The 54721-nt window shown below is 68.1% G+C and carries 64 protein-coding genes and 1 pseudogene (1 of these 65 cut by a window edge); 13 read left to right on the top strand and 52 right to left on the bottom strand.

Annotation, left to right across the window (positions count from 1 at the left end):
* A protein-coding gene (gene pepN, locus FK530_RS19355; protein ID WP_146488616.1) for an aminopeptidase N crosses the window boundary here: on the bottom strand, nt 1-436 show its start. Its footprint begins 2132 nt before the window's first position; the window shows 436 of its 2568 coding nt (coding positions 1-436); the start codon lies at nt 434-436; its stop codon lies beyond the left edge, outside the window.
* Between the two features lie 175 nt (nt 437-611).
* On the opposite strand from pepN, the gene FK530_RS19350 reads away from it, so the two are divergent.
* Nucleotides 612-1241, top strand: a complete 630-nt coding sequence (locus FK530_RS19350) for a mycothiol-dependent nitroreductase Rv2466c family protein (protein ID WP_231706711.1) — start codon at nt 612-614, stop codon at nt 1239-1241.
* Between the two features lie 271 nt (nt 1242-1512).
* On the opposite strand, the pseudogene FK530_RS26740 reads toward FK530_RS19350, so the two are convergent.
* Nucleotides 1513-2469: pseudogene (locus tag FK530_RS26740) on the bottom strand (M48 family metallopeptidase); the annotation flags it as partial.
* Between the two features lie 470 nt (nt 2470-2939).
* Here FK530_RS26740 and FK530_RS19340 point away from each other — a divergent pair.
* The 6 genes from FK530_RS19340 (at nt 2940) to FK530_RS19315 (ending at nt 6817) form a co-directional block, all read left to right on the top strand.
* Nucleotides 2940-3422, top strand: coding sequence for a ribose-5-phosphate isomerase (locus FK530_RS19340; protein ID WP_146488614.1), 483 nt, complete (start codon nt 2940-2942; stop codon nt 3420-3422).
* 22 nt (nt 3423-3444) lie between these two features.
* Nucleotides 3445-4248 carry an Fpg/Nei family DNA glycosylase gene (locus tag FK530_RS19335; protein ID WP_146488613.1) on the top strand — a complete coding sequence of 268 codons (804 nt, stop codon included), beginning with the start codon at nt 3445-3447 and terminating at the stop codon, nt 4246-4248.
* 80 nt (nt 4249-4328) lie between these two features.
* Nucleotides 4329-5330 (top strand): PE-PPE domain-containing protein, encoded by a 1002-nt coding sequence (locus FK530_RS19330; RefSeq protein ID WP_146488612.1) that lies wholly within the window; start codon nt 4329-4331, stop codon nt 5328-5330.
* Nucleotides 5331-5347: 17 nt separating this feature from the next.
* Nucleotides 5348-5623, top strand: coding sequence for a DUF3618 domain-containing protein (locus tag FK530_RS19325; protein ID WP_146488611.1), 276 nt, complete (start codon nt 5348-5350; stop codon nt 5621-5623).
* A gap of 5 nt (nt 5624-5628) precedes the next feature.
* A complete protein-coding gene (locus FK530_RS19320) occupies nt 5629-6015 on the top strand; it encodes a hypothetical protein (protein ID WP_146488610.1) in 387 nt (128 codons plus the stop codon).
* Between the two features lie 52 nt (nt 6016-6067).
* Nucleotides 6068-6817, top strand: coding sequence for a hypothetical protein (locus FK530_RS19315; protein ID WP_146488609.1), 750 nt, complete (start codon nt 6068-6070; stop codon nt 6815-6817).
* 4 nt (nt 6818-6821) lie between these two features.
* On the opposite strand, the gene metA is transcribed toward FK530_RS19315, so the two are convergent.
* The 3 genes from metA to FK530_RS19300 all read right to left on the bottom strand — a co-directional run bounded on the left by metA (nt 6822) and on the right by FK530_RS19300 (nt 9041).
* Nucleotides 6822-7736, bottom strand: coding sequence for a homoserine O-acetyltransferase MetA (metA, locus tag FK530_RS19310; protein ID WP_146488608.1), 915 nt, complete (start codon nt 7734-7736; stop codon nt 6822-6824).
* 64 nt (nt 7737-7800) lie between these two features.
* Nucleotides 7801-8469 (bottom strand): hypothetical protein, encoded by a 669-nt coding sequence (locus FK530_RS19305; RefSeq protein ID WP_146488607.1) that lies wholly within the window; start codon nt 8467-8469, stop codon nt 7801-7803.
* The gene (locus FK530_RS19300) at nt 8466-9041 is read right to left on the bottom strand and encodes an HhH-GPD-type base excision DNA repair protein (RefSeq protein WP_146488606.1); all 576 of its coding nucleotides are present in this window, start codon (nt 9039-9041) and stop codon (nt 8466-8468) included. Before FK530_RS19300 ends, FK530_RS19305 begins: the two co-directional genes overlap by 4 nt.
* A gap of 100 nt (nt 9042-9141) precedes the next feature.
* Here FK530_RS19300 and FK530_RS19295 point away from each other — a divergent pair, with 100 nt between their 5' ends.
* On the top strand, nt 9142-9933 hold the full coding sequence (locus tag FK530_RS19295; protein ID WP_146488605.1) for a crotonase/enoyl-CoA hydratase family protein: 792 nt from the start codon (nt 9142-9144) through the stop codon (nt 9931-9933).
* Nucleotides 9934-10143: 210 nt separating this feature from the next.
* On the opposite strand, the gene FK530_RS19290 is transcribed toward FK530_RS19295, so the two are convergent.
* Together FK530_RS19290 and FK530_RS19285 are read right to left on the bottom strand one after the other, a co-directional pair.
* Nucleotides 10144-10812 carry a response regulator gene (locus FK530_RS19290; RefSeq protein ID WP_231706710.1) on the bottom strand — a complete coding sequence of 223 codons (669 nt, stop codon included), beginning with the start codon at nt 10810-10812 and terminating at the stop codon, nt 10144-10146.
* Nucleotides 10809-12002, bottom strand: coding sequence for a sensor histidine kinase (locus FK530_RS19285; RefSeq protein ID WP_146488603.1), 1194 nt, complete (start codon nt 12000-12002; stop codon nt 10809-10811). Before FK530_RS19285 ends, FK530_RS19290 begins: the two co-directional genes overlap by 4 nt.
* 174 nt (nt 12003-12176) lie before the next feature.
* On the opposite strand from FK530_RS19285, the gene FK530_RS25935 reads away from it, so the two are divergent.
* A complete protein-coding gene (locus FK530_RS25935; RefSeq protein ID WP_158645147.1) occupies nt 12177-12329 on the top strand; it encodes a hypothetical protein in 153 nt (50 codons plus the stop codon).
* A gap of 287 nt (nt 12330-12616) precedes the next feature.
* On the opposite strand, the gene FK530_RS26735 is transcribed toward FK530_RS25935, so the two are convergent.
* Both FK530_RS26735 and FK530_RS26730 read right to left on the bottom strand, forming a co-directional pair.
* Entirely contained in the window at nt 12617-12826 is a 210-nt protein-coding gene (locus tag FK530_RS26735) for a hypothetical protein (RefSeq protein WP_231706709.1), read from the bottom strand.
* 34 nt (nt 12827-12860) lie between these two features.
* On the bottom strand, nt 12861-13079 hold the full coding sequence (locus FK530_RS26730) for a hypothetical protein (protein WP_231706715.1): 219 nt from the start codon (nt 13077-13079) through the stop codon (nt 12861-12863).
* On the opposite strand from FK530_RS26730, the gene FK530_RS26725 reads away from it, so the two are divergent.
* On the top strand, nt 13009-13887 hold the full coding sequence (locus FK530_RS26725) for a cytochrome P450 (RefSeq protein ID WP_231706713.1): 879 nt from the start codon (nt 13009-13011) through the stop codon (nt 13885-13887). The two genes, FK530_RS26730 and FK530_RS26725, sit on opposite strands and share 71 nt — an antisense overlap.
* Nucleotides 13888-13903: 16 nt before the next feature.
* On the opposite strand, the gene FK530_RS19275 is transcribed toward FK530_RS26725, so the two are convergent.
* From FK530_RS19275 to speB, 4 genes are read right to left on the bottom strand one after another with little or no spacing between them, the layout of a single operon-like run.
* Nucleotides 13904-15604 (bottom strand): flavin monoamine oxidase family protein, encoded by a 1701-nt coding sequence (locus FK530_RS19275; protein WP_146488602.1) that lies wholly within the window; start codon nt 15602-15604, stop codon nt 13904-13906.
* A 23-nt stretch (nt 15605-15627) separates the two neighbouring features.
* The gene (locus FK530_RS19270; protein WP_146488601.1) at nt 15628-16419 is read right to left on the bottom strand and encodes a carbon-nitrogen hydrolase family protein; all 792 of its coding nucleotides are present in this window, start codon (nt 16417-16419) and stop codon (nt 15628-15630) included.
* Nucleotides 16416-17852, bottom strand: a complete 1437-nt coding sequence (locus FK530_RS19265) for an amino acid permease (RefSeq protein WP_146488600.1) — start codon at nt 17850-17852, stop codon at nt 16416-16418. Before FK530_RS19265 ends, FK530_RS19270 begins: the two co-directional genes overlap by 4 nt.
* Nucleotides 17849-18829, bottom strand: coding sequence for an agmatinase (gene speB, locus FK530_RS19260; protein WP_146488599.1), 981 nt, complete (start codon nt 18827-18829; stop codon nt 17849-17851). The genes FK530_RS19265 and speB overlap by 4 nt, the downstream gene beginning before the upstream one ends.
* Nucleotides 18830-18967: 138 nt before the next feature.
* Between speB and FK530_RS19255 the strand changes: the two genes are divergently transcribed.
* Nucleotides 18968-19528 (top strand): helix-turn-helix domain-containing protein, encoded by a 561-nt coding sequence (locus FK530_RS19255; protein ID WP_231706708.1) that lies wholly within the window; start codon nt 18968-18970, stop codon nt 19526-19528.
* Here the strand turns inward: FK530_RS19255 and FK530_RS19250 are convergent.
* The gene (locus FK530_RS19250; RefSeq protein WP_146488597.1) at nt 19525-20325 is read right to left on the bottom strand and encodes a crotonase/enoyl-CoA hydratase family protein; all 801 of its coding nucleotides are present in this window, start codon (nt 20323-20325) and stop codon (nt 19525-19527) included. The two genes, FK530_RS19255 and FK530_RS19250, sit on opposite strands and share 4 nt — an antisense overlap.
* A gap of 10 nt (nt 20326-20335) precedes the next feature.
* Nucleotides 20336-21097 (bottom strand): helix-turn-helix domain-containing protein, encoded by a 762-nt coding sequence (locus tag FK530_RS19245; RefSeq protein ID WP_146488596.1) that lies wholly within the window; start codon nt 21095-21097, stop codon nt 20336-20338.
* An 80-nt stretch (nt 21098-21177) separates the two neighbouring features.
* Between FK530_RS19245 and FK530_RS19240 the strand changes: the two genes are divergently transcribed.
* Nucleotides 21178-21966 carry a sulfite exporter TauE/SafE family protein gene (locus tag FK530_RS19240; protein ID WP_191834093.1) on the top strand — a complete coding sequence of 263 codons (789 nt, stop codon included), beginning with the start codon at nt 21178-21180 and terminating at the stop codon, nt 21964-21966.
* Nucleotides 21967-21969: 3 nt separating this feature from the next.
* On the opposite strand, the gene FK530_RS19235 is transcribed toward FK530_RS19240, so the two are convergent.
* From FK530_RS19235 to FK530_RS19130, 23 genes are all read right to left on the bottom strand, one after another.
* Nucleotides 21970-22707 carry an ArsR/SmtB family transcription factor gene (locus FK530_RS19235; RefSeq protein WP_146488595.1) on the bottom strand — a complete coding sequence of 246 codons (738 nt, stop codon included), beginning with the start codon at nt 22705-22707 and terminating at the stop codon, nt 21970-21972.
* Entirely contained in the window at nt 22697-24055 is a 1359-nt protein-coding gene (locus FK530_RS19230; RefSeq protein WP_146488594.1) for an MFS transporter, read from the bottom strand. Before FK530_RS19230 ends, FK530_RS19235 begins: the two co-directional genes overlap by 11 nt.
* Before the next feature lie 221 nt (nt 24056-24276).
* Nucleotides 24277-24438, bottom strand: coding sequence for a hypothetical protein (locus FK530_RS25930; RefSeq protein WP_158645146.1), 162 nt, complete (start codon nt 24436-24438; stop codon nt 24277-24279).
* Between the two features lie 790 nt (nt 24439-25228).
* On the bottom strand, nt 25229-25972 hold the full coding sequence (locus FK530_RS19225) for a ribonuclease H-like domain-containing protein (RefSeq protein ID WP_146488593.1): 744 nt from the start codon (nt 25970-25972) through the stop codon (nt 25229-25231).
* 93 nt (nt 25973-26065) lie between these two features.
* Nucleotides 26066-26950 carry a cutinase family protein gene (locus tag FK530_RS19220; protein ID WP_146488592.1) on the bottom strand — a complete coding sequence of 295 codons (885 nt, stop codon included), beginning with the start codon at nt 26948-26950 and terminating at the stop codon, nt 26066-26068.
* 130 nt (nt 26951-27080) lie between these two features.
* Complete coding sequence (locus FK530_RS19215) at nt 27081-27419, bottom strand: hypothetical protein (protein ID WP_146488591.1); 339 nt, start codon at nt 27417-27419, stop codon at nt 27081-27083.
* Nucleotides 27406-27855 (bottom strand): hypothetical protein, encoded by a 450-nt coding sequence (locus FK530_RS19210; protein ID WP_146488590.1) that lies wholly within the window; start codon nt 27853-27855, stop codon nt 27406-27408. Before FK530_RS19210 ends, FK530_RS19215 begins: the two co-directional genes overlap by 14 nt.
* Entirely contained in the window at nt 27852-28073 is a 222-nt protein-coding gene (locus tag FK530_RS19205) for a phage holin (RefSeq protein WP_146488589.1), read from the bottom strand. Before FK530_RS19205 ends, FK530_RS19210 begins: the two co-directional genes overlap by 4 nt.
* Nucleotides 28074-28075: 2 nt before the next feature.
* Nucleotides 28076-29404: an N-acetylmuramoyl-L-alanine amidase gene (locus FK530_RS25925; protein WP_158645145.1), complete on the bottom strand. Its 1329-nt coding sequence runs from the start codon at nt 29402-29404 to the stop codon at nt 28076-28078.
* Nucleotides 29405-29412: 8 nt separating this feature from the next.
* Nucleotides 29413-29790: a phage tail fiber protein gene (locus FK530_RS19195; protein WP_146488588.1), complete on the bottom strand. Its 378-nt coding sequence runs from the start codon at nt 29788-29790 to the stop codon at nt 29413-29415.
* A gap of 9 nt (nt 29791-29799) precedes the next feature.
* On the bottom strand, nt 29800-30705 hold the full coding sequence (locus FK530_RS19190) for a glycine-rich domain-containing protein (RefSeq protein WP_146488587.1): 906 nt from the start codon (nt 30703-30705) through the stop codon (nt 29800-29802).
* The gene (locus tag FK530_RS19185) at nt 30705-30902 is read right to left on the bottom strand and encodes a hypothetical protein (protein WP_146488586.1); all 198 of its coding nucleotides are present in this window, start codon (nt 30900-30902) and stop codon (nt 30705-30707) included. The genes FK530_RS19190 and FK530_RS19185 overlap by 1 nt, the downstream gene beginning before the upstream one ends.
* On the bottom strand, nt 30899-31156 hold the full coding sequence (locus FK530_RS19180) for a DUF7572 family protein (protein ID WP_146488585.1): 258 nt from the start codon (nt 31154-31156) through the stop codon (nt 30899-30901). Before FK530_RS19180 ends, FK530_RS19185 begins: the two co-directional genes overlap by 4 nt.
* Before the next feature lie 2 nt (nt 31157-31158).
* The gene (locus FK530_RS19175; protein ID WP_146488584.1) at nt 31159-33399 is read right to left on the bottom strand and encodes a hypothetical protein; all 2241 of its coding nucleotides are present in this window, start codon (nt 33397-33399) and stop codon (nt 31159-31161) included.
* A complete protein-coding gene (locus FK530_RS19170) occupies nt 33399-33740 on the bottom strand; it encodes a hypothetical protein (RefSeq protein ID WP_146488583.1) in 342 nt (113 codons plus the stop codon). The genes FK530_RS19175 and FK530_RS19170 overlap by 1 nt, the downstream gene beginning before the upstream one ends.
* Nucleotides 33741-33742: 2 nt before the next feature.
* A complete protein-coding gene (locus FK530_RS19165) occupies nt 33743-34822 on the bottom strand; it encodes a phage tail protein (RefSeq protein ID WP_146488582.1) in 1080 nt (359 codons plus the stop codon).
* Nucleotides 34819-35313 carry a phage gene 29 protein family protein gene (locus FK530_RS19160; protein ID WP_231706707.1) on the bottom strand — a complete coding sequence of 165 codons (495 nt, stop codon included), beginning with the start codon at nt 35311-35313 and terminating at the stop codon, nt 34819-34821. The genes FK530_RS19165 and FK530_RS19160 overlap by 4 nt, the downstream gene beginning before the upstream one ends.
* Entirely contained in the window at nt 35310-35570 is a 261-nt protein-coding gene (locus tag FK530_RS19155; RefSeq protein ID WP_146488581.1) for a hypothetical protein, read from the bottom strand. The genes FK530_RS19160 and FK530_RS19155 overlap by 4 nt, the downstream gene beginning before the upstream one ends.
* Nucleotides 35571-35764: 194 nt before the next feature.
* Nucleotides 35765-37504, bottom strand: coding sequence for a Gp37-like protein (locus FK530_RS19150; protein WP_146488580.1), 1740 nt, complete (start codon nt 37502-37504; stop codon nt 35765-35767).
* Nucleotides 37504-38589, bottom strand: coding sequence for a hypothetical protein (locus tag FK530_RS19145; RefSeq protein ID WP_146488579.1), 1086 nt, complete (start codon nt 38587-38589; stop codon nt 37504-37506). Before FK530_RS19145 ends, FK530_RS19150 begins: the two co-directional genes overlap by 1 nt.
* Complete coding sequence (locus FK530_RS19140; protein ID WP_146488578.1) at nt 38586-43598, bottom strand: VldE C-terminal domain-containing protein; 5013 nt, start codon at nt 43596-43598, stop codon at nt 38586-38588. The genes FK530_RS19145 and FK530_RS19140 overlap by 4 nt, the downstream gene beginning before the upstream one ends.
* A gap of 24 nt (nt 43599-43622) precedes the next feature.
* Nucleotides 43623-43925 (bottom strand): hypothetical protein, encoded by a 303-nt coding sequence (locus FK530_RS19135; protein WP_146488577.1) that lies wholly within the window; start codon nt 43923-43925, stop codon nt 43623-43625.
* 77 nt (nt 43926-44002) lie between these two features.
* Entirely contained in the window at nt 44003-44434 is a 432-nt protein-coding gene (locus FK530_RS19130; protein ID WP_146488576.1) for a hypothetical protein, read from the bottom strand.
* Nucleotides 44435-44561: 127 nt separating this feature from the next.
* Between FK530_RS19130 and FK530_RS19125 the strand changes: the two genes are divergently transcribed.
* A complete protein-coding gene (locus FK530_RS19125; protein ID WP_146488575.1) occupies nt 44562-44978 on the top strand; it encodes a hypothetical protein in 417 nt (138 codons plus the stop codon).
* Nucleotides 44979-45019: 41 nt separating this feature from the next.
* Here FK530_RS19125 and FK530_RS19120 read toward each other — a convergent pair whose 3' ends face one another.
* The 14 genes from FK530_RS19120 to FK530_RS19060 all read right to left on the bottom strand — a co-directional run bounded on the left by FK530_RS19120 (nt 45020) and on the right by FK530_RS19060 (nt 53849).
* Nucleotides 45020-45889: a phage tail tube protein gene (locus tag FK530_RS19120; protein ID WP_146488574.1), complete on the bottom strand. Its 870-nt coding sequence runs from the start codon at nt 45887-45889 to the stop codon at nt 45020-45022.
* Between the two features lie 103 nt (nt 45890-45992).
* On the bottom strand, nt 45993-46394 hold the full coding sequence (locus FK530_RS19115; RefSeq protein ID WP_146437844.1) for a hypothetical protein: 402 nt from the start codon (nt 46392-46394) through the stop codon (nt 45993-45995).
* Nucleotides 46391-46657, bottom strand: a complete 267-nt coding sequence (locus tag FK530_RS19110) for a hypothetical protein (protein ID WP_146488573.1) — start codon at nt 46655-46657, stop codon at nt 46391-46393. Before FK530_RS19110 ends, FK530_RS19115 begins: the two co-directional genes overlap by 4 nt.
* Nucleotides 46657-46974 carry a hypothetical protein gene (locus FK530_RS19105; RefSeq protein WP_146488572.1) on the bottom strand — a complete coding sequence of 106 codons (318 nt, stop codon included), beginning with the start codon at nt 46972-46974 and terminating at the stop codon, nt 46657-46659. The genes FK530_RS19110 and FK530_RS19105 overlap by 1 nt, the downstream gene beginning before the upstream one ends.
* 47 nt (nt 46975-47021) lie before the next feature.
* Entirely contained in the window at nt 47022-47489 is a 468-nt protein-coding gene (locus tag FK530_RS19100; RefSeq protein ID WP_146488571.1) for a hypothetical protein, read from the bottom strand.
* A gap of 17 nt (nt 47490-47506) precedes the next feature.
* Nucleotides 47507-47665, bottom strand: a complete 159-nt coding sequence (locus FK530_RS26290; protein WP_166443316.1) for a hypothetical protein — start codon at nt 47663-47665, stop codon at nt 47507-47509.
* A 20-nt stretch (nt 47666-47685) separates the two neighbouring features.
* Nucleotides 47686-48627 carry a phage major capsid family protein gene (locus FK530_RS19095; protein ID WP_146488570.1) on the bottom strand — a complete coding sequence of 314 codons (942 nt, stop codon included), beginning with the start codon at nt 48625-48627 and terminating at the stop codon, nt 47686-47688.
* Nucleotides 48628-48645: 18 nt separating this feature from the next.
* Nucleotides 48646-49194 carry a hypothetical protein gene (locus tag FK530_RS19090; protein WP_146488569.1) on the bottom strand — a complete coding sequence of 183 codons (549 nt, stop codon included), beginning with the start codon at nt 49192-49194 and terminating at the stop codon, nt 48646-48648.
* A 50-nt stretch (nt 49195-49244) separates the two neighbouring features.
* Nucleotides 49245-49913, bottom strand: coding sequence for a VG15 protein (locus FK530_RS19085; RefSeq protein WP_146488568.1), 669 nt, complete (start codon nt 49911-49913; stop codon nt 49245-49247).
* Nucleotides 49888-51321 carry a phage portal protein gene (locus FK530_RS19080; RefSeq protein WP_146488567.1) on the bottom strand — a complete coding sequence of 478 codons (1434 nt, stop codon included), beginning with the start codon at nt 51319-51321 and terminating at the stop codon, nt 49888-49890. Before FK530_RS19080 ends, FK530_RS19085 begins: the two co-directional genes overlap by 26 nt.
* Nucleotides 51322-52848: a terminase large subunit domain-containing protein gene (locus tag FK530_RS19075; protein WP_146488566.1), complete on the bottom strand. Its 1527-nt coding sequence runs from the start codon at nt 52846-52848 to the stop codon at nt 51322-51324.
* A complete protein-coding gene (locus tag FK530_RS19070) occupies nt 52820-53074 on the bottom strand; it encodes a hypothetical protein (RefSeq protein WP_146488565.1) in 255 nt (84 codons plus the stop codon). The genes FK530_RS19075 and FK530_RS19070 overlap by 29 nt, the downstream gene beginning before the upstream one ends.
* A 68-nt stretch (nt 53075-53142) precedes the next feature.
* Entirely contained in the window at nt 53143-53475 is a 333-nt protein-coding gene (locus FK530_RS19065) for an HNH endonuclease signature motif containing protein (protein ID WP_146488564.1), read from the bottom strand.
* Nucleotides 53476-53564: 89 nt separating this feature from the next.
* A complete protein-coding gene (locus tag FK530_RS19060; protein WP_146488563.1) occupies nt 53565-53849 on the bottom strand; it encodes a hypothetical protein in 285 nt (94 codons plus the stop codon).
* Nucleotides 53850-54721: the final 872 nt, after the last annotated feature.

Here is a 54721-nt window from a genome sequence, read left to right as displayed (position 1 = left end):
GATCGGGCTGGTCGAAGCACGCGAACATGCGCTTGGCGTCGGCCGTCTCGAACTGGGAGTACAGGTACACCGCGGCGTCGGTCGGATCGACGAACCGGTGCAGTCCCTCGCCGGTGTTGGAGTAGAAGAACCGGCCGGAGACCACGAGCTCGTTCTCGGCGGCGAGGCCGTGCAGAGCGAGTCCGCCCTCCTCGGTGTAGCCGGAGGTGTCCACCGGACGGCCGTTGAGCGTGGCGGTGATGCCGCTGGCGATGAGGTCGATGAAGGTCTCCGCGCCCGGCGTCGCCGTGAAGGTGATCGTCGTGGTCGACCCGAAGGTCTTCTCGCCGGGGGCGTCCGCCCCGTCGGTGAGGTCGAGGTCGATGGCGTAGCGCGAGACGGCGACGATCGCGGCGCGCTCGGCGGCCTGGACCCGGGTGAGATTGGGCGCGGACAAAGGTGAGGCTCCTTCTTGGCTCGACGGACAGGGTGCCGGGCGGACCGGCTCGACCCGTCCCACAATGCCACCCGGCGGCGCGCCGTGCCCGCGCGGGAAGCAGATCGCCGTGCGCGGCGTTGCATCGAGGAGCAGGATCTACTTCGAACGCCCCGTCCCACGAGCAGGAGCCGCAGTGACCGATACCGCCCCGTCCACCGCCAAGGATCGCGTCGAATTCTGGTTCGACCCGCTGTGCCCGTGGTGTTGGATCACCTCGCGCTGGATCCTCGAGGTCGAGCAGGTGCGCGACATCGACGTGCAGTTCCACGTGATGAGCCTCGCCGTCCTCAACGAGGGCCGCGAGGACCTGCCCGAGATCTACCAGGAGCTGATGAAGACGGCGTGGGGGCCGGTGCGCGTGCTCATCGCCGCCGCGCAGCGCCACGGCGAGGAGGTACTGCCGAAGCTGTACACGGCCATGGGCACCCGGATCCACAACCAGCAGAACAAGGATCTCGCCGTGGTGATCGCCGAATCCCTCGCCGAGACCGGCCTGGAGTCGGACCTCGCCGCGGCGGCCAACAGCACCGACTTCGACGCTGCGCTGCGGGAGAGCCACCACGCCGGTATGGACAAGGTCGGTGATGACGTCGGCACCCCGACCATCCACGTCAACGGCACCGCGTTCTTCGGCCCCGTCCTCTCCCGCATCCCGCGCGGCGACGACGCCGGCCGGGTCTGGGACGGAGCGGTCCTGCTCGCGAGCTACCCGCACTTCTTCGAGCTCAAGCGCTCCCGCCACGAGGAGCCCACGTTCGACTGAGCCCCGAACAGCGAAGAACCCCGCCGATCGATCGGCGGGGTTCTTCGCTGCTCGGGGCTCAGGAGCCGGCGGGGCCGTTCGGCGGCGGCGTGCCCGGGTTGCCGGGACGGTCGTCGGCGCCCGGTTCCGTCTGCGACCCGGAGTCGTCCTGCGACTGCTGATGGCGTTGCGCGAAGTAACCGCCCTCCGGGTACGGCTGGGACTGGCCGCCCTGCGGGTGCTGCTGGCCCGGATAGGCCTGCTGAGTGGGCTGACCGGGCTGTGCAGGCGGGTACGCGGGCGAGGGGCCGTGGTGCACGAACCCGTGGGCGGCGGGAACCTGCGGTGCCGCGCCCGGCGCGGGGGCGAGCACCTCCTGCTGGGTGTACGTCGGGACCGGGCCGGCGGGCACGACCGCGCCGCCGCCGGTGCCGCGCAGAGGGCCGCTGGGCGCGAACCAGAGCGAGCCGGCCTTGGTGCGGTTGCGCAGCGCGGCCGCGCGCCAGGTGAGCACGGGGTGCGAGGCGGTGAGGTTCACCAGCCAGGTGAAGAAGCCCTTGTCGGTCGACGCGCGGTCGGCGAGCTGGTCGAAGTCGACCTCCTTGCCGAGGTACTTACCGGCGCCGAGGACGCCCATGCCTCCGGGGGTGCCCGCCGGCTGGTTGAAGTAGCCGTAGTTGTCCGCGGTGTACTCCTGCGAGCGGGACAGCGCCGCGCCGATCACCGGCAGATATCCCATCGCGAAGGAGCCGACCTGCCGCCAGTAGGAGACGTGGCCGGCGGCGATGTGCCCGACCTCGTGGCCGATGATGTACGCCAGCGCGTCGGGGTCGCGCGCCTCGCCGCCGATCTCGAACAGGTCGCTGTAGACCACCACGAAGCGGCGGAAGCCGTGACCGGAGGCGAAGGCGTTGATCTGCCCGTTGCCGATCACGACGAAGGCGTCGGGGACCTCGCGCATGCCGTACCGGGCGGCCGCCTCGCGCACCATGCGGTACCCCTCGGGGAACTGCGTCGGCGTCATCTGCACGCCCTGGACGCGGGGCGACGCCCAGGTCAGGCCTCGACCGAGCCAGAGGAGGATCGGCACCACCAGCGCCAGCAGCAGGTACTCGTTGACGACACCGAAGGCGGCCAGCAGGAGTGCGCCGCCGTAGATCAGGACGGTCACCAGGATGACGATCACGAGCAGCGGGATCTCCCAGGGATGACGCCGCGGCGCGCCCGCGTAGAGCGGGGGCTGCGCCACGGGTGGGACCGGGCCGCCCGGCCCGCCGGGGAACTGCCCACGGGGGAGGTGGGCGCCGTGGAAGTGGCCCGCGCCGACGTGCGGTCCGTCCGACGGCGCGCCCGGTACGCCCAGGCCCGCGGTGACCGACGGGTCGTGTGCGCCCAGCTCGGGCAGTGCGTGGTGCCCGCCCGAATGGTGTCGTTCGGTCGGGAAGTCCGCCGCGGGGATGGCTGAGGTCGCCGCGTCGGACGGCGCCGGAGACGCGGTCGCGGCCGGCTCCGGGCGCTGCACGACGGGGAAGAAGCCGGTGCTCGGCATCGACGTCTCGTCGGGTTCGGTGCTGAAGGCCCCGCTGCGGGCGGACGCAGAGGGGGAGGAGTCGCCCTGCGGCTCCCGGCCCGGTGTCTGCTCGGTGCTGTCATCCATGCCATCGAATGTAGGCTGTGCCGCCTTCGGATGCTCGCGCGACGCGTGTCAGACTTGTGTCCATGCGCGTTTACCTCGGCGGCGACCACGCCGGATTCGAACTGAAGTCCCAGATCATCGAGCACCTGACGGCGGGCGGCCACGAGGTCGTCGACTGCGGCGCCCACACCTACGACGCCCTCGACGACTACCCCGCGTTCTGCATCGACGCCGCCAAGCGGGTCGTCGCCGACCCGGGCAGCCTCGGCATCGTGCTCGGCGGCAGCGGCAACGGCGAGCAGATCGCGGCGAACAAGGTGCCCGGCGCCCGCTGCGCCCTCGCCTGGAGCGTCGAGACCGCACAGCTCGCGCGCCAGCACAACAACGCGCAGCTCATCGGCATCGGCGGCCGCATGCACAGCAAGGACGAGGCACTCGCGATCGTCGACGCCTTCCTGTCGACCCCGTGGTCGGACGAGGAGCGGCACCAGCGCCGCATCGACATCCTCGCGGAGTACGAGCGCACGGGCGTCGCACCCGCCGTCCCGGGCGCGCCCGAGGCCTGACCGGCCGGGCCACCCGCCGACGATGCCCGAGGGGCACACACTCCACCGGCTCGCCCTCGCCCACGACGCACTGTTCGCGGGCGAGGGCGTCCGCGTCTCCAGCCCGCAGGGACGGTTCGCGCCGGAGGCGAAGCGACTCGACGGGCGCGTCTTCGAGCGCGCCGATTCCTGGGGCAAGCACCTGTGGCACCGCTACTCCGGGGGCGCGATCGTCCACGTCCACCTCGGCCTGTACGGCGCCTTCACCGACTTCGACCTGCCCGACGGTGCGCCGCCCGCTCCGGTGGGGCAGGTCCGCATGCGGATCGTCGGGCCCCGTGGGGGCACCGACCTGCGCGGCCCCACCGCGTGCGAGCTCGTCACCGAGGAGCAGGTCGACGGGGTGCTCGCCCGCCTGGGGCCCGACCCGCTGCGGCCGGACTCCGATCCGGAGGACGCGCGACGGCGCATCGAGCGCTCCCGCCGACCGATCGGCGCGCTGCTCATGGACCAGAAGGTCATGGCGGGCGTCGGCAACGTCTACCGGGCCGAGGTGCTCTTCCGCGCCGGGATCGACCCGCACCGCGAGGGTCGCGAGATCTCCCGCGCCGAGTTCGACGAGATCTGGGCGGACCTGGTCGCGCTCATGCCGATCGGCGTCGCGCGAGGGCGCATGCACGTCGTGCGCCCCGAACACGACCACGGCGCACCGTCGTACGCCGAGGATCGGCCCCGGACCTACGTCTACCGGCGCACGGGTGATCCGTGCCGCGTATGCGGCACGCCGGTGCGGACCGAGGTGATGGAGGCGCGGAACCTGTACTGGTGTCCCACTTGTCAGAGCTGAGCCCTGTTAGCTCGGACACATCACCGGTTTCTTAACATGGATTTCAGCTGCCTCTCATCCGGGGACGCAAGGGTTGTTCCATGAACACGCTGACCGTCCACAGCAGGGCGGCCCGGCGACCGGCGGACGCCGGCCGGGCCCGGATCACCGTGCTCGCGGTCGGGGGCACGGGCGAATCCTGGATCGACGATCCCCGCACCGAGGTGACCGGCATGCTCAGTCATGTCGTGGCCGAACTCGACGACCGCTTCGCCGGGCGCTGGGTCGGCTATCCCGCGTCGTACGGCCCGGTTCCGGCCCGCGACGGCATCTCCTTCGCGGAATCCGTCTCCATCGGTGTCGAGCGACTGCTCACCGCGATGACGGAGGCCGACGGGCCGGTCGTCCTCATCGGCTACTCACAGGGGTGCACGGTCGTGCGCCGGGTGCTCGGCGCGATGGACTCTGTCGTCGGAGGGCCCGTGCTGGCGCATGTGCTCGCCGTCGGATTGATCTCGGATCCCGAGCGTCCGCACGGCACCGACCCGGCCCTGTGCGGCTCCGGCGTCGCCGGGGACGGCCCGTCGGTGCCCGCCGGGCTGCCGCTGCAGTGGATCTCGCACCCGCAGGACGTGATCTGCAACGCCAGCGTCGACTCCTTCGTCCGCGACATCGCCGACGCCACCGCCTACCTGGCGCTGCGCGACCTGGCGACCTGGGCGCCCCGCGCCGCCGGGGAGTACCTCGGGCACCGCTTCCAGAACGCCACCCGTACCGCCTTCGGAACCCGGCAGTGGCGGCGCGACGTCGACCGGCTCCGCACGGCCGGCCGGGAGATCCTCGGCTACCTGCCGCGCGTGCGCTACCGCGGCCGCGACTACAACCTGCGCGGTGACCGCCACACCGCCTACGCGACCGAGCCGCTCGCCCGGCTGCGACACGAGGACTACGAACTCACCGGCTGCCAGGTGCTGGCGCAATGGCTGCAGGTCCAGGCCACCTTCGCCCTGCCCGCGGAGCCGGATCGCGCCGCCCGGGCCCCGCAGAGCACTGCCGTCGCGGCCGCTGGTCTAGAGTCGGAGAAGTATTTGCAGGCCGGCTGACCCGGAGGTAGAGCGAAGTGGCACGTGACACCGAGAGCATCGAGCGCGACATCGAGCGCGCCCGGGAGCAGCTGGCGGCGACGCTGGACCAGCTGGGGGAGCGCGCGGATCCGCGCAAGCTCGCCGAGCAGGCGCAGCAGTCGGTGGTCGCCACCGTGACCAAGCCGCCGGTGCTGGCCGCAGCGGCGGGCATCGCGGTACTGGCGGCGCTCGTGGTGGGCGCGCGCTTCAAGCGGGCCCGCCGCGAGAAGCAGCTCATCCGCGCGATCGCCGAGGGCAAGATCTCGCTCTGACCCGCATGCATCGCACGAAGCAGGGCGGCGCCGGCATCGGCGCCGCCCTCGTCGTCTCCGCGGTCCTCTCCGCCGGCTGCGGGGGCCCCGCGCCGAGGCCGGTCGTGCTGCCCGCGACCTTCCCCGCGCAGCAGGTCCCGATCGTCGGCGAAGTCCGCAAGGCGGAGACCATCGAGGTCGGCCACACGATGTGGCGGGTCACCGTCGAGGGGCGCGACACGGTCGCGGCCGCCCGTGCACTGATCGCGGCCGGTCTGGTCCCCGTCGCGCCGGGCGTGCCGCTCGACGCCGGACGCGTCGGTGCCGTGTACCGCGGCAACGGCTTCACCGTCGGTATCTCGTCCGACGACGGCGACGTGACCTACGTCGTCACCCCGGCGTCCGGTGGTTGACGTCAGGGATTCTCCTGATTCCGGTATCGCGGATCGGCGCTACGCTGGATCCATGGAGTTTCCGAAAGCACTGCTCGCCCCCGCCCGTCTCGGGCTGGCTGCGGCGGGCCTGGGTCTCGCCGCCGCCGAGGCCTCCTTGGGCGTCGCGCGGGACGCCGTCGCGATGGCCGCGGACACGATCGATCCCGGCTCCGCCGGCGGCACCCGCCACGAGAACCTGATCACCGCCGCGCAGCGCGTCCCCCACATAGTGCACCGCGTCTCCGACCTGCTCAGTGACGACGGCGCCATCCACCGCGTCGTGGGGCCCGGCGGCGCGGCCGATCGGGTGGCGGACCTGTTCGACGAGGGCGGCCCCGTCGACCGGGTGATCCGGCCCGACGGTCCGCTCGACCGTGCCACCCGCGAGGGTGGCATCGTCGACGCCTTCACCGCGGAGGACGGTGTGGTGCAGAAGCTCGCCGAGGTGACCGAGGCGATGAACAAGCTCACGCCGACGATCGCCGCCATGGGTCAGCGCCTGGGCGACATCGAGAACGTGGTCGGCGCGGCGAATACCGTCGCCGAGCCGGTGACCGATCTGCTGTCCAGCCTGCCGAAGTTCGCCCTGCGCACCGCGAGCGAGGTCGCGAAGGCGGCGCAGCCCCGCCAGCCGCGCCCGGCGCGCGTCGTCGCAGCTCCGACGGTCGCGGTGCCGCCCGCGGTCGTCGCGCCCGCGGTGGTCGTCGCTCCGGTCGTCGAGGTCGAGGCCTCCGAGCCGTCCCGAGCGCCGGCGGCGGACGACGAGGACGCGCGGTACTGACCGGCTACGCGCCGCTCGGGTCGAACGGCGTCTCCTGGTACACGCAGTAGTTCAGCCAGTTGCTGTACAGCAGGTTGCCGTGGCCGCGCCACCGGTTGGCCGGAGGCGCGGTGGGATCGTCGCCGGGGAAGTAGTGCGCCGGCGGCGCGACGGGGAGTCCCTGCTCGCTGTCCCGCGCGTACTCGCGGGCCAGCGTGTCCGCGTCGTACTCCGGGTGGCCCGTCACGTAGACCTGGCGGCCGTCCCGGCTGGCGGCCAGGTAGACGCCGGCCTCCTCGCTGACGGCCAGCACGTCGACCCGGCCGGTCGATTCGATGTCCGCCGCGGCGACGTCGGTGTGCCGCGAATGCGGAGCGAGGAACTCGTCGTCGAAACCAGTGACGACCGGCGACCGCGCATCGGTGAGCCGGTGCGGGAAGACGCCGGAGAGTTTCTGCGGCAGTTCGTGTTTGCCGACGCCGTAGTGATGGTAGAGCGCGGCCTGCGCGCCCCAGCACACGTGCAGGGTCGATTGCACGTTGGACCGGGTCCAGTCCAGGATCCGGGTCATCTCGGGCCAGTAGTCGACGTCCTCGAAGTCGAGACGCTCGATCGGCGCACCGGTGATGATGAGGCCGTCGAAGTGCTGGTCGGCCACCTCGTCGAAGGTGGAGTAGAACGAGTCGAGATGCTCCGACGCGGTGGTCCGCGAGACGTGGCTCGCGACCCGCAGCAGGGTCGCCTCGATCTGCAGCGGGCTGTTGCTGAGCAGGCGCAGCAGCTGGGTCTCGGTGGTGACCTTCATCGGCATCAGGTTGAGGATGGCGATCCGCATGGGGCGGATGTCCTGATGTCCCGCTCGGTCGTCGGACATGACGAAGACCTGCTCCGCGGCCAGGACGGCCCTGGCGGGGAGGTCGTGGGGCATGGTGACGGGCACGCGACCAGCCTAGTTCAACGACGATCCGGGCTCGTCCGCCCGGCGGCGTCCTCGGGGCGGGCGGCTACGTGTAGGACTTCGCGCAGATCGTGTAGACGGGGTCGTCGAAGAAGTAGCTGCGGTCCCACTCGCCGGAGCACCGGCCGGAGTCCTTGAGTCCGCCGACCACGGAGACCACGGTGATCGTTCCCGGCGCGCCGCACTGTGCGGCCGCCTTGATCCAGGTCCCGGGCACGGGAGCGGTGTAGCAGTAGTTCACGTTGAGGTTCGGCGTGAGGCAGTACCAGCGTCCCCGCGCGATCGAGGTCTGCTCCGCGCGGCACTTCTCGCCGGCGGGCATCACCTGCGTCACCTTGTACGGCGATCCACCGTCGTCGCAGTTGCCCACCTTGGGCGCCTCGGGCACGTCGTAGAGGCAGTCGTTGATGCGGAAGACGGCGCCGGCCCCCGTTGTGGCCGAGGCGGTGTCCTTTCCCGGATCGGCGCCGTTCGAGTCGCTCAGGAGCGCGGCGACCACGATCGCGGCGATGAGGGCGACCACCGACGCGACGGCGACGAGAGCCACGATCACGTTGCGGCCCTTGTTCGGCTTCTGCGGAGGGGGCGGGGCCGCTCCGGGCACCGGGCCCGGCGCGGCGGGCCCCCGGGGCGGGGTGGGCAGCGGGATCGCCTGGGAATAGGCCTGACCCGGCTGATTCGGATTCTGACCGCCGTACGGACCCGGTCCGGTCATGCGCCCGCCTTCTTCCCGGCCGCCTTCATCTCCTTCTTGTAGGCGCGCACCTTCTGCAGGGACTCGCCGTCGACGACGTCCGCGACCGAGCGGAACCCGGCCTTGCCGTAGTCGCCGACCGCCGTCGCCCAGCCGCGCGGCTTCACACCGAGCTGCTTGCCGACGAGTGCGGCGAAGATCTTGGCCTTCTGCGCGCCGAATCCGGGCAGCGCCTCGATCCGCTTGACGAGATCGGCGCCGGACGACGCCTCGGTCCAGATCCGCTCGGCGTGCCCGTCGTACTCGTCGACGACGATCTGGGCGAGGGTCTGCAGGCGCGCCGCCATGGCACGGCCGTACCGGTGGATCGCGGGGGGAGTGGTGCAGAGTTCCTCGAACCGCACCGGATCCGCGACCGCGATGTCGCGCGGGTCGATACTGCCGAACCTGTCGAGGACCTTCCACGGACCCGCGAACGCACGTTCCATGGGGAACTGCTGATCGAGAAGCATGCCCGCGAGCAGCGCGAACGGATGCTCCGAGAGCACCGCGTCCGACTCGGGTTCCCCCGTGATGTGCAACGTGACCGCCATGAGCGTCACTTTACTTCAGCCGTGCCTTCCCATACGGGGACCGACGCGGCCGCTAGGGTTGCACGTGACGGCCAAGGCGAGGCGAAACGAGGAGAAGCGGATGTCGAACATCGACTACGAGGTGCGCGACGAGGTCGCCCACGTGCGGATCAATCGTCCTGAGAAGCACAACGGGCTCACCCTGGACATGATCGACGACCTCGCGAAAGCCGCCGACCGTGCGAAGAACGACCGCTCGCTCCGCGCGGTGATCCTGTCCGGCGAGGGCAGCTCGTTCAGCTCGGGTCTCGACTTCGCCTCGGCCGGCAAGGAGCAGCGCCGCCTGCTCATGAACTTCGTGCCCAAGCGCATCTCGGCGGCCAACAACTTCCAGGCCGCCGGTTGGGCGTGGCGCAGCGTGCCCGCGCCGGTGATCGCCGTGGTGCACGGCCACTGCTACGGCGGCGGCCTGCAGATCGCTCTGGGTGCCGATTTCCGCTACGCCTCGACTGAGGCGGATTTCTCCGTCCTCGAGGCCAAGTGGGGCCTCATCCCCGACATGTCGATCTCGGCGTCCATCGCCCAGCTCACCACCATCGACGTGGCCAAGCGCCTCACCATGACCGGGGAGATGTTCACCTCGAAGCAGGCCCTGGACTGGGGGCTGGTCACGGGGGTCTCCGCCGATCCGATGAAGGACGCGCTGGAACTGGTCGAGAAGCTCAAGGAGCGCTCGCCCGACGCGGTGGCCGCGTCGAAGGCGTTGTTCGAGAACACCTGGTACAGCGGCTCGCGCCTGTCCTTCCCGGTCGAGCAGGCCCTGCAGCTGGGGCTCATCCGCGGCAAGAACCACGTGATCGCCCGCACCGCGGCGGCGAACAAGGAGAAGCCGGTCTTCATCGAGCGCCAGTAACGCCCCTCCCGATCGAACACCGTTTCCGTCCAGTGCGACCTGCGGTTCCGCCGCACTGAACGGTGTCCACTTGCGCAGGGGGGCAGCCGCCCGGGCGGACGCAGCCGTGATCGAACGCGAAGACCTGGCCCCGCCCCTGCGGGCCGTCAGCCGCCCGGGCGGACGATGCCGTGATCGGGGGCGAAAACCTGGCCCCGCCCCTGCGGGCCGTCAGCCGCCCGGGCGGACGATGCCGTGATCGAACGCGAAGACTATCGCCTCCGCGCGGTTGCGCACGCCGAGCTTGGTGAAGATTGAGCCGATGTGGCTCTTCACGGTGACGATCGAGATCACGAGCTCGGCCGCGATGTCGTCGTTCGACAACCCGCGCCCCACGAGCGCGAGCACGTCCACCTCCCGGGAGGTCAGCCGCGCCTGTTCGCCCGACGCTGCCGCGACCGCCGGTACGGCGGTCCGGTAGGTCTCGAGTACGCGGCCGGTGACGGCGGGGTCGAGGACCGCTTCCCCGGCCGCGACGAGGCGCACGGCGCGGATGAGCTCCTCCGCGGGTGAGTCCTTGAGGACGAAGCCGGACGCTCCCGCTCGGAGAGCCTCGGACAGCAGGTCGTCGTCGCGGAACGTGGTGAGCACGAGCACCGGCGGGGCGTCGGCGGTTGCGGTGAGTCGCCGCGTGGCCTCCATCCCGCTGACCCGCTTCATCCGCAGGTCCATCAGCACGACGTCGGGGGCGGTCTCCGCGACGGCGGTGGGTACCTCGTCGCCGTCGGCGCACTCGCCGACCACCTCGAATCCGTCGCGGAGGCGCAGGATCCGGCGCAGCCCCAGGCGCACCAGGTCCTGATCGTCGACGAGCAGCAGGCGGATCGGTCGATCGGTCACGGGCGGTCTCCTCGGATCGAATCGGCCGGACGGGATCCGGTCCCGGCGGGAAGCGTCGCTGCGACGAGCCATGTCCCGTCGACCGGTCCGGCCGCGAGGGTGCCGCCCGCGCTCTCCACACGGGCCCGCATGCCCTCCAGGCCGGAACCGCCGGGGGCGCGCCGCGCGCCGTCGGGCACAGGGCACGCGACCCGGACGCCGAGCCGTCCGTCCGGGTCGGGGCCGACGCGGACGGACACGTGCGCACCCGGCGCGTGTTTGACGGCGTTGGCGAGGGCCTCCTGCACGACCCGGAACGCGGCGAGGCCGGCACCCGCGGTGAGCCCGCTCGACGGTGACCGGTGCTCCAACCCGACCGCGAGCCCGGCGCGCTCGAACGAGGCGACCAGCTCGGGGATGTCGTCGAGGCCGGGCTGCGCCGCGTCGGCGCTGTCGGACCGGAGCAGCTCGATGGTGGTGCGGATGTCCTTCATCGCGACTCGGCCCTGGGTCTCGGCGTCGCGCAGAGCGTCCACGGCCTCGTCCCGGTCGTCGCCGGATTCGAGTGCCCGACGGGCCGCCGTGACGTTGAGCAGCACGACGGCGAGGGAATGTGCGACCACGTCGTGCACGTCGCCGGCGATGGCCGCCCGATCGAGCGCCGATCGCGTGGCCTGGGCTCGACGTTCGGCGCGCAGGAGGAGGAGCTGGTTCTGCATCAACTGACCGACGGCCGCACCGAAGGCGACGGTGAGGGCGATCATCCAGGCCTGGTGGATGGCGCCGAGCGCCCCGGCCGTCACGACCACGGCCTCGTACGCCAGGAGGTGCACGGCTGTCACCCGGATCGGTGTCACGGCCGCGACCTGGGTGATGGCGACCACCAGGATCAGGGGGACCACATCGAGGGTCGTGGGTACCGACCAGAAGAGGGCGGCCGAGACGAGGGTGGCGACGGAGTGCGCGGTGAGGGAGAGGTGGTCGGTGCGCACGAGCGTGGCGACCGAGTGGGTCAGCGAGAGCACGGCCGCCACGGCCAGGAACACCCATTGGAGGCCCTCCGGCCTCGCCAGGACGCGCGGCAGGATCGCCTCGACCACGAGCGCGAGCATCGCCGCCTCGGTGATCATCATGTAGTACGGCGGGTATTCGTAACCGATCGCGGCGAAGGCGCGCGCGTACCGCGCCTCCAACCACCGCAGCCAGCGCATGAGCCCGATCGTAGTCCCGCCGGGATGTGGGGTCCTCCACCCGTGGGCGGAGGCCGGTGCCCGCCCCCGGGCGAACCCGAATCCCGTCCTGGGCACGCTGACCTGCGCGGTCTGTCTTCGTAGCGTCGACAGTGACTCGGAACACACACCGGGCGTCGGGAGAAGGAGAAGGCCATGATCACCGTTCTCGTCATCGCAGCGTTCGTCGTCGGCATCGTGTGGCTCACGCACGACAGCGACGGCCTCGACTTCGCCGCGCGCGACATCCACCGCGCGATGGCCGAGCGCGACCACCGGACCGGGCCGCTCGGCACCGTCGTTCCCTGACGATCCGCTGCACCGCCCGCACGTCGTGCCCGACGTGCACAATCGACGTAGGAGGACGATATGACCACGATCACACGCACCGTCCGATCCGGCATCGGCAGTGGGCTCGGCGGCACCGTCGCGCGCACCCTCTCGATCCCGGAACCCGCTTGGCACCTCCGCGATCCCGCCCGCGAAGGCATCAGCGGCGGGACCTCCGACCAAGCGGGCCCGGTCGACGAGGCGGGCGCGGCCGACCTGTGCTCCGCGCCCGCGCTCCCGATGGGGCCGCTGCGTGCGTCACTGAGTTACACGCTGCGCGAGGGCGACGTGATCTTCCGCGCGGTGGACCGGTACGGCGACGTCTTCCGATCCGAGTTCGCGGGCGGCCCGGGGCGGATCGTCATGGTGTCCAATCCCGCGCACATCGCCTCGCTGATGTCACGGCCCGACGGTGCGCCGTCGGCGACCCGGTTCTCGCCGCTGCGTCCCATCGTGGGGCCGGACTCGGTGCTCACGGCGGTCGGCCCGCGGCACAAGCAGCAGCGGGGCCTACTGCTGCCGCAGTTCCACGGGCGCGCGGTGATCGAGTATCACCAGCGCATCGACGCGGCCACCGCGCGCCGGATCGACGAGTGGACGCCGGGGGGAGCCGGTGGCGCTGGCCGACATCGGGCAGCAGATCACGCTCGACGTGATCATGTCGGCGGTCTTCGGCATCGACGACGAATCCGGCGCGACTCGGGCCGAAAGCGCGGTGCGGTCGTCCATGATCCGACTGCTGCACCTGTCGACGCACCCGCTCGCGACCGTGGTGCAACTGGTGAACGCGCGCAGCCGAGAGCCGCGCGGAGTCCTGAAGATGGTGCTCCGCCCCCTGGACGCGGCGATCTACGCCGTGATCGCCGAGCGGCGTCGCGAGGGCGCCGACGGTCCGGACGGCGGGGGCCGCTCCGACATCCTGACGGTGCTCATGGCGGCGCGCGGGGACGACGGTGCGCCCCTGGGCGACAGCGAGATCCGGGACGAGCTGCTCACCCTCGTGCTCGCGGGGCACGAGACGACGTCGAACTCGGTGGCCTGGACCTTCGAGCGTCTCACCCGGAACCCCGAGGTGTACCGCCGCGCGGTCCTCGCCGCGCGCGAGGACGACGAGGCCTATCTCGAGGCGCTGATCAACGAGTCGATGCGCAGTCGCCCGGTGGTGCCCGTGGTCGCGCGGGAGCTGCTGTCGGACTGGCAGTTCGGGCCCTACATCGTCGATCGCGGCGTGATCGCGCTGATCTCGATCCTGCTGCTGCACCACCGGGAGGAGCTGTACCCGCGGCCGTACGCCTTCGATCCCGAGCGGTTCCTCGGCGTCAAGCCCTCGCCGCAGAAGCTGATGCCCTTCGGCGGTGGCAACCGCCGCTGCCTCGGCGCCGGGCTGGCGATGGCGGAGCTGCGGGTGGTGGTCACCCAGATCCTCAAGCGCGTGGACCTCGCGATGACCGACGCGCCCGCGGAACAGCCGAAGCACCGCAACGTCACCATGATCCCGGGGGCCGGCGGCCTGGTGACCGCACTCGCCCGCGATTGAGCGTGGCGGGCGAGGGCTAGGCCCGCGTTCCCCGCTCGTCGCCGAGCCGGATCGGGGCGATGTCGGCGAAGACGTCGCCCGGTCCGGGATTGGTCGACGGCGCGCTCCCGCCCAGGTGGTGCACAACGCCCCAGACCGCGTTCAGCGCGGTCTGCAGGGCGCCCTCGGCCCACCCGGCGGTCCACGAGATGTCGTCGCCGGCGAGGAAGAAGCCGCGGTGTCGCGGATCGAGCTTCTCCTGCATGAAGTGGGTGTAGAGCCGCTCCTGGTACCGGTAGTGCCCCGGCAGGTTCGCCTTGAAGGCGCCCATGAAGTACCGCTCCGTCTCCCACGAGACCGTCTTCGGGGTGGCGATGATGTGGCTGCGGATGTCCACGCCCGGGTAGATCTCGCCGAGCGACTTGAGCATCAGGTCCAGCCGCGCGTTCACGTCCAGCGGCAGCACCTTCAGCGAGTCGTCGGACCAGGTGTACGACAAGCAGATCACGCCGGGACGATCCGGCCCGTGGTCGAGCAGATAGGTGCCGCGGCTCATCCGGTCGGTGAGCGTCATCGACATCGTGTCGCGGCCCGTCGCCGGATCGACGTCGCGCCAGAACGGGCGGTCGACGAGGGCGAAGACTTTCGAGCTGCCCATGTAGTGGGTGCGCTCCACCGCGGTCCAGTGATCGATGGGGAGCAGGTCGTCGTCGCAGTCGATGGTGTTGAGCAGCATCCACGCCTGGCCCGTGAAGATCGCGGCCGGGTAGGTGCGGGTCTCGCCACCCGCGTCGACGAGGGTGTAGCGCGGCGCGCCACCGGGCCCGGCCGTTCGGCGGATCTCCGTCACGGCGGGCCGGTGTGCGCCGCCGTTGAGGTCCCGCACGGACCGCGCTCCGTCGAACGTGTCCTCCCAGAGGTGCTTCGGCAGCCGGTCGGCGCCGCCGACGATGGCGCGGTGGTGGTCGTCGGCGGCGGTGCAGGTGACGCGGAGGATTTCCAGCATCGAGTTGGGGTAGTCGGTGTCCCAGCCGCCGGTGCCGAATCCGACCTGTCCGAACAGTTCCCGGTGCCGGAACGAACGGAAGTGCTTCGACGCGGTGAGGAAGCCGTAGAAGGTCTGGTCGTCGAGTTCCTCGACCAACCGCGACCACACGGCCCGGATGCGGCCGGCATCGCGGGCGCGGATCGCGTCCTGGAGCTCGGCGGCGTCGGCGTAGTCGGCGAGCGTGGCGTCCCAGGCGCGGGCGACCTCGGCGAACTCCGGCGGCAGGTCGGCGGCGGTGCGTGCGTAGTGGCTGCGGCCCTTGAGGTCGATGACGGTGCTGGGCGTGGCCTCCGCCAGCGGGTTCGGGAAGTCCTCCGTCCGCAGCCCGGCGAGGTCCAGGTAGTGCTGCAGGGTCGTCGACGAGGGCGGGAAGCGCATGGCGCCCATCTCCGCCACGAGGTCGTCGTCGTAGCCCTCGAAGCGCTCGCTGCGCATCCGCCCGCCGATCCGGTCTGCCTCGTACACCACGGGTTTCAGGCCGATCCGGGCCAGCTCGTAGGCGGCGGTGAGGCCGGCGAGGCCCGCGCCGATCACCGCGACCTCGGTGCCGCGCACGGCCTCGGGGACGGTGCCGAGCCCGTCGGGGTGGGTGACCCAGTCGTCGTAGGCGAACGGGAAGTCCGGGCCGAACATGGTCAGCGGCGCGTCCGATCCGGACGGGCCGTGGGCGGGCATGGCGGGTTGGGTCATGCGGGCTCCTCGGGTGGCGGTGCTCAGTACAGGTCGCTGCGCCGGTCGCGCAGGTAGGTGTTCGCGATGCGGGCCTCGCGCAGGGCCTCGACATCGGCGGAGAAGATCAGGAGTTCCTCGCCGCGGCCCGCGCGGGTCACGACGTCGCCGTCGGGCCCCGCCGCGGTGCTCAGGCCGCAGTACTCGAGCGAGGTCTCGCGTCCGCAGTGGTTGGTGTAGGCGATGTACAGCTGGCTCTCGAAGGCGCGCACCGGCACGACCTGTTCGGCGATCCGGCCGAAGGGCTCCATCAGGCCGGTCGGGATCAGCAGCAGGTCGGCGCCGGCGTCCGCGTGGGCCCGCACGGCCTCGGGGAACTCGACGTCGTAGCAGATGAGCAGCCCACAACGCAGATCGCCGAGGTCGAACTGCACGGGCAGCTCGGCGCCGGGGGCGAAGACGGCGCGGTCGAGATCCCCGAACAGGTGGGACTTGCGATAGTGCGCGAGCTCGGCCCCGTCGGGCCCGATCACGGTGGCGGCGTTGAACACCAGGTCCCCGTCGCGTTCGGGGTACCCGGCGACGACCGTGATGCCGTGGCGGCGCGCGATGGCGGCGATCGCGTCGTGGTACTCGCCGCCGCGCGGGCGGGCGAGTTCCCTCGCGGCCGCGCCGATGTCGTAGCCGGTGACCGACAGCTCGGGCGTGATGAGTATCTGCGCGCCGGCGGCCGCCGCGCGGGCGGCCGCGCCGTCGATCGCCGCCAGGTTCCGCGCGACGTCCGGCTCGGGCCCGAGTCCCTCCGGGCCCTGGTACATCCCGACGGTGATCGTCATCGCGCGGCCTTCATGAGGTCCGTCTCACCGCGGAGCCGCGAGTTCCGGTAGCCGTACGCGAAGTACACGGCGAGGCCGACGAGGGTCCACAGCCCGAAGGCGATCCATGTGGGCGCCTTCATCTGGAACATCAGGACGACGCAGAACACGACCCCGAGGACGGGGACGAGCGGGAACAGCGGCGTCTTGAACGTGCGGGGCAGTTCGGGGCGGCTGTAGCGGAGCACGATCACGCCGATGTTGACCAGCGCGAACGCGAACAGGGAGCCGATCGAGGTGGCGTTCGCCAGCTCGCCGAGCGGGACGAGGCCCGCGAGCAGCGCGACCAGGGTGCCGACGATGAGGATGTTGCGGACGGGCACGAAGGTGCGCGGGTTGACCTTGGCGAAGACCGGCGGCACGAGACCGTCGCTGCCCATCGTGTAGAGGATGCGGGTCTGGCCGTACATCACGGCGAGCACGACGCTGGCGATGGCGATCACCGCACCGATCGACAGGATCACCGACGGCCAGGTGCTCTGTGTGACGTCGGTCAGGATCTTCGCGAGCGAGGCCTCGGTGCCGCCGAACTCCTGCCAGGGCATCGCGCCGACCGCGGCGAGCGCGACGAGACAGTAGAGCACGGTGATGATGCCGAGCGAGAGGATGATCGCGCGCGGGAGATCGCGAGTGGGATTCTTCGCCTCGTTGCCCGCCGTGGAGGCGGCGTCGAAGCCGATGTAGGAGAAGAAGACCATCGCGGCCGCAGCGGTGACCCCGCCGACGCCGAAGGGCATGAAGGGCTCGAGGTTGCCCGCGTCGAACGCGGTGAACGCGATGGCGCAGAAGAAGACCAGCACGCAGACCTTGAGGATCACCATCGCGGTGTTGAGCCGCGCGCTCTCCGTGGCACCGCCCACCAGCACCAGGCAGGCGAGCGCGACGATCACCATCGCGGGGATGTTGACGACGCCGCCGTCGCCGGGCGGGGCGGCGAGCGCCGTGGGCAGCTCGACGTCGAACAGGGTGCGCAGGAGCTCGTTGATGTACTGGCCCCATCCGACGGCGACGGCGGCGACGGAGACCCCGTACTCGAGCAGCAGACACCACCCGCAGACCCACGCGAAGAGCTCACCGATCGTCGCGTAGGCGTAGGAGTAGGAGCTGCCCGAGACGGGGATGGTGCCCGCCATCTCCGCGTACGAGAGAGCGGAGAACAGTGCGGTCACCGCCGCGAGGATGAACGCGACGATCACCGCGGGTCCGGCGTCCGGCGTCGCCTCGCCGAGGATGACGAAGATGCCGGTGCCGAGCGAGGCGCCGATCGACAGCGCCGTCAGGTGGCCGAGACCCATCGACCGCTTCAGCTGGGGGCCTTCGTGTTCCGCGGCGCTGTCGCGCAGGATGCGGTCGACCGGCTTGCGGGCGAGGAGCCCCGCCGTGAACGGGCTCACCGGGCGTTCACCGCGAGCACGGAGAGCAGCTCGTAGGCCACGTGCGCGGCCGCGATGCCGGTGAGTTCGGCGTGGTCGTAGGGCGGCGCGACCTCCACCACGTCGGCGCCCACCACGTCGGTGCCCACCAGTGCGCGGATCGTGTTCAGGAGCTCACGGCTCGTCATGCCGCCGGCCTCGGGCGTACCGGTGCCGGGGGCGTGCGCGGGATCCAGGACGTCGATGTCGACGGAGACGTAGACGGGGCCGCCGGCACCGTCGGGCCCGGCGAGGCGTCGGCGCATGCGCTCGATCACGCTGTCGAGTCCGTCGTTCTCGTAGTCGTCGGACCGGATCACCTGGAAGCCGAGGACGCCGTCGGCGGTGAGGTCCTGCTCGCCGTAGAGCGGGCCGCGGATGCCGATGTGCATGGAGCGTTCCAAGTCGATCAGGCCCTCTTCGCTGGCCCGACGGAACGGGGTGCCGTGCGCGTACGGCGCGCCGAAGTAGGTGTCCCAGGTGTCGAGGTGGGCGTCGAAGTGCAGGACGGCGACCGGCCCGCGATCAGCGGCCACGGCGCGCAGGATCGGCAGTGCGAGAGTGTGATCGCCGCCGAGGGTGAGCACCTTCGAGCCGGCGCCGCGCAGGCGTCCGATCTCGGTCTCGACGGTGCCGAGCGCCTCGACGATGTCGAAGGGGTTCACCGCGAGGTCGCCCGCGTCGGCGACCTGGTGCACGGCGAACGGGGAGACGTCGAGCGCGGGGTTGTAGGGCCGCAGCAGCTTCGACGAGGCCCGGATGTGCCCGGGGCCGAACCGTGCGCCGGGGCGGTAGCTCACGCCGGAGTCGAAGGGGATGCCGAGCACCGCGACGGCGGCGGAATCGACCTCGTCGAGGCGGGGCAGGCGGGCGAAGGTGGTGGGGCCGCAGTAGCGCGGGACGAGGCTCGCATCGACCGGGCCCCGCGGTCCGGGCTGGGGCTGATTGTCGTTAGGCACGGATGGATCCTCTCGCAGGGGCTGCTTTTGTGGGCCGGATCACATAGTGTGGGACATCGACCGACTTGTCAACTCGAGTTTCCTGAAAGGAAACAATTGTTGGATGTGATTGCTCCGGGTGTGGATGCCGTTCTCCCCGTGCCGGATCAGGTGGGCGCGGCGCTCAAGGCCGCCCGTCGCTCCCGACGCCTCACGCTCGCGGACGTCGCGGAGCTCGTGGGCGTCACCAAGGGCTACCTGTCGAAGGTGGAGCGCGGGCTCGCGGCACCGTCGATGGCAGTCCTCGTCCGGACGTGCGAGGTGCTCGACGTCCCCGTCGGCTCGCTGTTCGACGGTGGCGCGGCCGGTTCGGTCGTGCGGGCCGACGCCTACCCGCCCGTGCGGTTCGGCGGCGACGGTCTGGCGGAGTTCCTGCTCACGCCGTCGGGGGAGCAGCGCGTCCAGGTGCTGCTCAGCGAGATCGAGCCGGGAGGCGGCAGTGGCGACGAGGCCTACGCGCTGCCCGCCGAGGTCTCGTTCGTCCTCGTGCAGCGCGGCGTGCTGCGCCTGGCCTTCCCGCCGGAACCGGGAGTCGAGCTGGCCGTCGGGGACGCGATGACCTTCGACCCCGGCCGGCCGCACACCTTCGCCGCCGGCGCCGACGGGGCCCGCGTGCTGTGGGTGATGGCGCCGGCGCTGCCCGCCAGACGTCAGACCTAGGAGCCGGTGAACCGGGGTGCGCGTTTATCGAGCATCGCGGCGACCGCTTCGTGGTGGTCGGCCGTGGAGTGGGCGATCGTCTGCATCGCCGCGGAGAGCTCGAGCAGCGCGTCCAGGCTCTGGTGCTGCCCCTCGCGCAGCAGACGCGTGGTCATGCGCAGCGCCTGCGGCGGGTTGGCTGCGACGCGGTCCGCGAGGGTGCGGGCGGCGGCGAGCAACTCGTCGGGTTCGACGACGCTGGAGACCATGCCCCAGTCGAGCGCGGTCTGCGCATCCACCGCATCGCCGGTGAAGGCCATCTCCGTGGCCCGCGCCATCCCGACGATGCGCGGGAGCAGCCACGCGCCGCCGTCGCCCGGGATGAGTCCCACCTTGACGAAGCTCTCCGCGAAGACGGCCTTCGTGGACGCCACCCGCAGGTCGCACATCATCGCCAGGTCGCAGCCCGCGCCGATCGCGGGGCCGTTCACCGCGGCCACCGTCGGGACCTCGCAGTGGTACAGCGCGCGCGGGATGCGCTGGATCCCGTGCCGGTAGCCCTGGCGCTGCTGCGCCGCGGTGCCGCCGAACATGCCCTCCTTGTCGCGCATGTGCTTGACGTTGCCGCCGGAGCTGAACGCCGAACCGGCTCCGGTCAGGATCGCCACGCGCACCTCGTCGTCGCAGTTCACGTCGTCGACGGCGCGCTCGATCGCCGCGATCATCGCCTCGTCCGAGACGGGATTGCGGGCCGCGGGATCGTTCAGCGTCCAGGTGACGACGGGGCCGTCGCGCTCGATCAGGAGTGGTTCGGTCATGGGGGAGACCCTATGCCTTCGGGATCCGCGACGGGGGCGTGCCGAACTCGGCCGTGAACGCGGCGGTGAAGGCCGCGGGCGTCGAGTAGCCGAGGCGGCTCGCGGTCTCCGTCACGGTCGCGGTGCGGAGCAGGGGCAGGGCCGCGAGGAGCCGCGCGCGGCGTCGCCACATGGCGGGGCTGGAGCCCGTCCCGGCGCGGAAACGGGCGGTGAAGGCCCGTTCGCTGCGGCCGCACCGGGCCGCCCATGCGGCGTTGTCCACGGCGACGTCCGGTGCGGCGAGGTACGCACGACAGAGCTCGCGCAGCTCCGGATCGGCCGGAAGCGGAACGTGCAGGGGGAGCGGTGTCAGCGCCGTGATCTCGTGCAGGAGCAGCGTGGTGATCGCGGCGTCGCGACCGCTCTCGTCGCGGTCGGCCTCGATGTCGACGGCCGCGAGGAGGAGTTCGCGGAGCAACGGCGTCACCTCGACGACGGTGCACCGGGCGGGCCACCAGGGCACCGCGGCCGGCTCGAGGTAGAGGCTGCGCGTGCTGACGCCGCAGTAGCGGACGCCGTGCGGCACCCCGGGCGGGATCAGGACGGCGCGATCGGTCGGCACTGTCCACGCGCCGTCCGCGGTGTCGACCTCCATTACGCCCGTCGCGGCGTAGAGGAACTGCGCGCGGCGGTGGGTGTGCCGCTCCTGGCGATGCCCGTCCGGGTAGTCGGTGCCGATCGCGAGGACGTCGCGGGGGAGGGTGTCGAGATCGTCGATGGGAACGTTCCGCATGACCCCAGTCTGCCGTGTTTCGAAAGTTGTCCACCGACCATCGATTGCCGGGGGAAGTGCGGTCGGGTGGACTCGGAGGAGTGAGTGCACTGATCCTGGTTCTGGTCGGCGTCGCGTCGGGGATGACGACGGCGTTGTTCGGCTTCGGCGGCGGCTTCGTCGCGGTCCCTGTCCTCGTGTGGGCGGACGCGGCGCTCGGTGAGGACGCGGCGCGCGTCGCCGTGGCCACGTCCTCGGTTCTCATGGTGATCGCCGCGGCGGTGGCCACGGTGTCCACTCCGCCCGCCGTGCTCGCCCCGTTACGGGGGAGTGCGCGCCTGCTCGGCCTGCTGGCGTTCGGCGGCGCGCTCGGAGCCCTGGCGGCGCGGCACGTGCCGGGTGACGTCATCGCGGCGGGCTTCGTCGCGTACCTGCTGCTGACGATCGCCTCGGTCACCGTTCGGCCCGGCTTCCTGGAGCCCGCCGTCGACGGGGCGCGGCCCGTTCCCACGGTGGCGGGACTTCCGATCGGGGCGGTCGCGTCGTTCCTCGGCGTGGGCGGCAGCGTGGTGACGGTGCCGATGATGCGGCGCAACGGCCACCGCATGGCGGTGGCGACGGCACTGGCGAACCCGTTGACCCTCGCCGTGGCGTTGCCCGCCACGACGGTCTTCCTGCTCCTGTCCGGCGGACGGCCCGTCGGCGCGGGGCCGGGATTCGTGGGCGCCGTGGACGTGCGCGCCGCACTCGCCCTACTGGTGGGCTCCCTGCCCGTGATCGTGGTGCTGCGCCGCCGCGGCCCGCGCCTGTCCGATCGCGCGCACGCGCGCTGGTACGTCGGGCTGCTGGTAGTGGTCACCGTCGCGATGGCGGCGACGCTGCTCCGCTAGTGGCTAGGCCGGCCAGTCGATCGCGAAGCGGCGCGCCAGCACCCGTTCGCCCGCCGGGGTCACCCGGACGGCGCGGTAGGTGGGGAGGCGCTCCGCCCAGCCGGCGGCGAAGAACCGATCGCACAGCGCCCGTCCGGCACCGCCCGCGAGGTGGTGGCGGGTCTCCGTCCAATCGATGCAGTACCGGACGAGGGGGCGGCCGGCACCGTCGGGCAGCGCGACCCCGAGGTCGGTGAGGAATGCGCGCCCGTCGTCGGTGAGGCGGTAGTCCACTTCCTGTCCCGCGGACGCGGGACGGTCGGCACCGTCGTCGTGGAAGAGGCCGTCGCCGCCCGTGATCCGGCCGTGGTCGAGGAGCGAGCCCATGAGCGCGACGCCGAGCCGGCCGGCGAAATGGTCGTAACAGGTGCGAGCGGTGCGCAGCCGCTGCGCGCGCGTGGTCGCCTTCAGTGAGCTGACGGGCTGGGACGGGGCGAAGGCGGCGAGCCGCTCGACGAGGTCGGCGACCTCGGGCCCGGCGATCCGGTACCAGCGGTGGCGGCCCTCCGAGCGGACGGCGAGCAGCCCACCGTCGACCAGTTTGCGGAGGTGGCCGCTCGCGGTCGGGCGGGAAACGCCCGCCTCGTCGGCCAGGACGCCCGCGGCGAGCTCGCGACCGCCCAGCAGCGAGAGGAGTATTCGACTGCGCGTGCGATCGGCGAAGAGCTCGCCGATGCCGGCCAGGTCCGCGTCACCCGACATCGCAGCCCGCCTCCGTCCGATTCGTCGCAGTGGCGCCGATGCTGGTGCACACCCCGACCACGAGTATGGCCGCGACCGTCGCGAGGGTCAGCGCCAGTGCGCTCGAGGACCGGCCCGCGGCGTTGTACAACGCGCCGAAGCCGGCGACGCCGAGCGCGCCACCCGCCTGCCGGGCGCAGTTGAGCACGGCACCCGCGAGACCCGCGTGGTCGACGGGGGCCGCGCTGAGCGCGACCGCGGTCATGGCGGGCATCGCGAGGGAGCCGAGCCCGATCAACCCCATCCCGATGACGACTGCGGCGGGGTGCGCCGCCCCGAGGGCGACGACGACCGCCCCGACCGCCGCGCTCGTGAAGCCGGCGACCATCGGCGCCCGGGGCCCGGTCCGCGCGGTGACGAAGCCGCTGGCGATGGAGCCGAACGCGACCACGACGGTCATCGGCAGGATCGCCGTGCCGGTCTGCAGGACGGAGAAGCCGTGGACGTCCTGGAGCGCCAGGCCGACGACGAGCAGCGCGCCGTAGAGCGCGAAGTTGAAGACCAGCCCGGTCACCACCGCTCCACGGAACGGCCCCGGCGCCAGCATGCCGCGCGGGATCATCGGCGCGGTGGCGGTGCGCTGTGCCGCGCGGAATGCCCAGGCGGCGGCGGCCGTCGCGACGAGGAGTGCCAGCGCGAGCCCGGCGCGCGCCTGCCCGAGTTCGATCAGCCCTGCGGTGCCGAGGCCGAGGGCGACGGCGCCCACCGTCGCGCCGCGGATATCGAGCGGACGGGAGTGTCGGGGTGAGTCCGGCACCGTGACCAGCACGGCGATGCCGGCCAGGATCGCGATCGGCGTGCCCACCCAGAACACGGCGCGCCAGCCGGTGCTCGCGGCGAGTAGTCCGCCGATCGGCGGTCCCGCGGCGAAGCCGGCACTGGCGATGCCGCCCCACACCCCGAGCGCGCGGGCGCGCTCCGCAGTGCCCGGGTACAGCTCGCCGATCATCGCCAGGGAACTCGGCAGGATCATCGCCGCGGCCACGCCCTGCAGCACCCGCGAGGCGATCAGCGCGGGCCAGGCGGGAGCGAGTGCGCACGCCGCGGTGGACAGTGCGAACAGCGCGAAACCGAGGACGCAGACCCTCCTCCGTCCGAAACGGTCCGCCGCAGGGCCCGCGAGCAGCATCAGTGCCGCGAACGGGATCGCGTACCCGTCGACCGCCCACTGCGCGAGCCCGAGGCCGCCGCCCAGGTCGCGGGTCATGGACCCCAGGACGACGTTGACGACGGTGGCGTCGAACTGGATCAGTCCGAACGCCACCGACAGGGCGAGGAGGGCGACGGTGCGCCGCCGTGCGGAGGACATGTTCCCCAGCCTGGTGCCGAAACGGTTCGGCCCCCGCCGAACGATCGGGCACCGCAGATGACGAAAGCCCCGGCCGGGGCCGGGGCTTTCGCGTGGGAGCGGGCGACGGGAATCGAACCCGCGTAGCTAGTTTGGAAGACTAGGGCTACGGCGCTATTCCTCACTGTTGCCCCGCTGGTCAACGTGATTTAAGGATACCCTTTGTGATACCCAACGTTACACTATCCGTCGAATCCGCACCCGCCCGCAGGCACGCCCGACGCACCACGGATCGCAGCCACGATCCGGGCATCACCGTCGTCATCACGCACCCCATCACCGAGGGTGGCGACGTAGTAGTCGTGCAGCATCTCGGCGACGAGGTCCATACCTGTTAGACGCACCAGCGCGAGGATCGGTTCCGTGTCACACTCAGGCGTATCCTTTGGGGCATGGCCGAAAGCGCTGACTCACGATTGAGGAGTTTCTAGCGTGGCTGGATTCGTCGAGCGAATCGACTGAGTCGCTACGGAAGCAGGCAAGGTACTTCGATGACCACGGCGACCCAGGTGCCGCCTGGGAAGCGTCGGTGCAGTACGCCGCACGGTCTCTCCGAGAGCGCATGGGCACGCCCGACAGGTCCGCCTTGTAGCTGTCGGTGGCCGCGCGTACGGTCCGGGGCATGCTGAGCGTGGAGGTTATCCCCAAGGGGTGTGAGCGGTGCGGTAGCCCGTTCGGTCCTCACCGCGTGCTTGTCGGCTGGGACAACCAGCACCAGCCCGCGCCGTGCCGGTCGTACGAATGCAGGGCGTGCGGGCATGTGATGCACGTCGAACAGATCAGGCGGGTGGAGCGGCCCTGACGCTGGATCAGATCAGCACGGCAGGAAGGGCCGGTGTGTACGGAGCGCCGTCGCTCAATCTGGCCCATGTGTCGCGCCCGACGGTGCGGCACTCCACGCCGTTTGCATCCCTGGCGTGCACGTCGACCGGCAAGCCGACAAGATCCGAGGATTCAAGTGGGTATTCCCACCATCTGTCGGTGGTGTCGCGCGCGCTCACGCATATTGGCATGCCTCCATTCTAGCGAAGGACGTACCTGCGTCGCCATTGCCGGAGAACGCGCGAAAGCCGCCCACCCGATGAGGGGTGGGCGGCGCGTCAGTGAGAACTAGCAGGGGAAGGCTGTGATGCCTCAAGCTCCGGTGTTGCTGGTGTAGATCGCCTTCTTCTCCCGCGTCCACGCCCCACAGGCCGTGCACTTGAGGCGTTGGTACTTGCCCTGCGTGGTGATGGCGAACCCCTTCTTGATGAGGTGCACCGACCCGCAGTTACGACAGCGAGTGCCGCCCTGGAACAGCGCCATGTTGATGCCCTGGATCCACGGACGCATACGGTCGAAGATCTGCTCCGTCAATCGCACGTCCTGCACGTTGTAGCGGCGCATGATCTTGCGGGCATCTTCAACGTCGTCGGCGTCCTCCATGATGGACCGCCACAACCCGATGCCCTGATGGTTGACCTTCTGCCCGATGCCAAGTTCTCGCGCGTACCAGTCGAGCTTGTTGGAGAGGAACCGGAACCGCTTCTTCGCGGTGAGCATGAGGTCTATGTCGCGGTGCGGCGACGGCGGCTCGAGACCGACCTTGAGGAACTCACCGTTGAGCCACGGCACATCGAAGCGTTGGCCGTTCCAGGAGATGATGTAGTCGGCTTCGTCCATGAGCTGATGGATCGCTTTGAGCATTCCTTCGCGGCCTTGGCTCCACTCGGACAGGAAGAACACGTCTCGGCTTCCGTGCCATTTGGCGGCGAGGCAGAGGATGCGTGGCCCTTCGATGACGTTGCCGATGCCGATGACCTTCTGGAAGAGGCTGTAGGTGTAGACGGTGGCGGGGGCTGTCTCGATGTCGAGGGTGAGAATGCGGGGGTCGGACATCTGATTGTCAGTCCTTCTGCCTTGCGGCTGGAGTTGTAAAGCCTGGGGGCTTACCCCGGCACGCAGGGGTGCTGCGCGCCGGGGGAGGGCTGGCTAGTGGGGGAGCGGGATGCCGGCGAGGAGCTGTCCGACCTGCGGGGGCAGTGCAGCGGCGACTACCGGGGGCACGACCTCGCCGACGTTGCGGGCGGCGGTGCCTCGAGCGACTGCGGGCGGGGTCCACTGCTTCTGCACCTGACCGCTGACGAACGGCTCGATCGGCGACAGCTGCCGAGGCGTCGGCACCTTCACGGGCACCTTCACCACCTCGGGGATAGCCGGCGCACTGGGCGGGGTGTGGTTACCGGGCGCCGGGTTGATCTCGTGCGGCGCGTAGTTGTGCGCGCCGGTCACCCAGCCGATCGCGGTGTTGATCGCATGGATGGGATCCTGCAGTGGGTTCCCCAGGTTGCAGACGGGGTCGTTCGCGCGGCAGACGTTGCTCGTGGGGATCGGGGACGCAGGCCGCGGACCCTGATTGGTCCACCACCCAGGGACCGAAGGCAGCACCGACGCGAGTCCGCCGGGGGCTCGAGGATCACCGATCAGCACGACGTTGACGTTCCGCATCCCCGGGTTCTGGTCGCGCCAGTCTCCTGCGATCTGCGCGCCACCACTGAACCCGTAGACCGACACGTGGCTGCTGGGGCACTGGGTGCGGAAGCTGTTCACGGCGTTGGTGAGGTTCTGTCGGCCGACGCGCTGTGCGTTGTCGTCGACGGTGCCGGGATACCAGACGTTGGTGCGCGGCCCGAGCGGCACACCCGGCGTGTACACCCCGGTCGGGTCGCCGGTGCCGCCGACAGCGAAGTTCATCGTCGCGGGGCACGGTGCGGCCTGCGCTGCCGGCGGGTCCGTGATGACGGCGAGGCCCATGAACAGGACGAACGGGATTGAGCAGCCTGCGGTGAAGCGGGCGGGGTAGTTGGGGACGGACATGAGGCACCTCCGTGGTGCGCTGGTGCCCCGTTCACAGTCGCTGGGTCCGAGGTGGCGAGGCGGCGCTCGGCGCGACAAGTAGCCCCGCGCCGGTCTGCTCTGGCGCGGGGCTGTCGGTATGAAGTTGTGGTTAGGCGGAGCGTCCGAGGTCGCGGATATCCCGGTACCGGGCGCGGTACTGCTCGATCTCGGTGACGCCGTGAGTGGCGAGCGCGTCGAGCAGGTCGAGTGTCAGCTCGCCGAATCGGTCACATCGGCGGCGACACAGTGCGGCCTCTTCCTGAACGATTCGCAGCTTGTCGTCGATGTACTCGAACTCACGCTTGTTGATCGAGCTGATTCGCTCCGACAGGTCGATGTCGGACGCTTGCAGTTCGCGTTTGGTCTTCCCTCGCGTTGTGATCCATCGGATGAGTTCGGCGAATGCGACCGACCCGACCATCGCTGCGACAAGTTCAGGTATCCCCATCTGCTTGGTCCTCCTGGCTGAGAAGTTCGCGGAGGATGGACCGAATTTCTACAGCCCTGAATCCGAGATAGGTTCCGAATGCCACGACGAGCCATGTGGCGAATGTGGTGGGTGGGCCGCCGTTGTTGGTTGCTACGGCGGCGACATAGGTGGCGCAGGCGGCGAGGAGTGAGAGTGCGCCGACCTGCTCGAGCTTGAGTGAGTCGTCGAGGTCAAGCCGTGTCACATAGAGGGCTGCAAGGATCGAAGCTGACCCGATGAGCTGCAACCCGATGAACGCCCACGCGAACCATCCGCTTGTGGTGACGACGATTGATTCGGGTGCGCCTGCTGCGAGTTGGATGATTGATGCGAGGGTTCCGAAGGCGACGCAGAGGCGGTACAGCGGGAAGCTTCCACTGTCGACTTTGCGTCGTCCTTCGATGTACCGCTTCATGAGGTCTTCGGGGTATGAAGTGCCGCGGTTCCGCCGATGAGGATGGTGGCGGCGAGGGACAGCCATAGGGTGACGGTCTCCTGCTCGACGATGCCGTAGACGACGAGGATCGGGGCGGCGACGGTGAGGATGCCGTACAGCCAGCGGCGGCGGTCGGGTGTGAGCCACGCGATGACGTCGGTGACGGTGCTCGACTGCTCGGGTGCGCGGTGGGCCATGGTCAGCTCGCTTTCGTGTCGCGGGCACCAGCGATGCCCTGCTTGGCCGCTGATGCAGCGGTGAGGTCGTACAGGGTGCGTCCGCCGCCCTGGTTCCAGCCCTTGAAGCCGGGGCCGACGAGCTGGTCGAGGATCAGGTCGAGCTTCTTCTCGATGCGGTCGAGCTGCGTGTCGGACACGGGGGTACCTCCTGGATCGGTGGGGTTCATGAAGCGCTTCACTCGAGCGATGAAGTCGTCCCAGACGAAGACGCCGGGGTCGGTGTGGCCGCCGCCGCGCTGGCCGAAGTCGCCGTGCGCTGCGATGCCGCGGACGCCGCTGTTCCAGCCGGTGCCGGCTGCGATCTTCGCGACGGGGATGTTGTACTGCTGGCACGCGGCGGCGGTGGCCTTCGCTGCGCGGTCGAGTGCGGCACCGCGGGCGAGCCACTGGTCGCGAGTCCAGGCGGCGCGGCTGCCGGCGAAGCAGATGTGCACGCCGATGCCGTTGGCGTCGGCTGCTGCCCACGGTGCCTCGCCGACGGGCACGTTCTCGACGGTGTCTCGGTCGTCGACGATCAGGTTGTACGACACGTTGTTCCGGTTGCAGTAGTCCGCGAGGCCGGGGGCGGTGCTGTTGCCTTCCTCGGTGTGGATGACGACGAAGTCGGTGCGGGCGCGCGGGCCGTTGCTGTTGCCGGTGGCGTTGGCGGGGGTGTCGGCGCGGTAGCCGTGTTTGGTCTGGGTGATGCCGTAGTCGGGCACGATGGTTCCTCCTGTAGGTAGTAGTGCGGCGCCGAGCGCCCGTGCGGCATTGGTGAGGCGGGTCCGCTCAGCGAGACCGTTGGGGTCGCCATCGCGCCACCCGTTCGCCGCGTTCGCGGGCTTGGAGCCGTTGATCGCGATGGACACGGCGCGGATGTCGTCGCGGTCCGCGAGGGTGTTGATGGGGCGGGCGACGGTCCAGTACCAGGCGGCGGCGAGGAACCCCCACCGTGGCTGCTCGACGAGCTCGGGCTGGTTCACGAACAGGGTGGGGTCGGTGGTGAAGCCGCGGCCGGCGCACCATTTCCCGAACGCTTCGTAGTTCGCGCGCCAGGTGAGCTGGATCGGTCCGCGCCCCCGGTATCGGGTGCGGTCCGCGTTCCACGACGGGTCGCTGGTGCGGATCTCCGCCATGTACTTGAGGCCGCCGCTTTCGTGCGCGAGTTGCCCGCACCAGTGCGCCGCTCGTAGGGGTGTGGTGATGTCGGCGGCAATCATCGCGGCGTTCATGGCGTCGACGAACCGGGTGTAGGCGGAGGGTCCACCGAGGGTGGAGCCCATTGCTGCGGCGAGGGTAGTCGCATCCATTCGAGCCCTTACGTCTGCGTGAAGCTGGCGCCGGTGAGCGTGATGACGCCGCCGAGTGGCCCCACCTGCTGCGAGCTGGCGAGGGGCGCCCAGTCGAACTGGGTGGCACCGGACGCAGCAGTGCAAATGCATGCGTGCGTCACGGTGTACGTCGACCCGGTGGCGGGCGCGTTGATCGAAACGTTGCCGTAGGTGACGGTGCCGCTCGATCCGCTTGTGGTGGTGGCCTGCACGCGGGTGTATGCGCCCTCGGGACCGGTGCCGGTGACCTCGTTCGCGGGGGTAGTGGTGGTGCCGGGGTTACCGGTGCAGAGTCCGAAGTAGGCGCCCTTGGCCTTATATGCGTCTGCGAGGTTCTGTCGCGTTGCTGCGATCTGGATTGCCATGTGGTGCTCCTAGTTCTGTCGAAAGACGAGCCACGCGCCGCCGTTGCCACCGGGGCCGCCTCGCGTTCGTGAGCCGAAAATGCCGCCGTTGCCGCCCGCACCCGCGCCGCCCGGTGCCGTGCCTGATCCGGCGTTTCCGGTGCCGCCCGCGCCGCCGGTGTAGGTGACGCCCTGGTAGGTCTGATTGCCGGGTGCGCCGCCGTTCTGGCCGGACGCGACGGTTCCTGATCCACCTGCCCCAGATAGGGATCCGCCGCCGGTCCATGAGGCCGTGCTCGCGGCCCCCGGGTTCGGTGCTGCTAGGTCGCTGTTCGCGGCCTGCGGGCCACCAGTGCCGATGGCGAGCGTGATAGACCAGGCACCGTGGAACTGACCAAGGTCGACCGTTGTGGTGGCCCAAACGCCGGGGTTACCGCCCTTGCCTGCTCCGCCGAGTGCGCCGTTGCCGGTCTGCCCTGATGCGCCGCCGCCGACGAGGATCACGTCGCAATATCGAGCCCACCACGGGGCCGACCATGTTCCCGCGCCGCTCTGCGATTGAGGGCCGCGGGCGGGGGTGCTCGGTGTCGGACCAGTGAGGGTGCCGCCGCCACCGAGGTCGGCGTCCTGGTATGTCTCGGCGTAGGCGTTGGTGGCGAGAGTGCCTGCGCCGGAGAGCTGCGGGCCGGTCTGGTACCAGCGGGTGTAGCCGGTAGCAGCGAGGGTGCCTGTGCCGGTGAATGAGGTGGTGATGAACGGTCGGTAGGTGTGCGCGGCGATGACGAGCGTGCCTTCGCCGGTGAGTGGTCCGACGGTGCGCCACAGTTCGGGCGTCCATCCTTGCTGCACGTCGGGGATGGGGACGGCGGGGCCGGTGGGTGACCAGCCCTGCCGCACTGGGTCGACGGGCGGCGTGGGGGTGGGGGTCCAGGGCATCAGGACTCCTCAACGAGGGGGAGGACTTCCGTCACGACGGCCGTCGGGCTGCACCACCAGGTGTTGTCGCGGTAGACGCACATTCGGTCTGCGATCTGGTGGATGGCGTACATGCTGGGGTGCGACGCGGGGAGTTCGTCGACTGTCGCTACCAGCTCGTACGCGTCAGGGTCGCCGGGCACACCGAGCAAGGTCACTGTGCCAACCAATCCGTGAGCCGCGCGACGGCCGTCTCGTGGTCCATTTGCTCGTCCCAGCGGACGAGGGCGGTGAGGCCGTTCGCCAAGTCCCCGTCTGCGTCGATGATCTGCCCGCCCTCGTCGGCGAGAAACACCTCCGTGTGCGTGGCGGTATAGAACTGCGCGCAGCAGATCGCGTAGTGCTGCCCGTCGTCCGCCCGGTAAAGCTTGGTGACGGGGCACATGTTCGTGAGGTCGTGAACGAAGTCCATTACTATTCCACCGCCTGCTTGTAGATGAGGAACAGGATTCCTCCGCCGCCTAGGCCGCCGGGTCCGCCCGCGGCGACACTGCCGTTCAGCTCGGTCGTTCCGGTGACGCCTCCACCGCCACCACCGCCACCACCGCCACCGGGGAAACCTCCGGGGCCGCCCGCGCCACCGACGCCACGCGTTCCGTTGCTCAGCTCTCCACCACCGCCGCCGCCACCACCACCACCGGCCCCGCACTTGACGCTGCTCGTGATGGAGGCAGGGGCTCCGCTCCCACCGTCCCCGCCCCCGGGGGGATTTGTTCCGCCGGCACCCGCGGTGCCGCCTGCCGCGACGACGCTCCTGACCCCCGGGGCACCGGGGAGGCCACTGATCGCCGATGAGTTCGTGGTGCCGCGTCCCTTGCCGCCCCGCCCGCCGTCGCCTGCGATCGAGGTGGATGGGGCGAATCCCATCGAACCGATCGCCATGTTGCCTTCGCCGCGAACGGTCGACATCAGTGCGCCGAAGGCGACTTCGCCGCCGTTGACGCCGATCGTGCAGTTGACCGTGGCGGGGATTTCCGACGGATCGAATGACCGGGCGGCGAACCCGCCGCCCTGGCCGCCCGGCGATTCCCCGGTTCCGTACACACCGTCGAGGAACTGCAGGATGGTGGTCGACCCGCTGGCCCCGTTCTGCCCGGACCCGATGGCGACGGCAGCTAGTTCGGTGAGGCGATCGGGTCTGGTCCATGTGACATTCGACGTGATTGTGTCGACGGTGTACCCAGCCGCGATGGCGGTCTTGATCGCCTGCATGGTGTCGTACACGCCGCCGGTGCTCGACCCCGTCCCGGTCCAGCCGTCGACGACGTCCTGCGCGGTCTGCTCCGCCGTCTCCTGCGCCGTGACCGCTCGGTCGTTCAGACCGCCGATCTCCGCGATGATGTCCGCGAGCGTGCCGCCGACAATCGGGATACCGCGGATCGCACGGAGGATCGCGTCCACCAAGTCCTGCACGAAGTCGTCGATCCCAGCGAGCCGCGACACCAGCCCGGAGATGAGCGTCTGCGGCAGGGCGCCGAGAACCGACGCCGGATTCGACAGCAGATCGCCGAGCAGGTCCGTCAGATCCGCCTTCGTGTCATCAGCGTCTGCCCGAATATTGCCGACACCGTCAGCGACGTCGAAGATCTTGTCCAGCAGGTCGCCAATGATCGGAATGTCCAGCCGGTCAAGGATCGAGTCGATCAGGTTCTCCAACCAGGAGAACAGGTTCGCGAGGTCCGGGACCAGGTTGGTGATGAAGTTCTGCGGCATCGTGCCCACGCGCACCGCAGTCACGTCGTCCCACCACACCGAACCGGCAGTCACCGCAGCCTCAACCGCGATCCGAACCCGCACCCCATCAACCGACGCAGGAACCGTCACCTGCCCGTTGATCTGCTGCCAACCACCCGACGCAGCCGGGGAGCTGATAACACCGACCGGCAGAGACGCCGCCGACGAAGCGCCGTTGTAACACTGGCACTCCACGCGGAACGCATCACCCGACGCCGAGACGCCAGACCACTTCACCCAGCCCGCAACGTCGATCTTCTGGCCCTCTTCGACACGCACCAGGTTCGAGAGCTGCACCAGCCGATTGCCGCTCGCGGTCGCCTTCGCGGACCCCGGAGCAGTACGCCCCTCGACGCCGTCCCAGAACCAGCCGTCGCCGACGACCATCGACTCAGCGGCCTTGAAATCCGAAGCCAACAGCAGGTTGTCGCTGTTGCCGCCGAAGATCATGTTCGGCGTGATCCGCAACAGGCCCAGGTCGAACACCGCCGAGATCAGACCACGCAGCGTGTTCACGATCGCCATCGGCAGATCGCCGATCAGCTCGCCCGCATCAAACTTGCCACCAGGAGTCAGGCCGCCGAACATCTGCTGCAAACCCGCGAAGATGTCACCGAACGGCAGACCGTTGTTGCCGCCGAACAGCGCCGCCAGACCATCAAGGATCCCACGACCCGTCAACAGCCCCAGCAGATCCTCAAGCTCCAGATGCCCATTACCGTTCGTATCCAGCAGCTCCTTCAGCACCTTCACCAGATCACCGAGGATCGGAATATCCTCCATGACCTCGATGAACATGTCGATGAAGCCCTCAAGCAGCTTGATCGGATCGAACGCGGGCAGCTTCCCGAGCGAGGAGTCCAGGCGCAGGTTCGGGTCGTGCGTGACAGCAGTGCCACGCACCTCCATGGAGGCCGACATCAGCGCGTGACCTCCACCGGCACACCCTCATCCGCGATAATCCCGCCACCAGCCGCATGAACCTCCTGCAAGTTCGGGGGAGCGGGCCGACGCATCACACCCTCAAAGCGGCGCCACGCGTGCGTCTCGTGCGGGCTGCCGTGGGTCGTCTCCTGCGCAGGCGGAATCTCATCCGCCGGCAGCTCACCCAGGTCGCGCCACTCCGCCAACTCCAGGCACTGCCCGGCCGCAAAGTTCATGAACGACTCCCGAGCGAGCCAGATCAGAACCCGCTCATCCTCGGTGCCCAACATCGCGCGAGGAACCGGCACAACTGCCGACTTCACAACCTCGTAAGCCATGGTCACGCCCCCTGCGGGATGCACAGCACCGCCAGCTGAGCGTTCTGCCGGTTGAACGAATACAGGCCGATCAGACCGTCATTCACCAAGTTCACATTGATCGTCGTCGCCACACCCGCCGCGATCTGCGCGACACCGTTATCCGGCGACACCGACACACCCGGATCACCAGGGCTCGAGAAGTGCGGCGTCACCGTGCACTCCTGCGCGATGTTGCCGACACCACGAGCGACCAGCGTCCCGTTCATCGGATCCCCGATCCGCACCTCAGCGCCGATCTTGAACGGATCCAAGATGTTCAGGTCGATACCGATGGCCTTGAAGTGCCCCGTGATGTGCGGCACCCACGCGTAGTCCAGGGCGGGCATCGCGAACGACAGGATCGTCATACGCCCTGAGATGATCGACGACATGTTCGTGAAAGCGTTCTCCGGGATGGAGAAGAACATCGGGTGCATCGACGCGAAATCCGACGGCTCCCACAGCCCGTTACCGCTGTTCAGCGCCTGATTCCACGTCAGCACCTGACCGTTGTCCGGCGGCAGCGCATCGTTGTAGTCCGACGCGAGACTGATCGCCGACGCCGGCCCCTGCGGACCAGCCGGCGGATCCACCGCGATATGCAGATGCGGCGCCGCAGCAGAACCCGTCTGCGTGATCGTCGTCCCCGTCCCCGGAGCCTTCCGCTCGATGCTGAACGACAGCTGCGGCACCGGACCCGGTCGCCCCTCAGCCCCGAGGGGCCGGGTGAGGTACCGGTCACCGAACCACACGTACGCCTCAGCGGTGCCGGGGAACCACCACGCCTTACCCGCGTCCGCCTCGGTCAGGGTCTGCGGCAGATCGGCGGGTGTCGGCACCGCCGTGTAGTCCCGCTGCAGGACCACCACCGGCGACGGCATACCATCGTCGCCCTTATCGCCCTTCATCACCGGGACCGTGACCACGAGGTCGTCGTCGATCCCCTCGAACGTGGCAGTCGCGACACCAGGCGTGTCCCCATCGGAGAAGACTCCGAAGATGTGCATGGTGTTCAGCCAGTCCTTGATGTGGAACGGCGCACCGGCTACAGGCATGCTCATGACCAGTCTCCTTCGATCTTGGTGTCCGTGTGCCACGGCACGCGGTCGTTCATCGCTTCGAGGTCAGGGGTTTCCGGCAGCGGACCGACAGCGGTGATCCGCTCAGGTGCGTCCGGATCGTCAGGGGAGTCGATCGGCACCCAATCGACGACGCCGGCCAACTGGCCCGGGCGATCAGGGAGCGCGCGTGCCTTGATGACAGCCAGGTCGTCGAACTGGTCCATGCCAGCGCGGGCCGCGTGGAACGCGATGCCGAGGCGGAGGTCGTCGGGCATGAACAGCAGTTCGCCGCGTGGACCTCGAGCGAACGCGAGGGCGTCGAAGATACGGGCGGTAGCGTTCTTGAGCCGCCGCGCCACCTGGTCCTCGGCGTCAGCCTCGGGCTCGTAGACACGGGTCAGGACGAACGGCTCCGCAGGCTGCTCAGGCTCGGTCTTGTTGCCGCCGCGGAGCTTCTGCCGAATCCGATCCAGCTCAGGGTTCTCCGTCACGCCGCATCCTTAGGCGCCGGCACCTCACGGACGATGCACTGCGACCCCTCGCGCGCGATGATCTGCAGGTCCGACGCGAGCACCATGATCGGGATGACGACCAGCGTCTGACCGGCGGGGACAGCCCCGCCCAGACGCGTGATCGCCGGCCCCTCCTCCGCGATCAGGTACGGCAGAGGCTCCCCGTCGATCAGGATCTCCCCGGCCTGCCGGTCGATCACCACATCACGCGGCATCTGCTTCGGGTCTTCGGTCATGTCGGTGCCCTCCTCGGCGTACGACGAATAGCCCCGGCACCGGGCGGTGCGGGGGTAGGACTTTCGGGGTAGGATCAGGAACTGACGGTGGGCAGAGTTGCGCTGCAGCGGTTCACCGGGGCGAATGAGTCGACGTTCGCAACCGGGGCCGCGCATGGTTGGAACCCATGCCGCCGTCTACAAACTTCTCCGGGTCAGGCGGCTACGGCAGCGCCGCCGACCAAGGAACCGATCGCATTCCAGCCATCGGCCAACGCCTTCATCCCCGCCTCAAACGGATCATGATCACGGGCCTTACCCACCGTCAGCGACAACGCCATCGGCTTCGACGCATCAACGGAGAACTTCACGCCCCGCACCTGATCCACGTAGTAGATTTCCGCGATCTCCCACATGCCACGGTCACCGACCACGTAGTCGAAGCCGTACACATGCGGCGCACCATCGCGGGTCGTCATCGTGAACGACACCTTCGGGCTGGTCTTGAACATGCCCTGCCGCAACGTGAGTGCCGCAGCGACCACGTACGCATACCCGGACCCGTTCTCCACGTGATCGAGGAGCGCGTAGTCGTTCATCGCCAGCGCCACCTTCGGATTCGTGAACTTCTGCCACGCGAAGAAGATGTTGTCCAACTGCCCCTGATACACGTTGTCCAGACCAGACGTGCCCGGCTGCTGGTAGGCACCGACGCCGTAGTTGATGACCTGCTCCAACTGCGCCAACGCATACCGGATGACGAACGTGATGAGCTGATTCAGCCATGTCGGCGACTGTCCGCCAGTCCACACCGTCTGCGCCGAATGCCGCTGCATCCGATGCTCGCTGGTGAGGATCCCCGAGTGCTTGCAGTCCCGCCACACCAGCGACGGTTTCTCCGGAGCCACACCCAGCAGCCGGCGGAACAGCGGATCCGTGATCCCGTCGCCATCCTGATCGAGCGGGAGAATCACCTCGGTTAGCGTGTCGTCGAGCAGCGCGCCTACAGCGTTCAGCGCACCATCGAATGCGGTACCCGTCGGCCCCGTCACGCCCGACTTGTTCTCGAAAGCCAGCACGATGCAGTTCCGCGACGGCCTCGCCAACTCCTCGCCGATCAGAGCAGCAAGCTCCGGGTGCGGCGAATCCTTGTCCTCCTCGAGCCACAGGTAGTCGATCAGGCCGACACCCGTGTCTTCACCGATCGGGGCGTGGATGTCGTGCAGCATCTGCGCCTTCGCCGCCAGCGGCACAATCCGCGACTGATCGAAGAATGGGTTGATGAACTGCACCTGGATCGGCCAATGCAGCGGGCTCATGTTCCCCACGCGGGTCGTCAGCCAGTGCAGCGGATCGAACAAGCTCGTCGGGATCGACAGGAGCGGCAGGAAGTTCCGCATCAGGTTCAGCTGCGTCGTGAACGCCAGATTCGACGCCGCGTTCTGAATCCAGATCCACGACTTCAACGGCTGGAACTCCGGCGCGGAGAACGGCGTCGGAATCAGGGCGATGTGCTTCGCGTGCTCCCGCAGCTGCAGCAACTCCAGCTCGACACACCGCGTGCCGTCCTCGAGCTTCATCTCCTTCACCGCCTGGATGCGGTACCCCAGCCGAGTACGCCACGACCGGATGTGCCGGTTCGGGTCGATGCTCAGGTGCAGATCCTCGGTGTACCGAGTACCTCGAGCGACCAGCTCAGCGAGCCAATCAGCCCACGCCACCCGGATCGTGCCCGTGCCCGTGTCATCCCACAGCCTCTCCCACTCACCCGACTGCATCTGCCCCAGCAGCGTCCCCAGGTAGTGGAGCTTCTTGTCCCACACGCGGATGAGCGGCGGCATCCGGCCACTGCGCTCCCACAACAGGCGACGCTCATTCAGCAGCCGCCACTTCGTGACCGCATCCTGCGCCTTGTCGATGACCCGCAACCCCGCAGGCCGGCGAAACAGCGCCATCAGGCCGCCACTCCACGCCGGTACCACTGGGGCATGAGCATCGTGATCTTGCCGTTGGGGTTCGAGTGCGTCACCTTCACCACAGCCATCGACTGCGCCGGGGTCTCCGCCATGAACCCCACACCGCCCGGGATACGGCGGCCGATCGGAAGACCTGCGTTCGCCTGCGTCAGATCACCCAGCAGGAAGTCGAGGATCATGCTGTTGCGGATCAGCTTGTACAGCGGAGTATCGATCGGATCGTGCTCCGACGTGAGCGTCCGCTTCGACGGATCCGTATCCACCAACACCATGCCGTCGCCGCGCATGATCGGGATCTCCACCTGACGATCCAGACCACCGTCCTGGATCGTCACCTCACCGTGGCCCTCCACGATGAACTTCGGCCACTGCGCGTAGTCACCACGATTCGGCAGCCGCAACGTCCCCTGATTGCGGACGTTCGACTCAGCGTTGCGCCACTCCTTCGTCAGCATCCGCTTCGAGAAGAAGCTGAACGGGGCGTGGATCGTCATCGGCATCGTCACGTAGTTGTTGCCCGCGTACTGCGGATCCTGCTCAACCACAGCATCTGACGCCTCACCGTTCCGCACCCGAGTCCACCGCCACCCGGAATAGCGGGTGAACTCACCCCAGAACCCCATTGGCTGCTCGACATCCTCAGGCCAGTCGTCCCACCACTGCTCCTGAATCGACCGCAACGCGAACGGGGTATCCGAGTACCGCAGACGCGAGGCGTTGTTCAGCGACGGCCCGATGTGGAATCCGGCCTGGATCACGCGTTTCCCGAAATCCGTGCGCTCCGGGCGCTCGCCAATCAGCCACGGACCACCGCTGTACAACTGCTCGAAAGGCGATCCCGTAGTGCCCTTGATGCCCTTGTCGTCAAGCAGGACACCACGATTCCCCTTCAACGACCCAGCGAGGTTGTAGATCCGCTGACCATCAGGCGAGACGTACACGATGCGGGACTGCTTCGACTGCAGCAGTTCCTGCCACTTACCCATGTCATGCCAGTGTGAGAACGTCGGCTCCGAACGCCGGCCCGTCTTCGGGTCGAACATCACCCACTCATCGCGGCTCATACCAGCGCTCCACTCTGTCGACGGAAAGCGGCGTTCTGACGCGAATCGATCCGCTGCGTCATCTCCTTCGGATTCACACCGAGGTTGGCGCCACGGAAGTCGTAGGTGACGCCGCCGCCCCGCAGAGGCAGCGCGCCACCCGGACCGACCGGGGCCTGCGGAGTCTGCGGCTTCGCGAGATCCGCGAGGTTCGGGATGTTCAGCCCGAGACCAGCGCCGGCACCACCAACCAGGCCGCCCGCGTTCTCGCTGTCACTGCCAGACAGGGACTTAGCGAGCCCGCCGCCCCAATTGAGCAGCGCAAACGCGCTCTTAACGTTCGGCCACTCAAACGGATTCGAGAACAACGACCCATCCAGGCCGACCGCCTGCAGCATCCCCGACACCAGGTTCTGGCCCAACGACTGGAACTCCGACGTGTCGCTGCTGTTGTCCCCGGTCTTCCCGTCACCCGACTTACCCGAGCCCGTCCCCTTCGATTTCAATGCCTCAAGGTCAGTCTTCGCCTGCTCGGCATCACGCTGCGTCTTCTCCGCACGGTTCTTCGCAGCCTCCTTCGCCGACTTCGTCGCCTTCGGATTCGCCTCAACCTCCGCCAGCTGCTGCTTCGCCAGCGCAGCCGCCTTCTCCGCGTCCTCCGCCTTGTTCTGAGCCGCCACCAGCTGCTTCGACGTACCAGCCGCGGACGACGACCCGGTAGACGTCGAAGCGCTCGTCCTGGCCGTCTCCAGGTCAGTCTTCGCCTGCGCCGCATCACGCTTAGCCTTCTCGACCCGATCACGCTGAGCCTGCAGAGCCGAAGCCTTCGTCTTCGGCTTAGCCTCAAGCTCCTTGAGCTTCTGCTCCTCAACCGCGATCTTCTTCTCTGCGTCGTCGGCCTTGTCCTGCGCCTCACGGACCTTCTTCGCGTTAGCAGCCTGGGCAGCAGCCGTCTTCGACGCCGACGCCGAAGAAGACGAACCCGAGCCGCCACCGGAACCAGAACCACCACTGCCGCCACTGCCGCCGCTACGAGGACCGAACAGCGCCTCCGCGATCGCCGTCCCCAAACGGCCAAACCCGCCACCGCCATAAGAGCCGGTGGGCTGCGTCTCGCTGGAGCCGCTACCACTACCGCCCGAATCGTCGCCGATCCCTTCAAACGCGGCAGCCGCCGAGGACGACCCGCCAAGCGACGACAAGTCAGCCTTGTCCGATGACTCATCAAGGAAGATGTGGACGTGATCCATGTGGTTCTGCGTCGGAGAACCGCGATCCGCCATCGGCACCACGCGCCCATCCGGGTAGTGCATCGCTTGCTGCCAGATCGCCCATTTCAGGCCAAGCCGAGACGCGTTCGCCATGACAAACGAGGTGACGGCATCGCCCTTCGACTTGTCCGACCCGACCATCACGTCGAGCGCGCGTCCCGAACTATGCTCGCCGTACCCGTCCTCAGGTCGATAGCCACCAATGTCCGAAATCCCGAACTTGGATGAGATGACATCCTTGAGCGTTGCCGCGCCTGGGCGCAGGCCACCATTGGCGAAGCTCTGGAAGAAGTCACCCGGCCGCACCAACTGGTACCCGAACGCGCGCGCCGTCTCCGACAGAATCATCGTCGAACGGCGCCGCTTGCCGGTCGCCCACGGAATGAACGACTCGATACCGGTCTCGCCCTCGGCCCACTGCACCAGGCCCCGACCGCGGCCGCGCTGCATCACAGCCTGCGACGGCAAGCGGCCATCGATTCCGCCGTTCGCATACGACGTGATCGAACCGTTCGCATTCGGGATGACACCAGGCGCCAACGGGATCTGCGACGGATTCGGGTTTGCGTTCGGAGTGACCGCTCCCGTGTACGTGACACGGACCCGCTTCTCGTTCGGGATCTGCTCAATCGTTGCCTTTAGGCCGTTGAGCATCGTCAAAGTCTCGGTACCGCCAACAGACTTCACCGTGATCGTCTTGTCGTTGTTCTGTCGCACCTCGATGCCCAGGCTGCGCAGCAGCTCGAGAACGGCCGGCGCGAGCGGCGACTGGACCTGGATGTCCTTGTTGTTGTTTATCGTGACCTCGGCGCCCAGCGACTTGAGCAGCTGGAACACCGCATCGCCACCGGGAGCCGACACGTTCACAGGCTTGTTCGGAGGGATACCGGCAGTCACGATCGACTGAATCTCAGCTAGTCGCAGCTTCGCCGCATCAGTCTGCGCGGTGATCGTCGTCGTACCATCGGGCAGCGACTGCACCGAGAAGCCCAGCTGCTCGATCTGCTTCCTCGCCGACTCGATATCGGTTGTCTTCACCGTCACCGAGGCTGTCTTGCCGTCCACCTTCGAGAACGCTGTCGCGACAGCGCCAATCGAGCGAGTAACGTCGTTACCCTTAGCCGCGGCAGTCGCCCAAATCGCGTCCTGCAGCCCCAACGTGTTCGCAGCTGCGCGAATCTTCTCCTCGGTGGTGCCGTACTGCCGGGCTAGATCCGCGATAGCACGATTGTTCGCGGCCAGCGCCGCCGGCATGTCGCCACCCTTGGACGCCACATCTGCAGTCGAGTCGACCATCTGCTTCAGGGTGTCGTTCAGTGCAGCGCCATTGGGCAAAGTCGCATTGATCGAGCCGTTCGCCCGGAACAAGGCATCGCCGAGCCCGCCGGTTGCGTCGGCCGCTTCCTTCGCCTTCTCCGCGATCTGCTGCAGCGTCTTCGTGTGAGAACCGTCGGCGTCAGCCGCTGTGCGAGCCGGGTTTAGCGCGTCGAGCGCGGTCTTCAGAGCGCTCGACTTGTCTGCGGCACTCGCCGTCTTGTCGCCGAGAATCTGCATCGCCTTCGACAGGTCTGAGATCCCCGGGGTCAACTTCTGTGCAACAGCCTGCGCATCCTGGAACTGCTTCCGCGCCTCCCGAAGCTTGTCCGCCGCCTGCTTGCCACCGTCACCGGCCGCATCAAGCTTCGAAACCATCGCCTGGAATGCCGCCGACGAACCGTACGTCACGTCAGACAACGACTGCTGCGTTAGCTTCAATGCGTCAAGGGCGGCGGTCGCCTCCCGCGCCTGGTTGGCCTGCCGGTCAATCGCGTCGGCCTTCGTGTCACCCTTGCCAGTGCCACCGCCATATGCGCTGGCGAACATGCTCGCTAACGTCGTGTTTCCAGCCTCATTCCGAGAGCGGTCCCACCACGAGCCTTCGCGAGATGCCGTCGCTTCAAGCTCCTGCCGCAACGCATCAACCCGCGCCTTACCCGCCGACTTCACATCAGCCGCAGTCGCAGACCCGCGGTTCGCGATCAGCGCGTCATTGAGTTCGTTCTGCGCTGATGCAGCCTCCTTAGCTGCCCGCCGCACAGCATCCATAGACTGCGCCGACTTCTGGTTCTGGGAGATGATCGCAGTCGCCGCGATACCAGCAGCAGCGAACGCCGCGCCCCACGGCCCACCAAGCGCATCGACAACACCTGACGCGCCCTTCCGCAGAGCACCGAAACCTGACTGCGCAGCGTTACCGGCGAACGCACCGAACGTCGCAACACTCGCCTGCGCCCGAGATAACGATGGATTGATCTTCTGAACCTCAGCGACCGCATCCCTGAACGAGCCGCCGTACGCGGCAAATGCCGATCCGATACCCCGAATCCTGTCCGCGCCGCCCTGCAGACGGCCGAAAGCTGCACCCAAGTTCTGCACAGCACCGGAAGCCTTAGCGCCCTCCGTAGTTACAGAAGCGACACCTGTGCGGAGGTTTCCAAGAATGCTCGGGACCGTCCGAAATGCCAGCCAGCCCGCCAGTGCCGCCGTCACCAGACCAGGGTGATCCCGCATCAAGTCCGCGACGGTCTGCAACGGCCCAGCGAGAGCATTGACCACACCCGCCGCAGCTTCGAGAGTCGTCAGGAACAGCCGCCATCCCGACACACCCAACGCCGCAGACGCCTGGCCCAGGCTAGCCCCGATCTGTTGAATCGCCGGCCACACCTGCTGGGCGGTGATTCCGATCGACGACACAATCTGACCAACCTCGGCCATGCTCGACCGGACCTCAGGGTTCGCCGACAGCTCTCGCCATGCGCGCTGTGCTGCCGGCACCCACTGTTCAAACACCTTCGCGTCCAACGATTGCGCGAACCGACCCGCGGCCGGGGTGGCGTCGTCGATCGCCCTCGTGATGGCCGTAAACGTAGCTGGCGCCCGCTTGAACGACGGCTCATCTAACGCCGCGCCAAACCGTCCTACCGCAGCCTTCATGTTGTTGAAGCTGCCGCGGACCGTCTTGCCCGACTCGAGTGCCGCGCCGCCGATGTTGTCGTTGATGGCCTTGAAGAACGTCGCCGAGTCGATCTTGCCCTTCTCGGCGTACTTCTTGACCTCCCCGGCAGAGATCTTCATCTCCTTGGCGACCCACTGGTAGATCGGCACGCCTCGATCGGCCAACATGTTCAGGTCGTCCGTCATAGCGGACTGACCGGTCTGAACCTTGTTGAAGATCGAGCCCATCTCCGACAAGGAGGAGCCGGCGATCGTGGCCGCGTCCGCCGTCGACTTCAGGTACTTCGTCAACTCCGCACCGGGCTTGATCCCCGCCGCGACAGCAGAAGCCGAAATTGTCGCCGCATCACCGAGACCGAATGCTGTGCCCTTCACCGCTGTCAGCGCGGAGTCCATGATCTTCGCCTGCGCAGCTGCGTCATGCCCGAGACCCTTGAGCTTGCCCCGCGCATCATCGATCGCCAGGAGGCGGTCGGCGCCGAGCTTGATCGACGTACCGACCGCGGCAACGCCAGCCGCGGCCCCTGCCTTCAGTCCGACGCCGAGCGCCTTACCTGCGGCCTGGCCCGCGCGCTGTCCTGCGGCCACCATCTGCCGCTCAACAGCAGTCAGATTCGTCGCGCCCGCAACCCCTGCAGAGAACCGCTGACCAGCACGCCGGCCTGCTGCGCCGCCGTCGACACCATCCAACTCACGCTGAATGTCACGGCGCGCATTCCGGGCGGAAATCGTCAGAGTCACCCACGCTGTTGCGAGTTCGGGCATCTAGACACCTCCTCTATGGCGCGATCAGGCGGCCATGATTGCCTGCAACGCAGGGTTGTTCAGTTGTTCCTCGATGCCCTCGTCGGTCCACTCGGGCTGCGCTTCTTCGGCGCGATCGAGGCCGGGAATCTCGATTTGCGGGTACGGCTCGCCTTGGATCCCGTTCGCTGAACGGAAGTTCCAAGTGAGTACTGCGATGTCGTGCCGCAGTTGTGCGATGAGGACCGCCATCGAAGTGGTTGCGCCGTCAAACGCTTCCCGCAGCGCGGTACCCTCAGGGCTGTGGTCGATGTAGGCGCGCAGGTCCAACCAGCCGATGCTGTCCAACGTCTGCTGGTCTCGGAGCAAGTCCCGATGCAGGGCGTCAGCCCAACGCTCATCGGTCGCGATCCGAGCCAGCCGAATCATTCCCCCGGCGTCATCCCCTTCTCGCCGTCATGGGAAGTGGCTGCAGCGACCCACGCCGACCACAGCTCGTCGAAGGGATCCGCATCGCCATCGACGGGGGTGTCCACCGATGCGATCAGCGCCTGCGCCGTCTCGCACGCCGCACGGTCAATCGCCGCGAACTGGAAGTCCACATCCGAATCGAAGTTGCGGATCTTGTACAGCCAGCCCTTGGAGTAGATCGCGCCGAATTCGCGGATCGCGATCACCTTGCCGTTCGGCAGCGTGTGCCGGAACAGCTTCGCATCGGCGGGGTAGTGCGCTGACCAGTCGTAGTCGGCGTCACCCGGCTTCGGGGCAGGCTTCTCCTCGGCCTGCTCGTCCGGGGTCTCGACAGCGTCCAGATCCTCGACGAGTTCCGGCCCCTGCGTGTCTGCCTTCTTTGCCATGATTATCCTCGGCTTTCCCTCGGCTGCGGTAGTGAAATGGAGCCGCCCCGCACCGCCGCCGAGGAATGAGCGGTGCGGGACGACAATCAGGGGCGAGACGCCGTCATTTCGGGCGTACGATCGCGGGATGAAGATCAATATGGGGGCGGCTGCAGCAGTGCTGGCCGCAGGGCTACTGGTGGCAGCGTGTGGCGCAAAAGGGGACGACGGTCCACCGAAACTGACCGGCGCGGATGCTTCACTTGTCGCCCAAGCTGATTGCGGCACAGACGGCGTTGCAGGTGTGCATATCAAGTACGGGCTCATCGACGAGGACCACCTCATCGGCCGGAATGCCATCACCTTGACGATCGGCAAGGGGTCGGAGAAATTCGACAACCGCTACGGCATCGGATCAGACAGTAAGAATGTTCTCTTCACGATCACCACAAGTCCGACAACCGGCACGTGCACAACGACGCTTACCGACGGGAACAAAGGCGACGTGATCGCGGAGAAAAAGTCTGCGGGAAAGATTGAGCTACAGGTGTTAATGACCGGGTAGCGGCCGCGCAACCTCGTGGGCTGCGCGGCCACCCGTCACGGTCAGGAGACGGTGACGCCCGGCGAAGTACCGCCGGTCAGACCCGAACCATCCGCCGACACCGTCGCGACACCAGCGGTCACCAGCGCCACCGAGTAGGGGCCGCCCGCCGAACCGGTCACGGTCGCGTTGCCGGCACCGACCGTCGACAGAGCCTCGAGCGCCGCCTTCACAGCCGACGTCGCAGCGTTGTACACGATCGGAGCGGTCTCCTGACCACCCACGGTCAGCGTGAAGTTGCCACCCGTCGGGGTACCGGTGACAGTGACGGTGACGTTGGTCGTCACCAGCTTGTCGTCCAGCTCCGTGTACTCGTACCAGGTGTTGCCGGCGAGATCCGGGTACAGCTCGAGGGTGACCTCGTAGACCTGCCAGTCCTTCGACTGGTAGATGATGTCGCCGATCTCCGACACCTGCGCATCCGGGACGATGGTGCGGACACGATCGGAGCCGTCGAGCGTGTCGGCGACGAACGTGAAGTGCTCCAGCATGTCGCTGTTGCTCTTCGTCTCGATCAGGGTGCCCGAGCTGACGGTGGCCGCGGTGACGGTGACGTTCTGCTCACCGAAGATCAGGCGCTTCGCCGCAGGCGACTTCGGCTCGATCACCTTGAACTTGATGGTGTCGTCCTTGCCGGTCTGGATCGACCGAACCTTGTCGCCGTTCCAGTCCTTCTTCTTCTCCTGGTCCCGCGAGGTCGACGTGATCATGCCGTCCTCGTCGCAACCGCCGACCCGCGAATCCCAGTTCGCCACGACCGGGCGAGCTGCAGACGGGTTCGTCGAGACGGTGGTGCCGAGCGGGTAGCGGAAGATGCCGCCGTTCACGCCCGGCTTGAAGACGCCGGTGTTCTTTACCAGGGTGTGTGCCATGCTGGCTCTCCTTTGTCAGGGGTTGTGCCGCCCCTGCTTTGGGCACGGCGAATAGCCCCACACCGGAGTGGTGCAGGGCTCGATCAGTCCTCGGCTACTTCAACTAGCTAGTGGGGTACGCGACGGTCCACGAGACCGTCACCTGATATCGGCACGCCGCCGACACAGCGGGATCGTCAGACGCGACAACAGACTCGACGCTCGAGAGGTTCACGACTTGGACCGTGTTCGCGGCGTCCTCGAGGACCGCAGCCACCTGATACGCGGCCCGCCGGCAAGCGACCTCGTTGGCGACCTTGTCGTGCACCAACGCCACCACCATGTGCTGCGCGATCCGCAGATTCTTCTTCCGACCGCCCAGCACCTGGAACGTGATGAACCGCTCCGACGACGGCCGCGGATTCGGAGTCCGCGTCGACACCGGTTGCGCCGGCACACCCAGAGCGGCAAGACCGTCCAAGATGCACTGACGGGCGATCCCCGTCATATCCGGCGCGACGATCACAATTGCCTCAACAGAGCGTGCGTCTTCGCCTCATGCGCCGCCGCACGAGCGTCCGTGGTCACAACACGCCGCCGAGCGCGATCCCCATCAGAACCGTCCTCCACCTCGTAATACGGACCCTGATGCGCCGGCTGTGTTGTCGACGGAACCGCATTCGCACCCGAAACCATCCGCTGCGCATGCTCATCAACCAGCGCCTGCGCACCAGCCGAAGTCAGCAATGCACGGAACCCGGCCTCGTTGAACTTGATGCGGACAGCCATCAGCCGTTCACCGCCTTCAGCTCGACGATCCGCCGACCCGGAGCGAACCCGAACGGACCGTGGTCATAATCCTTCGGCATCCCCACCACATCCAGCCGCATCGGATCACCAACCGGATCCATCAGCTCAGCGATGGTGAAGAAGTCCCGCGAATCGACCCGCACAGCAGAATCAACCGCGATCACCACATCCGCGACGACCCGATCCGAGTTCACCGGACCCGTCGCCGGCTCCGCACTCGACGGCGTCCACCAAATGCACGCCACCGACACCGGATCCAGATGCCCCGGAACCGTGTTGCCGTCCTCGTTCACCACACCCGCGGTGTAGGCGTGATGCCGGGCGACGAAAGGGAGAGGGAAGATCACGAGACGTCGGTTTCATAGATCGGCTGCCCAGCAATCGACGCGCCACACGAACACGCCCCGCCACCGAAGTAGATCGAGCAGATCGGGGAGTGTCCGCCGATCACCTGGACAGTGTCGATGCCGTACGCCTGCTGCCCGCTGGTCTTGCAGATGTCCTGCAACTGAGAGATTTCGCTGGGCCACAGGTTGTATCCACCGCGCTGTCGCGTGTCCAGGGTTTGGCTGAACGGCCCGGCAACTTGCTGCTGTACCGCGCCAGCGCCCGCCTGGGACCAGCGGATTACCGCACCCGCGAGGATGAGCTTCGCCTCAGCGAGCTGATCCTCGGTGGGGCCCGGTGTCGTCGATCCCAGGCAGGGCGCGACTCGAACCGCCTTTGCATTCGCCCCAGCGACCCACATGTCGACCATCGCGTTCGATGCGACGTCGTCAGGCAGATCACTGGATTCGATGATGTCGGTCACGAGTCACGCCCCATCCCTCAGTTGCTCGCCGACTTGGGCGGACGACCAGGCGGACGCTTCTCCGGTCCCGGAATGCGGTAGCCGGCAGCGATCCGCTCGTCCTTCTTCGACGCCGCGACGGACACCGTCACCCCATTCGGAGCGACAAGGGTGACCGTCTCGATTTCGTCAGCCATTGGGTGTTCTCCTTCTTGGCTTAGGTGTTGGCGACCGCGTCCTTGACCACGGCGAATGCGTCCGTGGACAGGATGCCGACGCCGTACACGACCTCAGAGCGGATCGCGATCTCGTTCTTGCGCTGCAGATCGCCACTCCCGTCCGGGTCGCCGTACTCGATCAGCGTCAGCGGGATGCTGGCCTGCACACCCCAGCGGAACGCGGTGAAGTCGCCCGCGATCGCCTTGATGTTGGGGTTGGTCGTGCGGTACGCGCCGGTCGACGCGGTCACAGCCTCAGGGCCGCCACGGACGGTGTCGGACACCGCAGCACCGAGGCCCATGAAGGCGTCGAAGTTCGAACCGAACCCGAGTTCCGGGTACAGCCGCTGGCCGCTCTGCGGGTGGCGCTGGGTCGCCAGCTTGAACGCGTAGCTGTTGTCGAGCGCCAGACCATTCGGGGCGATGCTGTCGTCCAGCACCAGGCCGACGGCCGCCTCGATCGCCTGATCGGGAAGCGCCAGGGTCGCCGTGGTCAGCTCCACAACGTTGGTGGAGTCGAGGATCTTCGGCGGAGTGCCGGCCAGCGCGGCGCCGGTGAGGGGGTTGATGCCGTGGATGCCGATCAGGTCGAGGGCACGACCGAGGGCGACACCGGACAGGTCCGCCATCGTCTGCAGGACGCCGAGCTGACGGGACTCGTCGGCCCACTTGACCTCCTGGCTGAACCGCTGGGTGACCTGCACCTTGCGGACCAGCGACGTGACAGGCGCGAACTGCGCAGTCGACTCGCTCTTCTCCTGGCTCTCACCGACGACCTCACCACGAGGCGGGGCGGTCAGTGTCATGTACTGCTGCTCACCGAACTCCTGGGGCTCGGCGGCGGACAGACGCGCCAGGACCGACTGGCCCTGCGCCTTCTGCCAGACGCCCGACACCAAGTGGCGGGGGAGCTGGAAGCTACCGGTATTGAGGACGGCCATGGGATTGTTCCTTTCGGGTTAGGAACTTCCCCCGTGGAAGAACGCCCGCGCGAACTCGCGGTCGTCCTCTTCGGTGGTCGTTCCCTGTGTTGACGTGCCCTCCTTGGACACGATCGGGCTTTTCTTCTTCCGCTCGGCTTCGGCCTTCGCCTGCTCGGCATTCCGTGCAGCGAGCCGTGCTGCCTGAGCTGTGAGGGTTTCCTCGTCGGTTCCGGTGAGGAACAGCTCGGCGTCGGACGGTTCGCCGTCGGCGCCGCGTTTGGTGCTGATGCCGAAGTCGCCAGCGACGCGGAGACGAAGCGCGTTTGCTTCGGACTTCGCGTACTTGCTCTCCAGCTCGGCGATGCGGTCGTCGGCGGACTTCTTGCCCTCCGCTGCCTGCTTGAGGTCGTTGTAGTCGGCGTACTTGGTCGCGGCCTTGTTTCGCTCCTCGGTCCGCGTCGCGCCGATCAGCTTGTTGACCTCGTCCTGGGTGAACGTCTTGCCGGCACTCTCGTCCTTGGCGGACTCCTGAACCGGCGCCTCGGCGCCCTGGTCCTCAACGGTTCCTTCAACTGCGTCAGACATGTGTTATCTCCTGATCCGTCCGTTGACCGCCGGACGTGGGCGTAACCCCGTCACGACGTGACGGGAAGATTCTTTGCGATCCAAGCCTTAGCTCGAGCGCGGTCAGCCTCGGTCGCCTTCTCGGACCGGCGGCGGGCGGTAGGCACGAACTCCCTACGCACCGAGGTGATCTGCGACTGATCCCACGCGGGGCTGCAAGCGCACTTGCAGTTGTCATGCGCCGCGAAGTCAGCAGTCTCCCGACTCCGGTACACGTCGCCGCGGGAAATCAGCATCGCGCACCAGCCGCATTGCGGCCGGCCAACTCGCATCCACCCGGCCGTCCGCGGATCCTGATCGGTGTTGTCCACGATGGTCTGCCGGCTCGCGGTCATCACCCGCTTCACCAAGCCGCCCGAAATCTGAGCGAGCGCGGTATCCCAGTTGATGCGAGCCAGATCGACGGCCCAACCGGCGAGTGCGTTCGCCCCCAGGTCGATGGTGGTCAGCGAGGCTGAGTACGCGCCAGCAACGTTGATCGCGGCGCGATACGCCTCATACCACTCGGCGGTCAGGGTGGCCGCCGCGTCGCCGTAGTCGGCGACCAGAGCAGGCATCACCTCGAACATCGCGTCACTGACCGTGGCTGCGTCGAGCTTCGCCCACAGTGCCGCGAGATCTGCCTCAGCGTTGTCGCTCAGACGGATCAGCGAACTACGAAGCTCGGTCGGCGTTGTCATCTGCGGTCACCGCGGGCTGACGAAGGGCCTCGAGCACGGCACGTCCAGTCGAGCGTCGACGATCCGCCATCGCCCGCTTGATCTGCTGCGGCGTCAGGCCGAGCAGTTCGTACCCCACCTCAGTGCCAGCAAGCTCAGGCGCGATGGACAGCTGCTTCATGCCAGCATCCGCGACCGCCGAGCGAGCCAGATACCGCGGGTTCCGCCACTGAGCGTCGATCGACTTCCACGCGTTCGGGATGTCCTTGAGGGCGATGCCGTTCCGCATCGCCAGCGCGCGCACGAACGAGCTCCGCAGGGCCGGCGTGAAGTTATCGACAGCGCCCTCAGCCTCCGCGATCAACTCGTACTGCGACGAGTCGTACGACTCAGCTGAGGTCGGGTTGACCATGTCGCTGATCGCCAACGCACTGTCAGGCAACCCCGACTCTCGAGCGAACAGCTTCGACAGGCCGTTGATGTCCGCCCAATGCGGCTCCGGGCTCGACGCCGGGAACTGCTTGACATCGGCGCGCGCCAGCTGAGGGTTCGCCTCGTCCTTGTCGTCGTTGATGCCCTTGATGCGACCAAGGCGGATGTTCCACATGTCGCGCTGCGTGCCGTCTGCGTTCTTGAACACCGACTCGTCGGCACCGAGAAGCCACGCCTCAGGGTAGGAGTACACATCCATGTGCCCCTCACGACGCTGCAACGCACGAACGCCGGCGTCCTGCAGGCCCATCATGGGCCGCGTGATCCGAGACTGCCCGAACGGCCGCTTCGGTGCAGGCTTGTACGGCAGCACCTCAGCGGGGACGCCGTAGACGTGGTCCGTCCGGTCGACCTGCCACTTGTGCGATGCCTTGTCTCGCTGCGCCGTAATAGTCTGTCCGTCGAGATACAACGCCAGAGCAAGGATGTTGTCTTCCTTGTCCTTGTCGATCACCGACAGCAGGTTGTCGAGGTGCCGGCGACGACGGTTCCATTCACCGGTGGCCTCCGTGGCGTCCTTAATGTGGATCAGCGCGTCAGGCTCATCGTCATCGCCGACTGTGTTGATGAGGAACGCCGGCCCGTGCTGGAGAGCAGACACGATCGCACTGTCGGTTTCGGATGACAGGTGATTGTCGTCCCACACATCGTCGCCGCCGATGCTCGCCAGGTCGCCGTCAGGCCACACAAACCCCTCGAGGTTGCATCGGCGCGAGAGCGCGTCGACCGCCTTGCCGGTCCAACCGAGGACCAGGCCCAGGTTGTAGTACTGCGGCGGGATCAGGGTGCCGACTTGCCGGATGGACCGCTTGTTCTCGTAGTACGACGTCCTCAGCATGTTACTTATACGCAGGTCGTCGATCTGCTTTAAAAGGCCGTTGACGAGACTGTTTTCGTCGACAGTGAGCCCAGGGATCCGCACGTTCGTCTGGCCCATCTACGTCACCCCAGCCCGCCGGCCGGTCGAAGCGACCCGGCCAGTACTTGCGGAACGACCCGTACCCGTCGGAGCCCGCGAAGTCATCGCCGCATACACGGCCGCGGACATCGCAATCGCGGGGCCAATGTCGAACGAATCGGAACGAGGCATCAGAGTCCACCCTCCCGATTTACGGTCCTGCCGCCGTGATCCTCGAATTGCATCGGAGAGTTCCTGTTGTCCACCATGTGACAGTCGCCCCCCTTCTGCCATCCCGAGCCACAGCGCATTGCCGGCTCCAACTTCGTTCTGTGTGTACGCGGATGCGCCGTAGCCGAGCTGCTTGAGCTTCTCGCCGACGGTCTTCGCAGCACCGGTCGAATCGTGTTTGACCAGAACGCGACGAGTCGCGTGTCGGGTGAGGAAGCTCGTCGCCTCGGACTCCGACTGCGTTCCAAGCGCGATCTCGACGTGCGCGGCGTCGTCTCCACGCCAGCAAGCGACGATCCAGATCCAACCCGATCGGGTCGCGTTCACGCCGAACGACGCTGGTGCGCCCAACTCGGCAGGATCCGCCGCCAGCGCGTTCCAAGCGTCACGCTGCATGACCGCGGACGACTCGTTCGTCTTGTCCCAGATGCCGAACACCTCGCGGCGTACGTCATCGGGCGACATGTTCTCGACCAGACGCTCGATCGCGGACTTGCCCACCCGGAACCCGTACGCCGGATTGACGTCCGACAGGTTGCCCCAGAACCCCGGCGCGTCGATGTCTGTGGACACCGCATCCGGGGCGCGGGGCGACATCTCCGCATACACGCCTTTGAACGGCCGGCGCTTCTTCTCCTCGAGCGCACGGTCCCGGCGACGCTTGAACGCCTCATGCACGCCGAGCGCGACGTCCTTCGGCCGCGGCGGCGTACCCATGAAGAACGCCAACCCGAGGTCGGACACGTTCATCGCGGCCAGCATGTCCGTCAGGGCTGACTCAACCAGATTCTGGCACTCGTCGTACACCTGCACGTCGACCTCGGAGAAGCCGCGGCCGAACCCCGACGCTCGAGCGCCGAACAAGATCCGCGACCCGTTCTCGAAGTGCACACCTCGAGAGTCATCCGTCATCACAACCGGATGCTGGGCGCGCATCTTCGGGCGGATCGCCGGCTTCTCGACGATGCCCGCGATCTTCGTCAGCGTCTCCGACGACGTCCGATCATGATGCGACGACCAGATAACCAACGTTCCCGGACGCGACAAGCAGATCGCGATCAGGCCGGCCATGATGCCCCACGTCTTGCCGCACTGCCGGCTGATGCTCAACGTGACACCCATAACGTCGCACGCCAGCGTCCCGTCCTCACGGACACCGAGCGCCGCGTACCAAATGTCTTCCTGCCAACGATCCAGCGTGACGCCCATGCCTGCCAGCTCAGGCGCGATCAGTTCGTCATAGCGGGTGAAAGCGATGTCGTCGGGGATGACACAGTGACGAGCTAGATCAACGAGCGGTGCCGGGTTAGCTCGACTTGCGGAACCGGCCGGCATCGAACGGGACCACGTTGCCCGGATCGGTCTTCGGGGTGTCACTCGGCTTCGCGAGGGCACGCAGGCGAACGATCTCAGCCTTGGCGCGCTCGATCTGGGCATTCAACTGCGACCGCAGCTGAGGCAGCTCCGCGAACGCCTCAGCGAGCATCCGGTACCGGATCTCAGCCTCGGCCAGTTCGTCGTTCGCTTCCATCGCGTCGTTGAGAGTGGCGTACTTAGCCATGGGACTACCTTCCTGAACCGCCGGTTGACCGCCCGGCGTGGGCGTAGCGCGCCAAGGTCGGCGCAAGATCAGGCGAATCTCGGGTTCACGTACGTCGGCCGAACCGGTGCAACCTCGCGATCACCGGACGACTTCTCACGGTTGCACTGGCGGCAGACGCCCTGGCAGTTGTCCAGCGCGTCCGCCTCGACGGGCGACCATCCCATGCGCGTGGCCTCATCCGAGCTGACAACATGGTCGACCTCGAACGATCGCGGGTCAGGGGAGCGGGCGTCGTAGTCGATCTGCCCGCCGAGAGCTAAGCAGTCGGCGGTGATCTGCAGCGCACACGGCGCGTCACCATCACGACGCCGCACCTCAGCGCGACGCCGAGTGCGGATCGTGGTCGACGCGAACGGCACGACTACCCCCTACCCCCGGGTGACACACACATCGGCGTATGCCCCGAGGAGCGTCCTGGGGCCGGCCTGGGGGCACCTCCCCCTGGGGTTCACTGCTCGTCGTCGCAGGTGCAGGTGGTGCCGTTGCCTTCGACGACGCCTAGGGTCTCGCGGAGCAGTCCGGTGGTGATCCATGGTGCTTGCATCGGCGAGTTGTCGAGGCCGGGATGGAGGATGAGCAAGGCGTGTTCGGTGCCGTCGGTGCATCCGATCGCTGTGACCCATCCTGTGACCATGTCGGCTTGTGTGCCGGATGCTTGGTTGAACGCGTTGTTGGCGTCTCGCACGGCTTGATCGAGGATGCGTGCGGCTGCGGCGTATCCGTCTTCGGTCACGTTCGTTCGGCCTTCCGCAGGCTGAGTAGGTCGTCGAGCATGCGGTCGATGTGGCGTGCTGCTACTTCGGCGCGTTCGTTGTTGCCGTGTCGGATGGCGTCGCGTTGGATGGCTCGGCTGCGTTTGATTTCGCCGTGTGCTCGGTTGCGTATGCGGTCGGCTGGGGCGGGTAGGTCGAGGGTCATCGTCGCTCGCGGTTGATGTGGGTTGCGAGGTCGTCGAGTGCTGCGACGGCGAGGGCGTGGAGGTAGCGGAGTGTGTTGATGAGGTCGTGCATCCGCGTGCTCCTTTGGGGTTGGGTGGGGTTGCTCTCAGCGCTTGTTCCCGGTGGTGTGTCGCTGGCGGTTCCCCAAGCTTTGGTGCAGCCGACCTGCCGAGGTGAGTCGGCAGGTCGGCGCGGGCACCCGTTTTCGTGACCGGACTGGCGTTGAACCGGCATCCCTCTCGGGACTGGACTCAGTCGGACACTGTGTTGGTGTCGCCCACATTGAACGGCGTGGGATACCCGTGAGTCGTCAACGGCGCGGACCCTGGGGAGCGCGTCTTCCGCCTGTGGTGCGGGCGGCGTCTTGGTGGTGCGCGCCGGGGTGGGGTGGCTGCCTCGTCACCCCGGCGCGCGGTCCCGCAACAAGTGGCGGGCGATCTATAGCGCCATCAGTGCCTTGCGGGACGATGACGAGGAGTAGGTGGGCAGTTGTGAGGCGGATGCCCAGCCGCAGCTACCACCTACCCCGCGCAATGTCGCGTGGCTATGACAGCTTGAAGAGGCCCCGGCTCGACGGCTAGACCTGGCCCCGTTTGCGACTCGCCGGTGGTGTTGCGACGGTTTGATCTGGCCCCACCTGATGGTTGCTCGTGAACATCGTTTCCGA

Source organism: Tsukamurella conjunctivitidis, from assembly GCF_007858475.1.
GTDB lineage: Bacteria > Actinomycetota > Actinomycetes > Mycobacteriales > Mycobacteriaceae > Tsukamurella > Tsukamurella conjunctivitidis.
Note: the sequence above shows the minus strand (reverse complement) of the source record. Positions and strands in the feature narration are given on the sequence as shown.

Bases quoted from the DNA above. Each gene is read 5' to 3' on its own strand.
- FK530_RS19340 (WP_146488614.1), top strand. From the start codon at position 2,940: ATGCGCGTTTACCTCGGCGGCGACCACGCCGGATTCGAACTGAAGTCC.
- FK530_RS19335 (WP_146488613.1), top strand. From the start codon at position 3,445: ATGCCCGAGGGGCACACACTCCACCGGCTCGCCCTCGCCCACGACGCA.
- FK530_RS19330 (WP_146488612.1), top strand. From the start codon at position 4,329: ATGAACACGCTGACCGTCCACAGCAGGGCGGCCCGGCGACCGGCGGAC.
- FK530_RS19320 (WP_146488610.1), top strand. From the start codon at position 5,629: ATGCATCGCACGAAGCAGGGCGGCGCCGGCATCGGCGCCGCCCTCGTC.
- FK530_RS19315 (WP_146488609.1), top strand. From the start codon at position 6,068: ATGGAGTTTCCGAAAGCACTGCTCGCCCCCGCCCGTCTCGGGCTGGCT.
- FK530_RS19305 (WP_146488607.1), bottom strand. From the start codon at position 8,469: ATGACCGGACCGGGTCCGTACGGCGGTCAGAATCCGAATCAGCCGGGT.
- FK530_RS19300 (WP_146488606.1), bottom strand. From the start codon at position 9,041: ATGGCGGTCACGTTGCACATCACGGGGGAACCCGAGTCGGACGCGGTG.
- FK530_RS19295 (WP_146488605.1), top strand. From the start codon at position 9,142: ATGTCGAACATCGACTACGAGGTGCGCGACGAGGTCGCCCACGTGCGG.
- FK530_RS19285 (WP_146488603.1), bottom strand. From the start codon at position 12,002: ATGCGCTGGCTGCGGTGGTTGGAGGCGCGGTACGCGCGCGCCTTCGCC.
- FK530_RS25935 (WP_158645147.1), top strand. From the start codon at position 12,177: ATGATCACCGTTCTCGTCATCGCAGCGTTCGTCGTCGGCATCGTGTGG.
- FK530_RS26725 (WP_231706713.1), top strand. From the start codon at position 13,009: ATGTCGGCGGTCTTCGGCATCGACGACGAATCCGGCGCGACTCGGGCC.
- FK530_RS26730 (WP_231706715.1), bottom strand. From the start codon at position 13,079: ATGGACGACCGCACCGCGCTTTCGGCCCGAGTCGCGCCGGATTCGTCG.
- FK530_RS19275 (WP_146488602.1), bottom strand. From the start codon at position 15,604: ATGACCCAACCCGCCATGCCCGCCCACGGCCCGTCCGGATCGGACGCG.
- FK530_RS19270 (WP_146488601.1), bottom strand. From the start codon at position 16,419: ATGACGATCACCGTCGGGATGTACCAGGGCCCGGAGGGACTCGGGCCC.
- FK530_RS19250 (WP_146488597.1), bottom strand. From the start codon at position 20,325: ATGACCGAACCACTCCTGATCGAGCGCGACGGCCCCGTCGTCACCTGG.
- FK530_RS19245 (WP_146488596.1), bottom strand. From the start codon at position 21,097: ATGCGGAACGTTCCCATCGACGATCTCGACACCCTCCCCCGCGACGTC.
- FK530_RS19235 (WP_146488595.1), bottom strand. From the start codon at position 22,707: ATGTCGGGTGACGCGGACCTGGCCGGCATCGGCGAGCTCTTCGCCGAT.
- FK530_RS19230 (WP_146488594.1), bottom strand. From the start codon at position 24,055: ATGTCCTCCGCACGGCGGCGCACCGTCGCCCTCCTCGCCCTGTCGGTG.
- FK530_RS19225 (WP_146488593.1), bottom strand. From the start codon at position 25,972: ATGTCCGACCCCCGCATTCTCACCCTCGACATCGAGACAGCCCCCGCC.
- FK530_RS19220 (WP_146488592.1), bottom strand. From the start codon at position 26,950: ATGTCCGTCCCCAACTACCCCGCCCGCTTCACCGCAGGCTGCTCAATC.
- FK530_RS19215 (WP_146488591.1), bottom strand. From the start codon at position 27,419: ATGGGGATACCTGAACTTGTCGCAGCGATGGTCGGGTCGGTCGCATTC.
- FK530_RS19210 (WP_146488590.1), bottom strand. From the start codon at position 27,855: ATGAAGCGGTACATCGAAGGACGACGCAAAGTCGACAGTGGAAGCTTC.
- FK530_RS19205 (WP_146488589.1), bottom strand. From the start codon at position 28,073: ATGGCCCACCGCGCACCCGAGCAGTCGAGCACCGTCACCGACGTCATC.
- FK530_RS25925 (WP_158645145.1), bottom strand. From the start codon at position 29,404: ATGGATGCGACTACCCTCGCCGCAGCAATGGGCTCCACCCTCGGTGGA.
- FK530_RS19195 (WP_146488588.1), bottom strand. From the start codon at position 29,790: ATGGCAATCCAGATCGCAGCAACGCGACAGAACCTCGCAGACGCATAT.
- FK530_RS19190 (WP_146488587.1), bottom strand. From the start codon at position 30,705: ATGCCCTGGACCCCCACCCCCACGCCGCCCGTCGACCCAGTGCGGCAG.
- FK530_RS19180 (WP_146488585.1), bottom strand. From the start codon at position 31,156: ATGGACTTCGTTCACGACCTCACGAACATGTGCCCCGTCACCAAGCTT.
- FK530_RS19175 (WP_146488584.1), bottom strand. From the start codon at position 33,399: ATGTCGGCCTCCATGGAGGTGCGTGGCACTGCTGTCACGCACGACCCG.
- FK530_RS19170 (WP_146488583.1), bottom strand. From the start codon at position 33,740: ATGGCTTACGAGGTTGTGAAGTCGGCAGTTGTGCCGGTTCCTCGCGCG.
- FK530_RS19165 (WP_146488582.1), bottom strand. From the start codon at position 34,822: ATGAGCATGCCTGTAGCCGGTGCGCCGTTCCACATCAAGGACTGGCTG.
- FK530_RS19155 (WP_146488581.1), bottom strand. From the start codon at position 35,570: ATGACCGAAGACCCGAAGCAGATGCCGCGTGATGTGGTGATCGACCGG.
- FK530_RS19150 (WP_146488580.1), bottom strand. From the start codon at position 37,504: ATGGCGCTGTTTCGCCGGCCTGCGGGGTTGCGGGTCATCGACAAGGCG.
- FK530_RS19145 (WP_146488579.1), bottom strand. From the start codon at position 38,589: ATGAGCCGCGATGAGTGGGTGATGTTCGACCCGAAGACGGGCCGGCGT.
- FK530_RS19140 (WP_146488578.1), bottom strand. From the start codon at position 43,598: ATGCCCGAACTCGCAACAGCGTGGGTGACTCTGACGATTTCCGCCCGG.
- FK530_RS19130 (WP_146488576.1), bottom strand. From the start codon at position 44,434: ATGGCAAAGAAGGCAGACACGCAGGGGCCGGAACTCGTCGAGGATCTG.
- FK530_RS19125 (WP_146488575.1), top strand. From the start codon at position 44,562: ATGAAGATCAATATGGGGGCGGCTGCAGCAGTGCTGGCCGCAGGGCTA.
- FK530_RS19120 (WP_146488574.1), bottom strand. From the start codon at position 45,889: ATGGCACACACCCTGGTAAAGAACACCGGCGTCTTCAAGCCGGGCGTG.
- FK530_RS19110 (WP_146488573.1), bottom strand. From the start codon at position 46,657: ATGGCTGTCCGCATCAAGTTCAACGAGGCCGGGTTCCGTGCATTGCTG.
- FK530_RS26290 (WP_166443316.1), bottom strand. From the start codon at position 47,665: ATGGCTGACGAAATCGAGACGGTCACCCTTGTCGCTCCGAATGGGGTG.
- FK530_RS19095 (WP_146488570.1), bottom strand. From the start codon at position 48,627: ATGGCCGTCCTCAATACCGGTAGCTTCCAGCTCCCCCGCCACTTGGTG.
- FK530_RS19090 (WP_146488569.1), bottom strand. From the start codon at position 49,194: ATGTCTGACGCAGTTGAAGGAACCGTTGAGGACCAGGGCGCCGAGGCG.
- FK530_RS19085 (WP_146488568.1), bottom strand. From the start codon at position 49,913: ATGACAACGCCGACCGAGCTTCGTAGTTCGCTGATCCGTCTGAGCGAC.
- FK530_RS19080 (WP_146488567.1), bottom strand. From the start codon at position 51,321: ATGGGCCAGACGAACGTGCGGATCCCTGGGCTCACTGTCGACGAAAAC.
- FK530_RS19075 (WP_146488566.1), bottom strand. From the start codon at position 52,848: ATGCCGGCCGGTTCCGCAAGTCGAGCTAACCCGGCACCGCTCGTTGAT.
- FK530_RS19070 (WP_146488565.1), bottom strand. From the start codon at position 53,074: ATGGCTAAGTACGCCACTCTCAACGACGCGATGGAAGCGAACGACGAA.